This is a genomic window from Bradyrhizobium oropedii, from assembly GCF_020889685.1.
GTDB classification, from domain to species: Bacteria; Pseudomonadota; Alphaproteobacteria; order Rhizobiales; family Xanthobacteraceae; genus Bradyrhizobium; species Bradyrhizobium oropedii.
The window spans coordinates 1-52,695 of the sequence record NZ_JACMYO010000042.1 but is presented as its reverse complement, the minus strand read 5'-3'; the positions used below and the strand labels follow the sequence as shown (position 1 = coordinate 52,695).

General features: G+C 65.0%; 56 protein-coding genes and 2 pseudogenes. 21 read left to right on the top strand and 37 right to left on the bottom strand.

Annotated features, from left to right (window positions below):
• Positions 1-218: 218 nt before the first annotated feature.
• Together H8A95_RS14465 and H8A95_RS14460 are read left to right on the top strand one after the other, a co-directional pair.
• Complete coding sequence (locus H8A95_RS14465) at positions 219-1,829, top strand: MDR family MFS transporter (protein ID WP_229183739.1); 1,611 nt, start codon at positions 219-221, stop codon at positions 1,827-1,829.
• Between the two features lie 25 nt (positions 1,830-1,854).
• On the top strand, positions 1,855-2,313 hold the full coding sequence (locus tag H8A95_RS14460; RefSeq protein ID WP_092123976.1) for a carboxymuconolactone decarboxylase family protein: 459 nt from the start codon (positions 1,855-1,857) through the stop codon (positions 2,311-2,313).
• 154 nt (positions 2,314-2,467) lie between these two features.
• Here the strand turns inward: H8A95_RS14460 and H8A95_RS14455 are convergent, their stop codons facing one another.
• From H8A95_RS14455 to H8A95_RS14410, 10 genes and pseudogenes are all read right to left on the bottom strand, one after another.
• Complete coding sequence (locus tag H8A95_RS14455) at positions 2,468-3,328, bottom strand: D-amino-acid transaminase (RefSeq protein ID WP_163160099.1); 861 nt, start codon at positions 3,326-3,328, stop codon at positions 2,468-2,470.
• Positions 3,329-3,536: 208 nt separating this feature from the next.
• Positions 3,537-4,268: an amino acid ABC transporter ATP-binding protein gene (locus H8A95_RS14450; protein WP_229183738.1), complete on the bottom strand. Its 732-nt coding sequence runs from the start codon at positions 4,266-4,268 to the stop codon at positions 3,537-3,539.
• A gap of 19 nt (positions 4,269-4,287) precedes the next feature.
• A complete protein-coding gene (locus H8A95_RS14445; RefSeq protein ID WP_229183737.1) occupies positions 4,288-4,980 on the bottom strand; it encodes an amino acid ABC transporter permease in 693 nt (230 codons plus the stop codon).
• A 2-nt stretch (positions 4,981-4,982) separates the two neighbouring features.
• Positions 4,983-5,714, bottom strand: coding sequence for an amino acid ABC transporter permease (locus tag H8A95_RS14440; RefSeq protein ID WP_229183736.1), 732 nt, complete (start codon positions 5,712-5,714; stop codon positions 4,983-4,985).
• A gap of 151 nt (positions 5,715-5,865) precedes the next feature.
• The gene (locus H8A95_RS14435) at positions 5,866-6,783 is read right to left on the bottom strand and encodes an amino acid ABC transporter substrate-binding protein (RefSeq protein ID WP_229183735.1); all 918 of its coding nucleotides are present in this window, start codon (positions 6,781-6,783) and stop codon (positions 5,866-5,868) included.
• A gap of 30 nt (positions 6,784-6,813) precedes the next feature.
• Positions 6,814-7,677 carry an alpha/beta fold hydrolase gene (locus tag H8A95_RS14430; RefSeq protein WP_229183734.1) on the bottom strand — a complete coding sequence of 288 codons (864 nt, stop codon included), beginning with the start codon at positions 7,675-7,677 and terminating at the stop codon, positions 6,814-6,816.
• Entirely contained in the window at positions 7,674-8,090 is a 417-nt protein-coding gene (locus H8A95_RS14425; protein WP_229183733.1) for a hypothetical protein, read from the bottom strand. The genes H8A95_RS14430 and H8A95_RS14425 overlap by 4 nt, the downstream gene beginning before the upstream one ends.
• Positions 8,091-8,234: 144 nt before the next feature.
• A complete protein-coding gene (locus H8A95_RS14420; RefSeq protein ID WP_229183732.1) occupies positions 8,235-9,080 on the bottom strand; it encodes an IclR family transcriptional regulator in 846 nt (281 codons plus the stop codon).
• Between the two features lie 201 nt (positions 9,081-9,281).
• Positions 9,282-10,568, bottom strand: coding sequence for an MFS transporter (locus H8A95_RS14415; protein ID WP_229183731.1), 1,287 nt, complete (start codon positions 10,566-10,568; stop codon positions 9,282-9,284).
• A gap of 202 nt (positions 10,569-10,770) precedes the next feature.
• A pseudogene (locus H8A95_RS14410) lies at positions 10,771-12,155 on the bottom strand (M20 family metallopeptidase).
• A gap of 229 nt (positions 12,156-12,384) precedes the next feature.
• Between H8A95_RS14410 and H8A95_RS14405 the strand changes: the two are divergent.
• Entirely contained in the window at positions 12,385-13,770 is a 1,386-nt protein-coding gene (locus H8A95_RS14405; RefSeq protein WP_229183730.1) for an LLM class flavin-dependent oxidoreductase, read from the top strand.
• Positions 13,771-13,909: 139 nt separating this feature from the next.
• Here the strand turns inward: H8A95_RS14405 and H8A95_RS14400 are convergent, their stop codons facing one another.
• From H8A95_RS14400 to H8A95_RS14390, 3 genes are all read right to left on the bottom strand, one after another.
• A complete protein-coding gene (locus H8A95_RS14400) occupies positions 13,910-15,571 on the bottom strand; it encodes a thiamine pyrophosphate-binding protein (protein ID WP_229183729.1) in 1,662 nt (553 codons plus the stop codon).
• Positions 15,572-15,699: 128 nt separating this feature from the next.
• On the bottom strand, positions 15,700-16,218 hold the full coding sequence (locus tag H8A95_RS14395; RefSeq protein WP_229183728.1) for a GFA family protein: 519 nt from the start codon (positions 16,216-16,218) through the stop codon (positions 15,700-15,702).
• Between the two features lie 115 nt (positions 16,219-16,333).
• A complete protein-coding gene (locus tag H8A95_RS14390; RefSeq protein WP_229183727.1) occupies positions 16,334-17,461 on the bottom strand; it encodes an alkene reductase in 1,128 nt (375 codons plus the stop codon).
• A 102-nt stretch (positions 17,462-17,563) separates the two neighbouring features.
• On the opposite strand from H8A95_RS14390, the gene H8A95_RS14385 reads away from it, so the two are divergent.
• Positions 17,564-17,947 carry a winged helix-turn-helix domain-containing protein gene (locus H8A95_RS14385; protein WP_229183726.1) on the top strand — a complete coding sequence of 128 codons (384 nt, stop codon included), beginning with the start codon at positions 17,564-17,566 and terminating at the stop codon, positions 17,945-17,947.
• Positions 17,948-18,218: 271 nt separating this feature from the next.
• Here the strand turns inward: H8A95_RS14385 and H8A95_RS14380 are convergent, their stop codons facing one another.
• Positions 18,219-19,715, bottom strand: coding sequence for an aldehyde dehydrogenase family protein (locus H8A95_RS14380; RefSeq protein WP_229183725.1), 1,497 nt, complete (start codon positions 19,713-19,715; stop codon positions 18,219-18,221).
• A gap of 262 nt (positions 19,716-19,977) precedes the next feature.
• On the opposite strand from H8A95_RS14380, the gene H8A95_RS14375 reads away from it, so the two are divergent.
• From H8A95_RS14375 to H8A95_RS14365, 3 genes are all read left to right on the top strand, one after another.
• Complete coding sequence (locus H8A95_RS14375) at positions 19,978-20,829, top strand: SDR family NAD(P)-dependent oxidoreductase (RefSeq protein WP_229183724.1); 852 nt, start codon at positions 19,978-19,980, stop codon at positions 20,827-20,829.
• Positions 20,830-20,929: 100 nt separating this feature from the next.
• Positions 20,930-21,154 (top strand): hypothetical protein, encoded by a 225-nt coding sequence (locus tag H8A95_RS44145; protein ID WP_338027848.1) that lies wholly within the window; start codon positions 20,930-20,932, stop codon positions 21,152-21,154.
• Between the two features lie 42 nt (positions 21,155-21,196).
• Complete coding sequence (locus H8A95_RS14365) at positions 21,197-21,574, top strand: DUF2478 domain-containing protein (protein WP_229183723.1); 378 nt, start codon at positions 21,197-21,199, stop codon at positions 21,572-21,574.
• Positions 21,575-21,683: 109 nt separating this feature from the next.
• On the opposite strand, the gene H8A95_RS14360 is transcribed toward H8A95_RS14365, so the two are convergent.
• The 8 genes from H8A95_RS14360 to H8A95_RS14325 form a co-directional block, all read right to left on the bottom strand.
• Complete coding sequence (locus H8A95_RS14360) at positions 21,684-21,890, bottom strand: hypothetical protein (protein ID WP_024581255.1); 207 nt, start codon at positions 21,888-21,890, stop codon at positions 21,684-21,686.
• 155 nt (positions 21,891-22,045) lie between these two features.
• Positions 22,046-23,041, bottom strand: a complete 996-nt coding sequence (locus tag H8A95_RS14355) for a nitroreductase family protein (RefSeq protein ID WP_229183722.1) — start codon at positions 23,039-23,041, stop codon at positions 22,046-22,048.
• Positions 23,038-24,159 carry a GNAT family N-acetyltransferase gene (locus H8A95_RS14350; RefSeq protein WP_229183721.1) on the bottom strand — a complete coding sequence of 374 codons (1,122 nt, stop codon included), beginning with the start codon at positions 24,157-24,159 and terminating at the stop codon, positions 23,038-23,040. The genes H8A95_RS14355 and H8A95_RS14350 overlap by 4 nt, the downstream gene beginning before the upstream one ends.
• Positions 24,156-25,355 (bottom strand): hypothetical protein, encoded by a 1,200-nt coding sequence (locus H8A95_RS14345; protein ID WP_229167222.1) that lies wholly within the window; start codon positions 25,353-25,355, stop codon positions 24,156-24,158. Before H8A95_RS14345 ends, H8A95_RS14350 begins: the two co-directional genes overlap by 4 nt.
• A complete protein-coding gene (locus H8A95_RS14340; protein WP_229183720.1) occupies positions 25,352-26,227 on the bottom strand; it encodes a HesA/MoeB/ThiF family protein in 876 nt (291 codons plus the stop codon). The genes H8A95_RS14345 and H8A95_RS14340 overlap by 4 nt, the downstream gene beginning before the upstream one ends.
• On the bottom strand, positions 26,224-27,279 hold the full coding sequence (locus H8A95_RS14335) for a hypothetical protein (protein WP_229183719.1): 1,056 nt from the start codon (positions 27,277-27,279) through the stop codon (positions 26,224-26,226). Before H8A95_RS14335 ends, H8A95_RS14340 begins: the two co-directional genes overlap by 4 nt.
• Before the next feature lie 246 nt (positions 27,280-27,525).
• The gene (locus H8A95_RS14330) at positions 27,526-27,801 is read right to left on the bottom strand and encodes a YiaA/YiaB family inner membrane protein (protein WP_229183718.1); all 276 of its coding nucleotides are present in this window, start codon (positions 27,799-27,801) and stop codon (positions 27,526-27,528) included.
• 55 nt (positions 27,802-27,856) lie between these two features.
• Positions 27,857-28,552, bottom strand: a complete 696-nt coding sequence (locus H8A95_RS14325) for a PspA/IM30 family protein (RefSeq protein WP_163157747.1) — start codon at positions 28,550-28,552, stop codon at positions 27,857-27,859.
• A 112-nt stretch (positions 28,553-28,664) separates the two neighbouring features.
• Here H8A95_RS14325 and H8A95_RS14320 point away from each other — a divergent pair, with 112 nt between their 5' ends.
• From H8A95_RS14320 to H8A95_RS14310, 3 genes are all read left to right on the top strand, one after another.
• Positions 28,665-29,273, top strand: coding sequence for a TetR/AcrR family transcriptional regulator (locus H8A95_RS14320; RefSeq protein ID WP_229183717.1), 609 nt, complete (start codon positions 28,665-28,667; stop codon positions 29,271-29,273).
• 251 nt (positions 29,274-29,524) lie between these two features.
• Positions 29,525-29,734, top strand: coding sequence for a cold-shock protein (locus tag H8A95_RS14315; protein ID WP_229167217.1), 210 nt, complete (start codon positions 29,525-29,527; stop codon positions 29,732-29,734).
• A 232-nt stretch (positions 29,735-29,966) separates the two neighbouring features.
• Positions 29,967-31,100, top strand: coding sequence for an acyl-CoA desaturase (locus H8A95_RS14310; protein WP_229183741.1), 1,134 nt, complete (start codon positions 29,967-29,969; stop codon positions 31,098-31,100).
• A gap of 26 nt (positions 31,101-31,126) precedes the next feature.
• On the opposite strand, the gene H8A95_RS14305 is transcribed toward H8A95_RS14310, so the two are convergent.
• Positions 31,127-31,495 carry a cupin domain-containing protein gene (locus H8A95_RS14305; protein WP_229183716.1) on the bottom strand — a complete coding sequence of 123 codons (369 nt, stop codon included), beginning with the start codon at positions 31,493-31,495 and terminating at the stop codon, positions 31,127-31,129.
• 196 nt (positions 31,496-31,691) lie between these two features.
• Here H8A95_RS14305 and H8A95_RS14300 point away from each other — a divergent pair, with 196 nt between their 5' ends.
• Complete coding sequence (locus H8A95_RS14300; protein WP_229183715.1) at positions 31,692-32,090, top strand: hypothetical protein; 399 nt, start codon at positions 31,692-31,694, stop codon at positions 32,088-32,090.
• A 44-nt stretch (positions 32,091-32,134) separates the two neighbouring features.
• On the opposite strand, the pseudogene H8A95_RS14295 reads toward H8A95_RS14300, so the two are convergent.
• The 4 genes and pseudogenes from H8A95_RS14295 to H8A95_RS14280 all read right to left on the bottom strand — a co-directional run bounded on the left by H8A95_RS14295 (position 32,135) and on the right by H8A95_RS14280 (position 35,880).
• Positions 32,135-32,958, bottom strand: a pseudogene (locus H8A95_RS14295) (amino acid kinase family protein).
• 14 nt (positions 32,959-32,972) lie between these two features.
• Positions 32,973-33,785, bottom strand: a complete 813-nt coding sequence (locus H8A95_RS14290) for an amino acid kinase family protein (protein WP_229183714.1) — start codon at positions 33,783-33,785, stop codon at positions 32,973-32,975.
• 131 nt (positions 33,786-33,916) lie between these two features.
• On the bottom strand, positions 33,917-35,221 hold the full coding sequence (locus H8A95_RS14285; protein ID WP_229183713.1) for a sensor histidine kinase: 1,305 nt from the start codon (positions 35,219-35,221) through the stop codon (positions 33,917-33,919).
• Positions 35,218-35,880 carry a response regulator transcription factor gene (locus H8A95_RS14280; protein WP_229183712.1) on the bottom strand — a complete coding sequence of 221 codons (663 nt, stop codon included), beginning with the start codon at positions 35,878-35,880 and terminating at the stop codon, positions 35,218-35,220. The genes H8A95_RS14285 and H8A95_RS14280 overlap by 4 nt, the downstream gene beginning before the upstream one ends.
• 266 nt (positions 35,881-36,146) lie before the next feature.
• Here H8A95_RS14280 and H8A95_RS14275 point away from each other — a divergent pair, with 266 nt between their 5' ends.
• The 3 genes from H8A95_RS14275 (at position 36,147) to H8A95_RS14265 (ending at position 38,200) form a co-directional block, all read left to right on the top strand.
• Positions 36,147-36,902: a COG4705 family protein gene (locus tag H8A95_RS14275; protein WP_229183740.1), complete on the top strand. Its 756-nt coding sequence runs from the start codon at positions 36,147-36,149 to the stop codon at positions 36,900-36,902.
• A gap of 58 nt (positions 36,903-36,960) precedes the next feature.
• Complete coding sequence (locus H8A95_RS14270; RefSeq protein ID WP_229183711.1) at positions 36,961-37,359, top strand: hypothetical protein; 399 nt, start codon at positions 36,961-36,963, stop codon at positions 37,357-37,359.
• 73 nt (positions 37,360-37,432) lie between these two features.
• The gene (locus H8A95_RS14265) at positions 37,433-38,200 is read left to right on the top strand and encodes a COG4705 family protein (protein WP_229183710.1); all 768 of its coding nucleotides are present in this window, start codon (positions 37,433-37,435) and stop codon (positions 38,198-38,200) included.
• Positions 38,201-38,267: 67 nt separating this feature from the next.
• Here H8A95_RS14265 and H8A95_RS14260 read toward each other — a convergent pair whose 3' ends face one another.
• Entirely contained in the window at positions 38,268-39,245 is a 978-nt protein-coding gene (locus H8A95_RS14260) for a zinc-dependent alcohol dehydrogenase family protein (protein ID WP_229183709.1), read from the bottom strand.
• 125 nt (positions 39,246-39,370) lie between these two features.
• On the opposite strand from H8A95_RS14260, the gene H8A95_RS14255 reads away from it, so the two are divergent.
• Together H8A95_RS14255 and H8A95_RS14250 are read left to right on the top strand one after the other, a co-directional pair.
• Entirely contained in the window at positions 39,371-39,946 is a 576-nt protein-coding gene (locus H8A95_RS14255; RefSeq protein ID WP_229183708.1) for a TetR/AcrR family transcriptional regulator, read from the top strand.
• Positions 39,947-40,077: 131 nt separating this feature from the next.
• Positions 40,078-40,434 carry a hypothetical protein gene (locus tag H8A95_RS14250; RefSeq protein WP_229183707.1) on the top strand — a complete coding sequence of 119 codons (357 nt, stop codon included), beginning with the start codon at positions 40,078-40,080 and terminating at the stop codon, positions 40,432-40,434.
• A gap of 37 nt (positions 40,435-40,471) precedes the next feature.
• Here the strand turns inward: H8A95_RS14250 and H8A95_RS14245 are convergent, their stop codons facing one another.
• The 5 genes from H8A95_RS14245 to H8A95_RS14225 all read right to left on the bottom strand — a co-directional run bounded on the left by H8A95_RS14245 (position 40,472) and on the right by H8A95_RS14225 (position 46,207).
• Positions 40,472-42,547, bottom strand: coding sequence for an FAD-binding oxidoreductase (locus H8A95_RS14245; RefSeq protein WP_229183706.1), 2,076 nt, complete (start codon positions 42,545-42,547; stop codon positions 40,472-40,474).
• 61 nt (positions 42,548-42,608) lie between these two features.
• Entirely contained in the window at positions 42,609-43,226 is a 618-nt protein-coding gene (locus H8A95_RS14240; RefSeq protein WP_229183705.1) for a glutathione S-transferase family protein, read from the bottom strand.
• 130 nt (positions 43,227-43,356) lie between these two features.
• Positions 43,357-43,770, bottom strand: a complete 414-nt coding sequence (locus tag H8A95_RS14235) for a Rieske (2Fe-2S) protein (protein WP_229183704.1) — start codon at positions 43,768-43,770, stop codon at positions 43,357-43,359.
• Positions 43,771-44,013: 243 nt separating this feature from the next.
• Positions 44,014-45,126, bottom strand: coding sequence for an amidohydrolase family protein (locus H8A95_RS14230; RefSeq protein WP_229183703.1), 1,113 nt, complete (start codon positions 45,124-45,126; stop codon positions 44,014-44,016).
• Positions 45,127-45,142: 16 nt separating this feature from the next.
• On the bottom strand, positions 45,143-46,207 hold the full coding sequence (locus H8A95_RS14225) for an amidohydrolase family protein (protein WP_229183702.1): 1,065 nt from the start codon (positions 46,205-46,207) through the stop codon (positions 45,143-45,145).
• Between the two features lie 246 nt (positions 46,208-46,453).
• Between H8A95_RS14225 and H8A95_RS14220 the strand changes: the two genes are divergently transcribed.
• Positions 46,454-46,933, top strand: a complete 480-nt coding sequence (locus H8A95_RS14220; protein ID WP_229183701.1) for a hypothetical protein — start codon at positions 46,454-46,456, stop codon at positions 46,931-46,933.
• A 7-nt stretch (positions 46,934-46,940) separates the two neighbouring features.
• On the opposite strand, the gene H8A95_RS14215 is transcribed toward H8A95_RS14220, so the two are convergent.
• Positions 46,941-47,654 carry a DJ-1/PfpI family protein gene (locus tag H8A95_RS14215; protein WP_229183700.1) on the bottom strand — a complete coding sequence of 238 codons (714 nt, stop codon included), beginning with the start codon at positions 47,652-47,654 and terminating at the stop codon, positions 46,941-46,943.
• 109 nt (positions 47,655-47,763) lie between these two features.
• Between H8A95_RS14215 and H8A95_RS14210 the strand changes: the two genes are divergently transcribed.
• The gene (locus tag H8A95_RS14210; protein WP_420831362.1) at positions 47,764-48,714 is read left to right on the top strand and encodes a GlxA family transcriptional regulator; all 951 of its coding nucleotides are present in this window, start codon (positions 47,764-47,766) and stop codon (positions 48,712-48,714) included.
• A gap of 182 nt (positions 48,715-48,896) precedes the next feature.
• Here the strand turns inward: H8A95_RS14210 and H8A95_RS14205 are convergent, their stop codons facing one another.
• The 3 genes from H8A95_RS14205 to H8A95_RS14195 all read right to left on the bottom strand — a co-directional run bounded on the left by H8A95_RS14205 (position 48,897) and on the right by H8A95_RS14195 (position 50,702).
• Complete coding sequence (locus H8A95_RS14205; protein WP_229183698.1) at positions 48,897-49,094, bottom strand: carboxymuconolactone decarboxylase family protein; 198 nt, start codon at positions 49,092-49,094, stop codon at positions 48,897-48,899.
• The gene (locus tag H8A95_RS14200) at positions 49,079-49,444 is read right to left on the bottom strand and encodes a hypothetical protein (protein ID WP_229183697.1); all 366 of its coding nucleotides are present in this window, start codon (positions 49,442-49,444) and stop codon (positions 49,079-49,081) included. The genes H8A95_RS14205 and H8A95_RS14200 overlap by 16 nt, the downstream gene beginning before the upstream one ends.
• A 343-nt stretch (positions 49,445-49,787) precedes the next feature.
• A complete protein-coding gene (locus H8A95_RS14195) occupies positions 49,788-50,702 on the bottom strand; it encodes a LysR family transcriptional regulator (protein WP_420839387.1) in 915 nt (304 codons plus the stop codon).
• A gap of 117 nt (positions 50,703-50,819) precedes the next feature.
• On the opposite strand from H8A95_RS14195, the gene H8A95_RS14190 reads away from it, so the two are divergent.
• The 3 genes from H8A95_RS14190 (at position 50,820) to rnk (ending at position 52,643) form a co-directional block, all read left to right on the top strand.
• Positions 50,820-51,386: a chromate transporter gene (locus H8A95_RS14190; protein ID WP_229183695.1), complete on the top strand. Its 567-nt coding sequence runs from the start codon at positions 50,820-50,822 to the stop codon at positions 51,384-51,386.
• Positions 51,383-51,913 (top strand): chromate transporter, encoded by a 531-nt coding sequence (locus H8A95_RS14185; protein WP_163163199.1) that lies wholly within the window; start codon positions 51,383-51,385, stop codon positions 51,911-51,913. The genes H8A95_RS14190 and H8A95_RS14185 overlap by 4 nt, the downstream gene beginning before the upstream one ends.
• 310 nt (positions 51,914-52,223) lie before the next feature.
• Entirely contained in the window at positions 52,224-52,643 is a 420-nt protein-coding gene (gene rnk / locus H8A95_RS14180; protein ID WP_163163197.1) for a nucleoside diphosphate kinase regulator, read from the top strand.
• The last annotated feature ends 52 nt before the right edge of the window (positions 52,644-52,695 follow it).

Sequence of the window (52,695 nt, the reverse complement as noted above, 5' to 3'; positions counted from 1 at the left end):
GGCCCGCAAGGGGGGAGGAAGCCGACGAGGCGTGCTCACCTCACCCATCAACAGGGCGCGGACCTGGCGCAACACCAAGCTGCTAGCCGCCGCTACAAGGCGCCGGAGCGGCTAGGCATTCCGATTATCAACGTCGGCCGGACAATCCTTCCAGTCTTTCCCGGATTATCGAAACGGGCCGCCTAATACATCTTGGGTGGACAGCAAGGACGCCCCCGATGACCGCACTCCAGCCCACAGCCAACGCCGCCGCCCTCCCGTCGCCCGCAGCACCCGCCGCGCCCGCGATCCCGACCAAGACCTGGATCGCGGTGATCGGTGCCACGCTCGGGGCGTTCATGGCGGTGCTCAACATCCAGATCGTCAACGCCTCGCTTGCCGACATTCAGGGCGGCATCGGCGCGGGCATCGATGACGGCGGCTGGATTTCGACCTCGTATCTGATCGCCGAGATCGTGGTGATCCCGCTCTCCGGCTGGCTCGCGCGGGTGTTCTCGGTGCGCCTCTATCTGCTCACCAACGCGTTCCTGTTCCTGGTGTTCTCGGCGGCATGCGCGCTGGCACAGGACCTGCCGCAGATGATTGTGCTGCGCGCCATCCAGGGCTTCACCGGCGGCGTACTGATCCCGATGGCGTTCACGCTGATCATCACGCTGTTGCCGAAGGCCAAGCAGCCGATCGGGCTCGCGCTGTTCGCGCTGTCGGCGACGTTCGCACCGGCGATCGGTCCGACCATCGGCGGATACCTGACCGAGAACTGGGGCTGGCAGTACATCTTCTATGTCAACCTGGTGCCTGGCGCCGTGATGATCGCGATGCTGTACGCCTCGCTCGATCCGAGCCCGATGAAGCTGTCGCTGATCGGCCAGGGCGACTGGCTCGGCATCATCACGATGACGATCGGCCTCGCCGCGCTGCAGACCGTACTGGAGGAAGGCAACAAGGACGACTGGTTCGGCTCACCCTTCATCGTCCGCCTGTCTGTCATCGCAGCGGTCTCGCTGGTCGCGTTCCTGATCGTCGAATTCACCGTGGAGAAGCCGCTGCTCAATCTGCGCCTGCTCGCCCGCCGCAATTTCGGCTTCGGCATGTTGGCCAATTTCCTGCTCGGCATCGCGCTGTACGGCTCGGTGTTCATCCTGCCGCAGTATCTGGCGCGCATCCAGGGCTACAACGCCGAGCAGATCGGCATGGTGCTGGCGTGGACCGGCCTGCCACAGCTCGTGCTGATCCCGCTGGTGCCGCGGCTGATGCAGCGCTTCGACGCCCGCATTGTCATCGGTGTCGGATTTGCGCTGTTCGCCGCCTCCAACTTCATGAACATCTACATGACCAACGACTATGCGGCCGATCAGCTGCTCTGGCCCAACGTCGTCCGTGCCGTCGGTCAGGCCCTCGCATTCGCTCCGCTGTCGGCGGTCGCGACGGCTGGAATTGAGGCGGAGAATGCCGGATCGGCGTCGGCCCTGTTCAACATGATGCGCAACCTCGGCGGTGCAATCGGTATTGCCGCGCTGCAGACACTGCTGACCAAGCGCGAGCAGTATCACTCCAACGTGCTGATGCAGTCGGTCTCCATGCTGGAACAGGCAACCCGGACGCGGATTGAAGGACTGACCCAGTATTTCCTGAACCACGGCGTTGCCGACCAGGCAGCGGCCGCCCACCGTGCGATCGCGGCGGTCGGCAATGTCGTGCAGAAGCAGGCCTACATCCTCGCCTTCAGCGACACCTTCTACCTGCTCGGCGTAGCACTGATTGTCGCACTGGTGGCGACAATGTTGCTGAAGAAGCCGGGCCAGCTCGCTGGCGGCGGCGGTGCGCACTAGAAACCCTCAACCAAGGAGAACGACCATGAAACCCCGGATGAACTTCTACCAGGCCGCACCCGAGACGATCAAAGCGCTGGTCGCGGTCGAAAGCCAGATCACCGCGAGCGGCCTCGAGCAATCGCTGATCGAACTGGTCAAGACCCGCGCCTCGCAGATCAACGGCTGCGCCTACTGCATCAACATGCACACCGAGGACGCCCGCAAGCATGGCGAGACCGAGCAGCGGCTCTATCTGCTCAACGCCTGGCGCGAGTCGCCGCTCTACTCCGAGCGCGAGCGCGCGGCGCTGGCCTGGACCGAAGCGTTGACGCTGGTTTCAGAGACGCATGCGCCCGACGCCGACTATGAGGCGGTGCGTGCGCAATTCACCGACAGCGAGCTGGTCAACCTAACCACGCTGATCGGCGCCATCAACGCCTGGAACCGGATCGCGATCGGCTTCCGCGCGGTGCACCCGGTGAAGGTGAAGGTGGCCGCGTGAGGAAAGACCGCAACCGTTCTCCGTCATCCTGAGGTGCGAGCCTCTTCGGCGAGCCTCGAAGGATGCACGGCCACAGTCGGGCCGTCGCCCTTCGAGGGCCGCTGAAGAAGCGGCCACCTCAGGGTGGCGGTGAAGGGGCGGCGTTCCGGCCGAATTAAACCGCCGTCGCCCTCGCGAACTCGACATAGATCTCGCGCAGGCGATCGGTCATCGGACCGACCTTGCCGTTGCCGACCTTCTTGCCGTCGATCGCGACCACGCCCTGCACGAACACCGAGGCGCTGGTGATGAAGGCTTCCTTGGCGGCGAGCGCTTCCTCGACCGTGAAGGAACGCTCCTCGATGCGAAGCTGGCGCTCCTCGGCAAGCTTGACCACCGCCTTGCGGGTACAGCCGGGCAGGATCTCGTTGCCGTTCTGCCGGGTCACGATGACATCGTCCTGGGTGACGATGAAAGACGAGGACGAGCCACCCTCGGTGACCTTGCCGTCCTCGATCATCCAGGCTTCGCCGGCGCCGGCCGCGGCGGCTGCCTGCTTGGCCAGCACTTGCGCCAGCAGCGCCACGCTCTTGATGTCGCGCCGCTCCCAGCGGATGTCGGGCACCGTGATGACGTTGATTCCGGTCTTGGCCGACGGCGCGTTGATGATGTCCTTTTCCGAGGTGAACATCACCAGCGTCGGCTTGACGTCGGCCTTCGGGAAGGCGAAGTCGCGCCCCTTGTCGGCGCCGCGGGTGACCTCGAGATAGACCATGCCGTTGACGAGGTCATTGCGCTTGACCAGTTCCTTCTGGATCTCCTCGATCCGCTCGAGCGTCTCCGGCAGCGCCAGCTCGATCTCGCCGACCGAACGCTTCAGCCGGGCCAGGTGCGAGGCGTTGTCGATCAGCTTGCCCTCGAGCACCGCCGCCACCTCGTAGATGCCGTCGGCGAACAGGAAACCGCGGTCGAACACCGAGACCTTGGCCTCGGAATGCGGCACGAACGAGCCGTTGACGTAAGCGATCTTTTCCACGCGAGTTCTCCTGCGGCCGAAGGGGGAGTTCTGGGCTTTCGTATACGCAAATTGTTAACGGGGGAAAACCCTATAGGGCGTCATTCCGGGGCACGCCGGAGGCGTGAGCCCGGAATCCATTCCACCATGGGTGATGCGGCCCGATGGATTCCGGGCTCGCGCTGCGCGCGCCCCGGAATGACGAGGCGGAAAGACCGCCTCCGCCGCCTCAGTGCTGCAGGATCTTCGACAGGAATTTCTGCGCGCGGTCGCTGCGGGGCGTGCCGAAGAAGTCGGCCTTCTTGGCGTCCTCGACGATCTCGCCGCGGTCCATGAAGATCACGCGGTCGGCGACCTTGTTGGCAAAGCCCATCTCGTGGGTCACCACCATCATGGTCATGCCCTCGCGGGCGAGGTCGACCATAACGTCGAGCACCTCGCTGATCATTTCCGGGTCGAGCGCCGAGGTCGGCTCGTCGAACAGCATCGCGATCGGGTTCATCGCGAGCGCGCGGGCGATCGCGACGCGCTGCTGCTGGCCGCCCGACAATTCGGCCGGGAATTTCTTGGCGTGATCCTTCAGCCCGACGCGATCGAGCAGCTTCATGGCCGTGACCACGGCATCGTCATGCTTGCGGCCCAGAACCTTCTCCTGCGCGAGGCAGAGATTGTCGATGATCCGCAGATGCGGAAACAATTCGAAGTGCTGGAACACCATGCCGACGCGAGAGCGGAGCTTCGGCAGATCGGTCTTGGGATCGTTGACCTTGATGCCGTCGAGGACGATGTCGCCGCCCTGGATCGGCTCCAGCGCGTTGACGCATTTGATCAGGGTCGACTTGCCCGAACCGGACGGGCCGCAGACCACCACCACTTCGCCCTTGGCGACGCTGGTGGTGCAGTCCTTCAGCGCCTGAAAGCTCGGCCCGTACCATTTATTGACGTGATTGATCTCGATCATGATGGCTCGACTTGTTTGTTCAGCGAACAATGGCAATGCGCGACTGCAGGCGGCGGACGCCAAAGGAAGCGACACAGGAAATGACGAAGTAGACCAGCGCGGCGAACAGGTACATTTCGACCAGGCGGCCGTCGCGCTGCGCGACCTTGCTGGCCGCGCCGAGGAAATCCGGGATCGACAGCACGTAGACCAGCGAGGTGTCCTGGAACAGCACGATGGTCTGCGTCAGCAGCACCGGCAGCATGTTACGGAACGCCTGCGGCAGCACGACGTAGCGCATCGACTGCGCGTAGGTCAGGCCGAGCGCGCTGGCCGCGGCCGGTTGGCCCTTCGAGATCGACTGGATGCCGGCGCGCATGATCTCGGAGAAGTACGCCGCCTCGAATGCGATAAAGGTGATCAGCGAGGAGGCGAAGGCGCCGACCGTGATCGGTCGCGACGCGCCGGTCAGCCACTGCCCGATATACGGCACCAGGAAGTAGAACCAGAAGATCACCAGCACCAGCGGCAGCGAGCGGATGAAGTCGACATAGAAGCCCGCGATGCGCCCGAGCCATTTGTAGCTCGACAAACGCATCAAGGCGATCATGGTGCCGAACACGAGGCCGCCGAACGCTGCAAGCGCCGTCAGGGTCAGCGTGAAGCGCATGCCCTCGAAGAACAGATAGGGCAGCGCGCGGCGGATGACATCGAAATCGAAATTGCCGAGCATGGTCATTTGCCCGTGATGTAGCCGGGGATCGCGACATAGCGCTCGAGGAAGCGCATCGCGGTCACCACGACGAAATTGAGGAGAAGATAGAGCACGGTTGCCGCGGTGAACGCCTCGAACACCTGGAACGAGAACTCCTGCATCGAGCGGGCCTGGCCGGTCAATTCGATCAGGCCGATGGTGATGGCGACGGCGCTGTTCTTGATGGTGTTGAGGAATTCGGAGGTCAGCGGCGGCAGGATGATGCGGAACGCCATCGGCAGCAGCACGTAGCGATAGGTCTGCACCGTGGTGAGGCCGAGCGCGGTCGAAGCCTGCTTCTGGCCACGCGGCAGCGAGCCGATGCCGGCCTGCAATTGCACGGCGACGCGCGCCGACATGAAGAGGCCGACGCCGACCGCGGCGGTCCAGAACGGCGCGTTCGGCAACTGCTTCATCCACAGCCCGGCGGATTTCGGCAGCAGCTCGGGCAGCACGAAGAACCACAGGAAGAGCTGCACCAGGAGCGGCATGTTGCGGAAGAACTCGACCCAGCAGAAGCCGATCCACGACGCCGTCCGCGACGGCAGCGTGCGCAGCACGCCGATCACCGTGCCGGAGACCAGCGCGATGATCCAGGCGAGCACCGACACCTTGACGGTGACCACCAGTCCCGCCAGCAACATGTCGAGATAGGTGCCGGTCCCCATCGGGTTCGGCTCAAGAAAGATGTGCCAGTTCCAATTATAGTTCACGGGTCCCCCACGCGATCGCGCCGGTCACGCATTACGCCGACTTGGCGCGCGGCGTCTATGCAAATGTCCGGCCATTTTCCTCCAAAATGGCCGGACACGTTTATTTTCGGGACCCGCCGCCGACGGCGACGGGTCATGCGCAACACTGCAATCAGTTCACGAGATAGGCATCCGGATCAGGCGAATCCGACGGCTTCGCAAACTGCTTCTTCATCTCCGGTCCAGCCGGCGAGTTGAGATTGAGGCCCTTCGGCGGGATCTTCTGGGTGAACCACTTGTCATAGATCTTCTGGCCCTCGCCGCTGGTGTAGAGCGCGGCGGTGGCAGCGTCGACGACCTTCTTGAACGGCGCGTCGTCCTTGCGCAGCATGATGCCGTAGGGCTCGGGCTTGGAGAACGCATCCTTGGAGATGACGTAGTCATCCGGCGACTTCGAGCCGGCGACGAGGCTCGCGAGTAGGATGTCGTCCATCACGAAGGCGACGGCGCGGTCGGTCTCGACCATCAGGAAGGCTTCGGCATGATCCTTGGCCGGGATGATGTTGACGCTCAGCCCCCGCGCGAGGTTGGCCTCGGTGAGCTGCTTGATGTTGGTGGTGCCGGCGGTCGAAACCACCGTCTTGCCCTTCAGATCGTCGATCGAATTGATCTTGTTCGCCTTCTTCGTGACGTAGCGGCTCGCGGTGAGGAAGTGCGAGTTGGTGAAGGAGACCTGCTTCTGGCGCTCGGCATTGTTGGTGGTCGAACCGCATTCGAGGTCGACGGTGCCGTTGGCCATCAGCGGAATGCGCGTCGCCGAGGTCACCGGGTTGAGCTTGACCTCGAGCTTGTCGAGCTTCAGCTCCTTCTTCACGGCGTCGACGATCTTGTAGCAAATGTCCATCGCGTAGCCGACGGGCTTCTGGTTGTCGTCGAGATAGGAGAACGGGATTGAGGAGTCACGGTAGCCCAGCGTGATCGCACCGGTGTCCTTGATGTTCTTCAGCGTGCCGGTCAGCTCCTGGGCCTGCGCCTGGCTCGCGCCGAGCGCGGCGGCGAGCGCGAAGCCGATGAGATATTTGGATGTCATACGTCTACTCCTTCGTGGAAAACGGTCGATCTAGTGCATGAGAATGTCGGCGAGGACAGGTGCGATGTAGCGGCGAAACTGTTCGGGATTCTCGCTCATCGGAAAATGACCGAGCTTCTCCATGATGGTGACGCTGGCGCCCCCTATTGCCGCTGCGGTCCGCCTCGTGTCCTCGGGCGTGCAGGAGAAATCATACTCGCCCGTGAGGAGATAGAGGTTGCATACTTTAGTCTCGATTGACGCGACCCGGCCGCGCAGGTCGCCGTCGACACGGTAGAAATAGAGGTCGCCCTTGAACACGCCGGGGCCGCCCTGCTTGTAGGCCCACAGCGTTTCCGTCCGCGCAGCTTCGGGGCTCTGCGGCGCGATCAGCCCCGACACCAGCGCAGCGCAGACGTCGCCGCCGTGAACGTCCGGCCGGTTCAGCCAGTCGGTGTCGTACCACGGCGCCTGGAAATCTGCGGCCTCGAGCCCGATCAGCGCGCGGAACTCGGCAGCATGTTCGATCGCAAGGTTGAGCACGATGCGGCCGCCGATCGAGCAGCCCATCACGACAGGCTTCTCCAGGGCGAGCGCACGGCAGAAGGCACGGATGGTCTCGGTGTAGCGTGCAGTGGTGAGTTGGTATTCATCGCCGGTCCAGCTCATCGGCGGATTCGACTTGCCATGCCAGGGCATATCGAAGGCAATGATGCGGAAATTTTCGGCAAATTGCACATCAGCGAGCAGATGCCGCCACTGCCGCGCGTCTGATCCCGCGGTGTGCAGGCAGACCAGCGGAATGCCCTTGCCGTTCTCCTCGAAATAGATCCGGTGCAACTCGCCGCCGATCTCGACGTGAACGTAGCGACCGACCATCGGCTCGATATGACCGTTCATGACACCGCCGCTCATGATACGGCCGCCGCGAAATGCTGCCGCGGCAGCGCCAGCAGGTCCTTGAAGTATTGCAGATGCGTCATGAAGGGATAGAGATCGCCCTCCAGCACCGCCTCGCCGCGCTTGGTCAGTGCCAGCAGATCGTGCCAGCCGGGCTTTGGTTCGGCCTGCCAATAGGCGGCCCAAGCCTGCGGCGTCGCGCGATAGGCAAAGCGCCACGAGCGCATCAGGATCGGCGAAGGGACAAGCTCGACGATGCGCCCATTGCGGATCGCGGCATGAAACGGCCGCGCCATCGCACCGATCAGGCAGTCGCAATCGAGCAGCCGCCCGCGCGAGACCAGCGAGGGCGCGCGGTCGAGCAATGCGGGAAGGCCGGCAAACGCCGTCGTCACAGCGTCGTCGGTGGCGTCGGGCGATCGCGTCATCTGTCGGGGAAGTTTCCTGCGGCGGACGACCCATGATGACCGGAAGGCCGCGATCCCGCAAGGCGCCGATGCCCTTGGGTTCCCTGGATTATTCGCTTGACCAAACGCGGCGTGCCGGTTCAGCGCGCGGGCCGCGGCGGCATCTCAACTCGCCTTGACGGCACGTCCATTCTTCGGCGCCTGCGCCATCGCGCGCGCGAGCACCTGGGCTTCCTTCTTCAGCATATCGGCGAGCTCGCTTTCGCGGCGGCGGATGCGGTCACTTGCCGCACCGATCGACAACGCGGCGACCACCTCGCCGGCATCGTCACGGACGGGGACGCCGACGCCACCCATGCCGGGGAATGCGGCGTCGAGCAGCACGGTGTGGCCGGCCTTGCGCGCCACGGCGATCCGCTCGCGCAGGAACTTTGGCGTGATGCGCGGCGATTTCGCCAGCCGCGGCACGATCACCTCGATCACGGCCTCGATCTCGGCATCCGGCAGCCAGACCAGAAGCGCCAGCGCACCGGCACCGACACCGAGCGGACGGCGGCTGCCGATCTGCAGATAGTTCGGCTGCAGCGGATGATTGCCGACCGAACGCGCCAGATACAGCGCCTCGACGCCGGAGCGCACCGACAACAGCGCGGTATCGGCCGAGCGCTCCGACAGCCGCAGCAGGCTCGGCTGCGCCAACTCGGCGATGTCGACCGAGCGGCGCGCGCCGACCGCCATCACCCGCGCCTCCTGGCCGAGCTCATAGGTCTTGGCGCCGGCGACCCTGGAGACGAAGCCTTCCTCGATCAACGAATTGAGGATGCGCAGCGCGGTCGCCTTGTTCAGCGAGGTGGTGTCGGCGATGTCGGTCAGCCGCAGCGGCGAGCGCTGCGCCAGCACGCGCAGGATCGCGCAGACCTTCTGGATCGCGTTGAACTTGTCGGGTTGGCCCGGCTCCGGCGGTGGCCTCTTGCGGCTGGTCCGCGCGGTCGCAGTCGTGGAGGCGTTCATGCCTTGGCCTTCCTTGCCTCAATTCCAAATCCTGAACCGGGCACGACCAGTGGACGCGCCCGGCGGACATCATCCTAAGACGGATGACGCGCGCCGGACACCGTATACTTTCGTCAGATGAAACTTTGATCTCGACTATTTACGCTGCTTTGCAGCAACGAAGATATTTGAATTTCGCTTCACGAAATCACCAGAATGCAGCTACGCCAGCCGCATCCTTCGGATCGTGAAGAGCGCGCCGAGGCTGAGGATGCAGACCGCCGTGAGATAATAGCCCGGCGCGAGTTCGCCGATCGGCGCAAAGCCGCCCATCCAGGTCATGATCGCCGGCCCCATGCCGCCGAACAATGTGACGCCGATATTGTAGCTGAGGCCGAGCCCGGTGGCACGTGTCGCCGCTGGAAACAGCTCCGACATCAGCGCGGCCAGCGGCCCGTAATACAGCGACTTGAGCACGCCGAGCCAGAGCACGCCGAGCAGGATGATCATCGGCGTCGGCTTGCCGGTGAGCAGCAGGAACGCCGGGAAGATCGACACCAGCAGCAGCAACGCAAACAGGATCATGTGCGTGGTGCGCCCGATCTTGTCGGAGACAAGGCCTGCGATCGGCGCGAGCAACGCAACCGCCGTCTGCGCGGCGAATGCGGCGATGAACCCGACCGACGGCGCGAGGTTGAGCGTCTTCACCACATAGGTCGGCATGTAGACGATCAGATAGTTGACCGCGGTCGACACCGCGAGCGCACCGATCGCAAGCAGCGTGGCGAGCTTTTGCCGCGCGAGCACCTCCCTGACCGGCGAGCCTTGCTTTCCGGCCGCGGGCGGCGGCGTGGCATCCTCGACATGGTTGCGGATGTAGATGCCGACCGGACCGATCAGCACGCCGAACAGGAACGGCAGCCGCCAGCCCCAGGCTTGCAGATCCTCCGGGCTCATCAGCGAGGTCAAGAGCGCACCGAAGCCCGCGCCGAGCAGGCCGCTGACGCCCTGGCTTGCGAACTGCCAGCTCGCGACAAAGCCGCGGCGCTCCGGCATGTGCTCGACCAGGAACGCGGTCGAGGAGCCGAACTCGCCGCCGGCGGAGAAGCCCTGCACCAGCCGCGCCAGCATCACCGCGATCGGCGCCAGGATGCCGATGGTCTGATAGGTCGGCATCAGCGCCAGCACCAGCGTGCCTGCTGTCATCAACACGATCGACAGCATCAGCGAGGCCTTGCGACCGTGCCGGTCGGCATAGGCGCCGAGCACGATGCCGCCGATCGGGCGGATCAGGAACGACAGCCCGAAGCTGCCGAAGGTCAGCAGCAACGAGGTGGTCGGATCGCTGGCCGGAAAGAACGCCTTGGAGAGATAGACCGCGAAATAGGCGTAGACCGAGATGTCGTACCATTCGAGCGCATTGCCGATGGAGGTCGCGACGATCAGGCGGGTGATGTTTTTCTTCGTGATGGCGTCGGCTTCGGAAGTGAGCGGCGTCGATAGGGTCATTTAGATTCCTTGGCCGTGTCAGGCACTATTCTCTCAACGCGTCATGGCCGAGCTCGGCCCGGCCATCCACGTCCTCCCCGTCACCCTGAGGAGCCGCGTAGCGGCGTCTCGAAGGGTCGACGGCCCGGCTGGTGGCCGATTCATCCTTCGAGGCTCGCAAGAGCTCGCACCTCAGGATGACGGGGAAAATGCGCGCAGGCCTTCACCCCTTGTGCGCTGCCTCACCGAGATCCCAGAACAGGCCGGCATGATGGTCAGCGCCTCCTCGGTCACCGGCAGCAGGATGTGCTCGTCGGGGGCGTGCTGCGAGCAGCCCGGATAGGAATGCGGCACCCAGATCGTCGGCAGGCCGAGGCCTTCGGAGAACACGTCGTTCGGCAGCGAGCCGCCGAAGTTCGGCAGCACCGCCGGCGCCTTGCCGGTGGTGGTGCGGATCGAGTTCGCCGCCCAGTCGATCCACGGGCTGTCCATGTCGGTGCGCGAGGCGGCAAAGCGCTGCGTACCGGATACTTCGACCATCGGAAATCCGTTCTTGTGCAGATAGTCGCGCACCGCGTCGATCACCTCGAGATGCCTGGTGCCGACCACGAAGCGAAGCTGCAGCACCGCGTTCGCCTTGCCGGGAATCGCGTTGGCGGGCTTGTCGATATTGCCCGACGACATCGCCAGCACTTCGAGCGCGTTCCAGGCATAGAGCCGCTCGGCCGCCGTGAGCCCCTCCTCGCCCCAATCTTCCGCCAACTGGGGCTCGTCCGCCGTCGGCTTGATTTCGACGTCAGCCAGCGCGGCGCGGACGCGATTGGAGATCGGCGGCGGTTTCAGGATATCGAGCTTCATGCGGCCTTTGCCGTCGACCAGGCTCGCGATCGCGCTCGCCAGGATCGTCGCGGGATTGGCGAGCACGCCACCCCAATTGCCGGAATGGTTGCCGCCCTCGCGCAGATTGACGTCGAGATGGATGCGGTTGCCGCCGCGGCAGCCGAGGAAGATGGTCGGCCGCTCCGCCGACAGCCGCGGCCCGTCGGAGGCAATGAACAGATCGGCTTTCAGCTCCTCGCGATGCGCCTCGCAGACCTCGCGCAGATCGGGCGATCCGATCTCCTCGCCGGTTTCGATGATGAATTTGGCGTTGAAGCCGAGCTTGCCGCCGCGCGCCTGCTTCACCGCCCGCAGCGCGGCCATGTTGATCGAATGCTGGCCCTTGTTGTCGGCGGTGCCGCGGCCGTAGACGCGGTCGCCTTTGACCGTGGTCTGCCAGGGATTGAGCCCGTCGCGCCATTCGCCGACCATGCCGTCGACGACGTCGCCGTGGCCATAGGTCAGCACGGTCGGGCGCGCGGCATCCTCCTGGTAGTCGGCGATCAGATACGGGCCACGGCCGGTCGGCGACTCTATCAGGCGGGTCTTGAAATCGAGCTCGGCAAAGGCCGGCTGCAGATTCTCGACCAGATAGGCGCGCAGCGCATCAGCCTTGTCGGCATTCAGGCTCTCGGTCTGGTAGCCGACCCTGCGGTCCAGCTCCTTCAAGAACTGCCCCGATTGAAAATGCTCTCGCGCGTTTGCGATTGCGTCGGCCCGTGTCGCCATGATTGTTCCTTCGTCCGGTCACGTCTTGGCATGAACCTGCCGGAACGCCGCGTCGCGTATCCGGATCATGCTTCTGGAGAGGCGCAACCTATCGGGATCGGCGCGCCACCGGAAGGGCATCAAATGCGAATGGGCCTTGCCAAAACGTGGGAAGTCGCAACAAGTTGATGCAGGGACGCCCGGCATCGACCGGGCAGCACGGCGCAAGGTTTCGACCAAGGTTACGGCAATGACAAAACAAATCCGGCTCAACGCCTTTGCCATGAACTGCGTGGCGCATCAGTCGCCGGGGCTATGGACCCATCCGCGCGACCGCACCAAGGACTACAACAAATTGTCCTACTGGACCGATCTGGCGAAAACGCTGGAGCGCGGCCGGTTCGACGGGTTGTTCCTCGCCGACGTGCTCGGCGTCTACGACGTCTATGCCGGCAATCCGGATGCGGCGCTGCGCAACGCAGCGCAGACCCCGGCCAACGAGCCGCTGATGCTGATCCCGGCAATGGCCGCGGTAACCGAAAATCTCGGCTTCGGCGTCACCAGCAATCTCTCGTTCGAGCCGCCCTACCCGTTCGCGCGGCGGATGTCGACGCTCGACCATCTGACCGGCGGCCGGGTCGGCTGGAACGTGGTGACCGGCTATCTCGACAGCGCAGCGCGCGGCGCCGGCAAGGACAAGCAGACCGCGCACGACGACCGCTACGAGCTCGCCGACGAATATATGGAGCTGGTCTACAAGCTGTGGGAAGGCAGCTGGGAGGACGACGCCGCGATCCGCGACGTCGCGCGCGGCATCTTCACCGACCCTGCGAAGGTGCATCGCGTGCAGCACGAGGGCAACAACTACCGGCTCAACGCCATCCATCTCTCGGAGCCGTCGCCGCAGCGCACGCCGGTGCTCTACCAGGCCGGCACCTCGCCGCGCGGCCGGCAGTTCGCCGCGGAGCACGCCGAATGCGTGTTCATGTCGGGCCCGTCAGCGAAGGTGATCGGCCCGCGGGTGTCGGCGATCCGCGAGCTCGCCGCCGAGAAGGGCCGCAACGCCGCCGAGATCCTGATGTTCTCGATGATGTGCATCGTGGTGGCGCCGACCGAGGCCGAAGCCAAGGCGAAATACGCCGAGTATCGCAGCCACATCAGCCATGAGGGCGCGCTGGCGCTGATGTCGGGCTGGACTGGCGTCGACTTCTCGACCTATTCGCTCGACCAGGAGGTGCGGCACGTGCAGAACGACGCCGGCCGTTCCGCGATGGACAACGTCACCCGCGCCGACCCCGACCGGGTCTGGACCGTGCGCGAGGTCGCCGAGCATGTCGGCATCGGCGGCGCCGGCCCGGTGGTGGTCGGCTCCCCCGAGCAGGTCGCCGACAAGATCGAGCAATGGTTCGAAGACACCGGCGTCGACGGACTCAACGTCGCCTTTGCGATCTCGCCCGGCGATTTCGAGGATATCGCCGACATGCTGGTGCCGGAGCTCGTCAAGCGCGACCGCTACAAGAAAGAGTATGCGAAAGGCACGCTGCGGGAGAAGCTGTTCGGCGAGGGGCGCAGAAAGCTCAACGACACACACCCGGCGAGCCGCTATCGGGTGAAACGAAGCGCAGCGGCGGAGTAGAGGACGCTCTTCGTCCCGTCATCCTGAGGTGCGAGCGGAGCGAGCCTCGAAGGATCGACGGCCACCAGCCGGGCCGTCGACCCTTCGAGACGCGCTTCGCGCTCCTCAGGGTGACGGTGTGAGAACAAGCGTGCGCCGTTCAATTCACCGAATTGTTCACCATCACCTCGATCAGCTTCGCGCCCGGGCGGCTGAACGCCGACTTCATTGCGCCCTTCAGCTCCTGCGGATCAGTGATCTTGATCGCCTCCAGCCCGAGCGAGCGCGCGATGCCGGTGAAATCGACCGGCGGATCGATAAAATCCATGCCGACATAGTGATCGTCGCCATGGAAGGCGAGCAGGCGCTGCTTGATGATGCGGTAGCCGCCATTGTTGACGATGACGAAGGTCAGCGGCAGCTTGTGGTTGGCTGCGGTCCAGAGCGACTGGATCGAATACATCGACGAGCCGTCGCCGGAATAGCACACCACCGGCCGCTGCGGATTGGCGAGGCTGACGCCGACCGCGGCCGGCAAGCCCCAGCCGATGCCGCCTGAGGCGAGCGCGTGATAGCCGTAGCGATCGCGATGCGCGCGCAATGCGAGGATCTGCCGCGACGAGGTCAGGCCCTCGTCGACCAGGATCGCGTCGTCAGGCATCGCTTCGACGACCTGCAGTGCAAGCCAATCGGGATCGATCGGCGAGGCGTGACTGGCCTTCGAGATCTGCTCGACCAACGCCTTGCGCTTCGCCGTCCAGTTTTTTGTCGACAGCGCCGCGAGGCCCTGTTTGGCACGCGTCTCTAGCGCACCGCCGCCGAGCTCCTTCAATGCCGGGACCAGCGCGCGCAGCGTCTCCTTGACGTCGGCCTTGACCGCGATCTCCGCGCCGTAGTTCTTGGCGAGATCGCCGTCGACCAGGCCGACCTGCACGATCGAGAGCCCGTCCGGCAGCGGATCGACCTCGCTGTAGACGGACATCCGCAGCGGATCGCCGCCGAGCGCGATCAGCAGATCATGCGGCGCCAGCACATCGCGGGCGACCTTCTGCAGCCGCGCGATCGCGCCCATGAAGCTCGGGCTTTCGGAAAGGAAGTGCGAGCCGTAGGGCGTCGGCGATTGCCAGGCCGGGCAGCCCAGCGTCTCGGCAAGATCGGCTGCCTCGCGCAGCGCATCGCTTTTCACGATCTCGTCGCCGACGACGATCACCGGACGCTCGGCCTTGAGGATCCGCACAGCGAGCGCCTTCAGCGACTCCTCCGACGGCCGGACGCTGGTGTCGACCCTGGTGGAGCGGCCGAGCTCGACGCCGGCCTCCGAATTGAGGATGTCGCCCGGCAGCGAGATGAACACCGGCCCGGTCGGCGGCGTGGTGGCGATCTTGGCGGCGCGACGCACGATGCGCGGCAGGTCTTCGAGCCGCGTCACCTCGACCGCCCATTTCACCAAGGGAGTGGCCATCTGCACCAGCGGGCCGTAGAGCACCGGCTCGGTCAGGCCGTGGCCCTGCTCCTGCTGCCCGGCGGTCAGGATCAGCGGCGTGCCGGTGAAGCTGGCGTTGTAGAGCGACCCCATCGCATTGCCGAGACCGGGCGCGACATGGACGTTGCAGGCGACGAGCTTGCCCGAGGCGCGGCTGAAGCCATCGGCCATCGCGACCACCAGGCTCTCCTGCATCGCCATCACATAGGTGAGATCGGGATGGTCCTTCAGCGCATGCATGATCGGCAGTTCGGTGGTGCCGGGATTGCCGAACAGATGGGTGACGCCCTCATCCTTCAGCAGCGCCAGAAATGCCGAGCGGCCGGTAATGCGATTCATGTTCCCTCCAGGCTGTCAGCGCGTTGGCCGACGGGATCAAGGGAGATGACCAAACTTGCGCTCCGGGAGCAATCGAGCGGCCGGTCATGGCCGCATTCCGCAGGCGCGCGCCTGATGTCAGACGCGCGCTAGAACATCCCCTCGCGCTCGCTGCGCTTCTTCTTTTTCGAGCGCTGCCAGACCACGCCGGGATAGCCCTTCAGCGGCACCAGCGGCTCGCCGGTGTAGGCCCATTCCTGCAGTTCCTCGATCGCGATGTGATAGAGCGGCTGCCGGCCGGTGCGCCCCGAAAACAGCGCGCGCGGGATGTTGACCATGTGCGGCGACCGCGCACGTTCGTAGCAAATCGGCGTGCCGCAATTGGCGCAGAAGCTGCGCGCGGTCTTGGTGGCGGCATCCTCGTAGCGCGACAGCTCGCTCTCGCCTTGCGTGATGCGGAAGCGCTTGCGCCAGCTGCCGACATAAGTCGCATAGACAGCACCATGCGCGCGGCGGCTGGCGGCGGTGTGATCGTGCCAGGCCCAGCGCGCCGGCACATCGATCTCGAACCGCACCTTGCCGCACAGGCATTGGCCGGAAGCGGGCTTCGCCAGCGCCACGGGTTTGGGCTTCTTGGTCGGCGAGAGTTCGTCGTCATCCGGGAACATGTAACCACCGTCATTGCGAGCGAAGCGAAGCAATCCATCGAGCCGCGCCTGCGGAGCGATGGATTGCTTCGTCGCTTCGCTCCTCGCAATGACGCGGGTCGCGCCGGCGTCGCGTCTACGCCTGCGCCAGCTCGTCGTGCACGGGATAATCCGTGTAGCCCTTCTCCTCACCGGCATAGAAGGTGGCGCGGTTGTACTTGGTCAGGGGGTGGCCGCGCTGTAGGCGGTGCGGCAGGTCCGGGTTGGAGATGAAGTAGCGGCCGAACGCGATCGCATCGGCATGGCCTTCGGCAAGTGCGCGCTCTGCGCTGTCGCCGACGAAATTGCCGGCGGTGATCAGCACGCCGTTCCACATCGGGCGGTACAGCACCATCGCGGACGGCACGTTCTGCCAGTCGACCTCGGCTCGGCCCGTGCCCGAGGCACGCGGCTCGATGAAATGCAGATAGGCGAGCCCGAATTTGTCCAACGCCTTGATGGCGTGGCTGTAGAGCGGCATCGGATCGGCTTCGCCGCTGCCATTGGCGATGCCGTAGGGCGAGAGCCGCACGCCGACGCGATCGGCGCCCCACACCTCGGTTACCGCCTGCGTCACCTCCAGCAGGAAGCGGACGCGGTTCTCGATCGACCCGCCATACTGGTCGGTGCGCTGATTGCTGCGCGATTGCAGGAACTGCTCGATCAGATAGCCGTTGGCGCCGTGAATCTCGACGCCGTCGAAACCGGCGGCGAGCGCGTTCTTCGCGCCCTCACGATAGGCCTCGACCATCAGCGCGACCTCGTTGGTCTCGAGCGCGCGCGGTGTCTCATAGTAGACCACCTTGCCGTCCGCGGTCATGCACTTGAACTCGGAGGGGATCGCGACTGCCGACGGCGCCACCGGCAGCGCGCCATCCGGCTGGAACGAGGAATGCGAGACGCGGCCGACGTGCCAGAGCTGCAGGAAGATCAAGCCGCCCTTGGCGTGCACGGCATCCACCACCTCGCGCCAGCCCGCGATCTGGGCCTCACTGTAGATGCCGGGGACGCCGGGGTTGCCGAAGCCGGTCGCGACCACCGGCGAGGCTTCCGCAATCAGCAGGCCGCCTTGTGTGGCGCGCTGCGCATAATATTCCGCGTTCATCGGCCGCGGCACGAGGCTCGGCCGCGCCGCCCGCATCCGCGTCAGCGGCGCCATTACGACGCGATGCTTGAGCTGGTACGGACCGACCTTGAGCGGAGAGAACAGCGACGGAGGATTCATGCCTACCCCAATTAATCTTATGTGATTTCCCGTTATCTAACGGGTTCATCTTGTTCATAAAAGCGGGTAGTGGCAATCTGTTGCCACGAGAACAGGTCTCCCATGTCGAAATCGAGCGCCTCATCGCTCCCCTCCCTGAGCGTCCGCATCGACCTCGATGCCGAGGACCGGATCGGGCCGGGCAAGATCCTGCTGCTCGAGCAGATCAAGGAATGCGGCTCAATCTCGGCCGCCGGCCGCGCCATGGACATGAGCTACAAGCGCGCCTGGGACCTGGTCGACGAGATCAACCGCATTTGCCGCCAGGCGGCGGTGGAACGGCAGACCGGCGGCAAGAACGGCGGCGGCGCGGTGCTGACCCCGTTCGGCCTGTCTTTGGTGGCACGCTACCGCAAGATCGAGCGCGATGCGGCGAGCGCCGTGCGCAAGGACCTCGAGGCGCTGCGCAGCGACATCGGCAAGCCGAAGAAGGCCGCCGGGCGGTAAACGCAAGGGACCTACGGCCGTCGCAGGGACGCCTTGCGAAAATATCGAAAACAACCCCATGCAAAGTAGCCGGCTGCGGCCGGCGCTCGACAAGGCAGCTTGACGCGTCGGGCAAATCAGGGGTATATTTCTAATATTCCGAAATATTGCGGGGTGGGGTAACGAGCTTCTCTCAGCGAGCAAGCCGATCGTTGAGACCTGTACCCCCTCACCCGCCGCGCAAGAGCGCGGCGACCTCTCCCCGCAAGCGGGGAGAGGTGAGAAGCAGGCGCTAGCCCGTTTTGATCCACACTGCCTTGACGTTGAGATACTCCTCGACGTGCTGCTTGCCGGACTCGCGGCCGTAGCCGCTCATCTTGTAGCCGCCGAACGGCACCGCCGGATCCATCGCCTGATAGCAATTGACCCAGACCGAGCCGGCGCGCAGCGCCTTCGCGACCTGGTGCGCCTTGCTGACATTGGTGGTCCAGACGCCGGAGCCGAGGCCGAAGGTGGTGGCGTTGGCGCGCTTGATCAGCTCGTCCGGATCCTTGAACGAGATCGCCGAGATCACCGGGCCGAAGATCTCCTCCTGTGCGATGCGCATGTTGTCCTGCACATTGGCAAACACGGTCGGCTGCACGAAGTAACCCTTCGATAGCGCGCCCTCGGTGAGACGGCCGCCACCGGCAAGTGCCTTGGCGCCCTCCTTTTGCCCGAGGTCGAGGTAGCCCGAGACGCGGTCGAGCTGATCCTTCGACACCAGTGGGCCGATCTGGGTGTTGGGGTCGAGGCCGTTGCCGACCTGCAGCTTCTTGCCGAACTCGGCGACGCGGCCCACGAACTCGTCATAGACCTTCTGCTCGACAAACAGCCGGGTGCCGGCGCTGCAGATCTGGCCGGAATTGGCGAACACCGCCATCGCAGCCCCCGGCACCGCCGCATCGAGATCGGCGTCGGCGAACACGATGTCCGGCGACTTGCCGCCGAGCTCGAGCGACACGCGCTTGAGGTTGCCGGCCGACGCACGGATGATCGACTGGCCCGTAACGTGCGAGCCGGTGAAGGCGACTTTGTCGACATCGGGATGATTGGCGAGCGCAGCACCCGCGGTCTCACCATAGCCCGGCACGACGTTGACGACGCCGGGCGGAATGCCGGCCTCCATGCAGAGCTCACCGATGCGCAGCGAAGTCAGCGGCGATTCCTCGGCCGGCTTCAGCACCACGGTGCAGCCGGTCGCGATCGCCGGGCCGATCTTCCAGATCGAGGCGGTCAGCGGCCCGTTCCACGGGATGATGGCGCCGACCACACCGATCGGCTCCTTCAGCGTGTACGAGAAGATCTCGCCGGGCAGCGAGTTCTCGATGGTCTCACCGTGGATCGCGGTGGCTTGTCCCGCATAGTAGCGCAGCATGCCGAGCGCGCGCAGTTTGTTGCCGCGCGTGCGGCTGATCGGCGCGCCCATGTCGAGCGTGTCGAGCTGGGACAATTCCTCGAAATTGGCTTCGACCAGCTCGGCGAGCTTGAGCAGCATGTTCTGCCGCTCGAACGGCTTCACCTTGCTCCAGGGCCCTTCGAACGCACGGCGCGCCGCCGCAACCGCGCGGTTGATATCCTCGGCATCGCCTTCGGCGACCGTCGCGAGCAATTCACCGGTGGCGGGGTTATGGGTTTCGAACTTTTTGCCGGATGCGGCGTCGAGCCATTTGCCGTCGATCAGCATCTTCTTGTAGGAGCCGTCGGCATAAGGATGGCGCGTGATCGGAATAGCCTGCGAAACAGCCATGTTTGCACTCCCTGTCAAATTGTCGGCTGAGGTCTTCTGGAAGCGTTATATCGGCGATTCTACAGCGCAGACGCGCAACCGTAAAGCGGCGCCGACGTTGAAGAGGGTGGCGCGCATGAAAACCTCCCATGCGCCTGCGTGCATGGTACGCGCATTATGCTAAGGGTTTCTTGTTTGACGCATTTTCTTCACGCGAACCGGGAACCACTTCGCTTGAAAACGCTATGATAACCTCAGCCACATATGTGTCCGGAGACAACAGATGCCCCACCCCGTGATATCAGCCAATCATGTTGCCGTGATCACCGGAGGCGCATCCGGCATCGGGCTTGCTGCCGCGACGCGGTTTGCCGAAGCCGGCATGAAGGTCTGCATCGCCGATCTCGGCGATGACAGGCTGAAGGCGGCGGCGGCAAAACTGTCATCTGCGGCGCCCGGCGGCGCGGATGACATCATGACGGCTGCGGTCGACGTCAGTCGGGCCGACGAGGTCGCAAATCTCGAAGCCGCCGTCGCAAAAAGATTCGGCGGCACCGATATCCTGATGAACAATGCCGGCATCCAGCCCGGCAGCGCGATGTCCGGCCCCGCGGACAATTGGCAGCGCATCCTTGGCGTCAATCTGTGGGGCGTCATCAACGGCACGCAGGCCTTTGCCCCCAACATGATCAAGCGCGGCCGTCCGGGACTGATCATCAACACCGGCTCCAAGCAGGGCATCACCACGCCGCCGGGCGATCCCGCCTACAACGTCTCCAAGGCCGGCGTGAAGGCGTTCACCGAGGCGCTGCAACACGAGCTGCGCAACACCGACGGCTGCAAGCTTACGGCACATTTGCTGATCCCGGGCTTTGTCTTCACCGGGCTCACCGCGCGCGGCCGCACCGAAAAGCCGGCCGGCGCCTGGACATCCGAGCAGACCGTCGACTTCATGATCGAGCGCCTCGCGGCCGGCGATTTCTATATCCTTTGCCCCGACAATGACGTGCCGCGCGCGCTCGACGAACGCCGCATCCTGTGGGCCGCCGGCGACATCGTCGAGAACCGCCCGCCGCTGTCACGCTGGCACAAGGATTACGGCGATGCGTTCGCGGCGTTCGTGAAGGGGAAGTGAACGCCGCCCGTCATTGCGAGGAGCTCGCGACAAAATTGCAGAGCAATTTTGCGCTGAAGCGACGAAGCAATCCATGCATCCGTGCATGCGGAGAGATGGATTGCTTCGCTTCGCTCGCAATGACGGGAAGGCGTCGTCGGGCGCGGCCGAATTCGCGCGCACGCGCACCGGCGTCGCGGGCTGCGCCACCAGCGCTTCGCCGAGCTCGCTCTGCTGGGCGCGCGGGATCGAGAAGCAGACACTGAAGCCGTCGGATGTCGTGAGCGTCACCATGCCCTGGGCCGGATCGGTCGACTGCTCGATCACCCATGAATCCAGCGGATAGGCGTAGCGCAACGACTGGTCGCCGAAGCGGGTCTGCAACGCCTTGCTGATCAGGCCGGGCAACGTCATCACCAGCGCACCGACCTGGTTGATCGACAGGCGGATGGTTGCAGGCTCGCCCTTGCCGTCCGACGCGCTGTCGGCCGGCGCCGATCTCGTCATCATCAACCGCTTCGGCAAGCGGGAACGCGACGGCAAGGGTCTTGGCTTTGTGATCGAACGCGCGCTCGATGCCGACATTCCGGTTGTGATCGCGGTGTCACGGCAAAGCTTTGCGGACTGGATCGAGTTCGCCGGCGGCATGAGCGTGAAGCTCGCCTGCGACCGCCACGCGCTGGACGCCTGGTGGCGCAACGTCTCGCTCCGGACCGCGGCCCGGGTCGCGCCGGATCACATCACGGTCTGCGAGGCGTTCAAGTAGAGCGTCCGTCCTCGTCATTGCGAGCGAAGCGAAGCAATCCATGCCTCGGCGTGCGCGGAACGATGGATTGCTTCGTCGCTCCGCTCCTCGCAATGACGACGGAAACGTCTTACAGCGTTTCCTGCTTGTGGTCGCAGTTCTTGCAGGTGAACTTGACGCGGGACTGGCCCTTTTCCGCCTGCACCCGGTTCGGCGCACCGCACTTGCCGCAGACGGCCTCGATCCGGGTCGTGCCCTGCTTGATGACCAGGTTCCGCTTTTCCATGGTCTCGCGGATCAGGCGCTCGGCCTCCTCGCGCAACGATTGCTTCGACATCATCCCCACCGGTCATTGGTTAGCGGGCGGCGTCATAGCACGACCCCGTGAAGCTTTGACAGCGGGTATCGCGCTCTTCTTGTGAGCGCATCCTAAAGCGTTTTCGAGCGAAGTGGATACCGGTTCGCGTAAAGAAAACGCGTCAAGACAGAAATCTAGATGATGAGCTGATCGACCGACAGCCGGAAATGGCGAGGTTTCGACGGTTTTGATGGCCGGCCGACACGGAACACGTTGACCAGGCGCAGATCGGCGTCGACCTTGCCGAGCTTTCGCAGCCGATCGTTGAAGTCAGGATGGTCTGCCAGCGCCGAGATCGGACAGGCTGCGAAACCGGCGCGATCGATCTCCAGCCAGCTGCGGTAGAAGTGCCGTCCGGTCGTGAGTGGATCCTCACCGACCGGGCGGCAAAACAGGACGATCGCCGATGCCGAGGCGGTCTTGGCGCTGTCGGCAAGCAGCAATGCCGCGAGGCCGAGGCGATCCAGCGGCTTGAACAGGCCGCCGAGCACGTAACCGGCGGCGGTGGCCTCGATTGCATTCATGGCCAGTGCATCGCGGTTGAGACCGTCAAGCAGATAGTGCGGATGACCGGGCGACAGCCGCATCCATGCAAGCAGCTCGGCCCGGTAGTCGTCGTCGCGGACAAAGGAGAACTCGGCCTGGTCGGCCCACCCGGCGATATCGGCAATCGTCCGGCGATAACAGATGCAGATCAAATCGTCACGCGCCACGGCAAGCTGCACCAGTGACGCGCCGTCATCCGGCGACGCCACAAACTTGCTGCGCCATGACATGCGGCTCGCCACGTGGTCAGTCAACGGGTCGGGCGCGACACCTTGCCTGATCGCAAAGCTGCAGAGCGCGGCAAACTGCGCCGACAGTTGCTGCTCGATCGTGGTCATGGCCGTGATTGCGAAGCCGCGGCGGTTGAGCGCGAGGCTCATGCCTTCCAGCGCCGCGCCGTGCGACACCAGCACATCGTGCCCTGCGGGGTCGGCGACCGACGCGCGCACGCTGACGTCGTCGACCAGCGCCAGCCGCCCATCGCCGAGCAGTCGCCAGCGCGTCGGCTGGATGTTGTGGACGCTCGGCGCCAGCCGCGCCTCCGCGACCAGCTCGCGCAGCAGATCCGGCGTCAGCGCGCTCATGCCGCGGCCAGCCGCTTGGTGAACAGATGCAGCCGGTGCAGCGGCGTCGCGCCGGCCTTCTCGACCTGGCGCAGCGACGGGCCGTTGATGTCTGCGATCCAGGTGCCGCCGAGCGTGCGGTAGCCGGCCTCCTGCAATGCCAGCGCGGTGCGGTAGAGCATCGCGCCGTTGAGGCCGCGATTGTGCAGGTCGCGACAGACCGACTGATAGATCAGCACGGCGCGCGTGTTCAGCATGCGGTGCTGCACGAACTTGAACGGCGCCGTCGGCCCGACCCGGCCGCCGATCGCCTTGATCAGCGGATTGAGGTCGGGGATCGCGATGATCGCGCCGGCGGGGCGGCCGCGGTGGTAGACCACCGTAGAAATCCGCTTGTCGATGATCCACATCATGTCGCCGGCCTGGAACAGATATTCCGCTGCGGTCGGCGGCACGAACATCGGGTTGTCGGCGAAGCCGTCATTGAGGATCAGCCGCGCATCCTCCAACCGCACCTTGAAGGCGGAGCGCTTGATCGGCTGCCAGACGAAATCCTTGTCGGCCAGCACCGCGCGTTGCTTGTCGCTGAGCAGTTGCTCCGGCTTGCCGCCGTCGAGCGCGATCTCGAACGTCGTCATCGGGAAGGTCGCGGCATAACCGGCGCGTTCGAGATGCTGCGCGATGTGCGGCGGCGACCACATCATGTCGGTGAACGGCGCATGGTCGAAGCCGTCGGTCATGACGCCGATCTGCTGCATCGCCGTCAGATTGAAATTGCCGGCGACCCGGCTCATGCCGCGCGCCGACAGCCATTGCTCGGCGGCCCACAGCAGCGCATCGGCGACCTCGACGTCGTCGATACAGTCGAAGAAGCCGAACGCACCGTGACGCGTGCCGTGCTTGCGGTTGGAGGCATCGTGGATCGAGGCAGCGATACGGCCGACCGGTTTTCCGTCGCGATGCGCGGAAAACAGCGCATAGCGGCCATGGCCTTCGGTGACGAACGGGTTCTTTGCCGGATCGAACATCCGGTCGAAGTCGCTCCACAGCGGCGGCACGTAGAGGCTGTCGGGGCCATAGGCATTGAGGGCGGCGTCGAATGCCGATTTGCGGTCGCCCTCCCGGATCTCGAGATTCATTTGGCCTCCGGGGTCAACGCCAACAGCCGCCGCACCAGCGCCAGCGCGGTTTCGGTGGCGGGATCGGCCGCGGTCACGGGTACGGCGAGCACAATGAGGTCGAGTGGATCATGCGCGAGCACGATGACATGGGAGGCGTTGTTGGCAGTCATCAACGAGACCATGCGCTCGGCGGCCGGATCGGTCAGCGGCAACCCCCACGGCGCATCGGACCGGCGCAGCACCCGGCGCGTCGACAGGAAGTCGCGCAGCAGCGGTGGATCGTAGAGCGCAAGCTCGCTTTCGCGAAAACGCCGCGCGCTTTCAAAGATCGGATGCCGCGCAAGCTCGGCGATCAACTGCTCGCGGGTCTGCGCCGGCGAGGCCGCTACCGAATTGAGCACGCCCGGCTCCTGCGATTCGAACAGCGCCCGCAATGCGTCGGTCATCAGGCCGATGGTCAGCACGCCGGCGATCGCGACCGCGACGAACCGCACCATCTGCGCGGCATCGACGTCAGGCGCCATGAAGGCGGCCGCGAGCCCCAGAAGGCCCGAAGAGATCAGCCGCAGCGCCATCATCGCAAGCCCATGCCGGCGGGTCTCGGCGCCGCCGCCGGCGATCAGCATCACGGTCACCGTCAGCAGCGCGCCCAGCGCGCCGAGCCGGACCGGAATGTCCGGGAATAGCGTGCGGAAGTCGGTGAGGATGAACGGGATCACCACCAGCGCGCCGACCGCCATGCGGCCGATGCTGCGGTTTTCCGAAGCCATCAGCGCGGCGCGGTCGCGCGTCGCCAGCAGCAGCGCGCAGGTGGCGAAGGCCAGCAGCTGGAACAGCGCCAGCGTGATCGCATAGGGCATCACGAAACGTTGCAGCCCGAACGTGCCGCCGAGCCCGAGCAGGATGCCGCCGCCGAGCGCCGCAATCTTGACCACGCGCGGCGCATGCCGCCGCAGGATGCCTTCGGTGACGATCAGCGCGCCGAGCGGGATCAGCGCGGCCGGGATCACCGAGAGGCGGTCGAGCACAAAGCTTCCGCTCCACCACGCTAAGCCACGATCGAGGAACAGGGTCGCGATCACGCCGAGCGCGAGCAGCAGGCGGCGAGTCAGCGGGCTCTTGGGATCGCGCCGATAGAACGTCATCATCGCCACCGCGACGCCGATGGCGCCGCAGAGATTGACGATGGAATCGGCAATCACCCCTGAGGTCATTTGCCGCCCGTCAATTCGTCGATGGCGCGCCGCACCAGCGGACGCATCAGGGCGGCGACCAGCGCATTGCGCGGCTTCTCGATCGCCGGCCGATGCGGGTTGAGGAACCAGCCACGGCAATCGGTGCCGGAGGTACGGCCGAGGATCAACGCGACCACCTCATAGGCCATCAGCATGCCGGTCGAGATCACCATCGGTGCGAACGACATCCGGCTGCGGCGGCCGGCCGCGACTTCGCCGGCGATCGCGAGGTCGACATAGTTGCGCGAGGAAGAATGCAGCATCACGTGCTCGATCTCGGCGCGCATCGCCGCGCGGCGGTCGTCGTCGGTGATATCAGTCCAGTCCTTAGCCAGCGTGGGAAAACCGAGGCGCTGCTCGGGCCTGGGATCGTGCGGGCGCACCACGATCACCGACGGCAGCGGCGACATATAGGCGTCGATCACGGTTGAATCCGCGCGCTTGGCGGTCCGGTACAGGTGCACGCCGGCGGCGATATCGTCCATGCCGTTGACGATGACCGGGCAGCGCGCGGCAATTCCGGCGAGCTCGCTGGTCCAGTTCTCGCCGAGCACCTCGATCTCGATGGTCGGATTGATGCGTTTGGCGGCTTCGGCGGCGACCGCCGCCTTCTCGCGTCCGACCTCGTCGGCGAAGGCGAACACCTGGCGGTTGAGGTTGGAGACCTCGAAGCGGTCGATATCCGCGATCACGAATTTGCCGACACCGGCGCGCGCCAGCGCCATGAACGCCGCGCCGCCCATGCCGCCGACGCCGCAGACGAATACCCGCGCCTGGCGCAGCAGCTGCTGCTCGTGTTCGTCGATGAAACCGATGTTGCGGCCGGTGAAGGAGTAATAGTCGAAGTTCATCGCGCGACCCCGCTCTCCTGCCGTCGCGGCCGCAGCGTGCCGAAGGCGCGGCTGTCGTCCAGCCAGTAGACCACCGGCAGCACCAGCCGTTGCAGCGCCAGCATCGCGGATGCCGCGAGCAATGCCGGCAGCGAGCCCGAGGGCACCTCGCTCATGAGATAGCGGCGCGCCCCGGCCAGATCGACGCGGCCGAGCTGCAGCACATCGTCGCCGCGGCCGTAATCCAGCTCGCGCTCGCAGAATTCGTTGTAGACCGCGTTGCGGTGCTTCGGCGCGATCTCGAAGGTCTTCTTCAATGCGTCCGAGCCGCCGGTATAGGCGTTGGTGATGACCGAGTGCGCCTCGTCGAAGCCGGCTTCCTCGCCGACGCCGAACACCGCGCGGTGCCGTGCCATGATGCCGCGCGCGAGCTGCAGATGCGCAAAACTCTGCCGCGCGCCCGGCAATGGCGACGGGAACACGTCCGAGAAGGTGTCGCTGACCATGCCGACCACCGCCGGCACCTGGGTGACGTTGGAAATCCATTTCGGCCGCAGCCCGTCGCGCGCGAACAGCACCAGCGCGGTCAGGCCATAGAGCACCCAGGACAGCCCCTGCCCGCGCACATCGGGATCGACCATGACGAGGCCGAGATGGGTCACTTCAGCCGGCTCGCCGTCGAGCGGCACGTCCATCACCGACAGGGCGTTGAAGGCGATCGGTCGGCCGGTGTCTTCCTCCGAGATCAGCGTGATGACGGCGCGCGACAGCCGCTCGGGCTCGCCGGAGAAGATGCCGTAGGTCAGGCTCTCCTCGGGCAGCGTCTTCGCCGCGACGATGCGCAGCTGCGCGACCAGCGCGTCGAGTTCGTCCTTCGGCAGCGACAGTCCGGGCGATTCGACGATCCGGGTGCGCTGGCCGGCCTGGGTCCGCAGTGTGAGATCGATGGTCGGCTGCGACAGCGCCTTCAGCCAGAAGCCGCCATGGCTGCGCAGCCCGTCAAAGGCCGCGCGCGCCTTCGCTAGGCCCGAGCTGCCGCGCGAAGCGGGCGTGGGATTGTCGGTGGACGCCATTTCTCTGTCCCTCGGGCGCGATCTCTGCACTCCGGCCTGTTAAGGAGCCATGAGCGCAACCTGACGCTGTTCGCCGCAGGGTAAACAAGGCCTTCCGGAAACGGAACAAAGTTGGTCGTAAGGCGGAGCCTATCCGCCGTCATTGCGAGCGGAGCGAAGCAATCCATCCTTCCGCAGATGCGGGCCGATGGATTGCTTCGTCGCTAAGTGCTCCTCGCAATGACGCGGAGGGAATTGGGCTCCGGCTCAACCCGCCTTGGAGACTTCCATCAGCAGTCGCTCGGCCTTGGCATCCTCGATGCGGTTGACGAACTTGCCGCTCTCGTAATTGTCGCGCACCGTCTTGGTCAGCGTGACGCAGGTCTGCACCAGCATCACGATGCCCATCGTCAGATAGCCCTTCATCCAGAGGTCGATCGGCAGGAAGAACACGCCGACACCGACGAGGAAAGCGGAAGCTGCAAACGACGCGTAAGTGAAGGTCACCCAGCTGCTGCTGTGGGGTTGGATGGTCTGGTTCATGGTCGTCTCCTTGATGATGTGTGTTTGAAGTCGGCTTGGTTTCAGGCTCGAGGTGTCAGGCTGCGTTCGGGCGCTTGGCTTTCAGCCGCGCCAGCACGTCGTCGGCGGTCGATTTCATGCGCGGACCAAAACCCTGTTCCGCAAGTTTCTCGGCGGTGGCGAGCGGGCCCGAGGCGGTGTCGATCTCGAACAGCGCGTCATCCGCCGCCTGGATCTCCATCTGCCGCTCGCGCAGCCGCTTCAGCGTCGCTTCCGCTTCCGGCAGCGTCGATTCGTAGGGGCGCGCCGCCTCGATGCCGCTCCGGCGCAGCGAACGCACCGCTTCCGAGGCACGGGCGAGGCGGCGGCCGCGATCGAGCTCGGCAATGCGCGCCTCGGCATTGGCGACGTGGCGCTTCAGCCGGGTGATCTCGGTGGCGAACAGCGTGCGCGCGGTCATCGCGGCGTCGCGTTCGGCCTCGAGATTGGCGATCGCCTGCGCGGCTTCGCGGGCGAGGTCTTCGCGGCCGCCCTCGAGCGCCGCGGACGCACGCACCTCGAGATCGGCGATCCGGGCGTTGGTGGCCTCGAGCCGCCGGCCCTCTTGTGCGTCGCCGGCGATGGCGAGCGCGAGGGTCCGCTTCGAGCGGTCGACGGCGGCGGCCGCATCGCGCATCTGCTGGTCGAGGACGACCAGCGCCGTCCGGTCTTGCAGTTCTTCCTCCGCTGCCGCAACGCTGCCGCGGAAAATCGTCAAAACAGTTTTGAACATTTGATCGCTCCCTGCTATGAGCATCGCTCATGACTCTCTTGTACCACATAATGAGCATTGCTCAAGTATTATTTGAGCGACGCTCAAGAATGCCGTTAATGACCGGTGAAACATGTCCAAAGCATTGGAACGACGTGCAAAACTGCGCGAAGCGCTGATCGAGGCGGCGGAACGGGCGATTGCGGCAAAGGGTCTCGGCGGCCTGAAAACCCGCGAACTGGCCCAGGAAATCGGTGTCGCCAATGGCGGCGTCTACAATCTGGTCGAGGATGTCGATGAGCTGATCCTGCGGGTCGGCTCGCGCACGCTGGCCCGGCTGGATGCCTCGCTGTCGCTGGCCGAGATCGGCGCCGCGGCGGCGCCGCGCGAGATGCTGGTGCGGATCGCGGTCGCCTATTGCGACTTCGCCGCCGACAATCTCGAACTGTGGCGCGCGCTGTTCGAGCATCGCATGCAGCCCGGCAAGCCGGTGCCGGAATGGGCCATCACCGAGCAGATGGAATTGTTCCGCCACATCTACAAACCGCTCGCCGCGTTGTTTCAGCAGCGTTCACCGGCGCAGCTCGGCGTCACCGCGCGCAGCCTGTTCTCCGCCGTGCACGGCATGGTGGCGCTCGGGCTGGAGCACAAGCTGATCGCGGTGCCGATCGGCGCGCTGCGCAGCGAGATCTCGACCTTGACGCGCGCGATGGTCGACGGCCTGACGGCGAAGAAGGAATAGGGCGCCTGGCCCCAAACCGGCGATGCCGTTGGCTCAGGGGACGTCGCGGTCGAGGTCAGAAAGGGGGAAAAGCCACTTGCGGAATGGCCGAACCGTAGCTATTTACCTCGGATCGAGTTTCGGCCGAACGACTTGGCCTCGCCGCTGATAGCGTGCCTGACTGACGACCCTCACCCCCTGAACTTCGAATTAGCCTGCTGCGCCCTCGGGTGCGGCTCCAAACACGCATCTATACTAAAGGACGATGTTCCATGAGCTTGGGAACTGTGAAGTGGTTTAACGGCCAGAAGGGTTTCGGCTTCATTCAGCCGGACGACGGCGGCCAAGACGTTTTCGTTCATATCAGCGCCGTCGAACGCGCCGGCATGAGCACCCTCAACGAGGGTCAGAAGGTGTCTTTTGAAATCGTTGCAGACCGCCGGACCGGCAAATCTGCTGCGGACAATCTGCGCGCGGTGTAAGCTGCGACAATCGGCCATGCTGCTTTGACCACGGATGAACTGGCAAAGCCTCTGGTTACGCGACCCCGCGACTGGTCACCCGGCCGCGGGGTTCTCTTTATCAACACCGCGCGTGATGCCCGCCAGGACCAGGACTTGAACCGTCTGCCGGCGAAGCGGCCTGCGCATCGAAGCAGCTGAGGTCGCGAGAGTGTCCACCAATATCGATCCAGCTCCGCAGCACGACGACATCATGTACCCGCAGGTCCTCCCGTTCGTGCTGGTCCATTTGGCGTGTCTGGCGGCGATCTGGTCGGGCGTCTCATGGCCGGCGATTGCAATTTGCGTCGCGCTGTACTGGCTGCGCATGTTTGCGGTCACGGCCGGCTATCATCGGTACTTCTCGCATCGGGCTTATTCAACAAGCCGGACGTTTCAATTCATCCTTGCATTCCTTGCCCAAAGCAGCGCCCAGAAAAGCATCCTTTGGTGGGCCGCGAAACATCGGCACCACCATCTTCATTCGGATACCAAGCACGATGTGCATTCGCCGGGTCATAAGGGCTTCGTGTACAGTCATCTCGGCTGGATCTTTTATCGACAGCACGATGCAACGGATCTGACGAAGGTTTCGGACTTTGCCGCGTATCCGGAGTTGATGTGGCTCCATAAATTCGAGGTTTTGCCGGCGGTCGTGGTCGCAGCTCTGTGCTTCCTCGTTGCCGGATGGCCTGGGCTGGTGGTCGGTTTCTTCTGGAGCACCGTGCTGCTGTATCATGCAACGTTTTGCATCAACTCCCTCGCGCATGTTCACGGACGCAAGCGCTACGTTACGGGCGATGACTCCCGCAACAATTGGCTGCTGGCTCTGTTTACGATGGGTGAGGGTTGGCACAACAATCATCACGCCTATCAGAGCAGCGCGCGGCAAGGCTTCCGCTGGTGGGAGATCGATGCGACCTATTATGTTCTGTTGGCCTTGTCCTGGTTCGGTATCGTCTGGGATCTGAAGGCGCCGCCCGCGCAGGTTCTCCGCAATGAGCAGCGCTTGGGATCGCGTGTGATCAAGCGAACGGCTGAGCAGCTCGCCGGCCGTTTCAACCCCGAACACATTGCGCAGGCGATCAAATCGTCGGTGCACGAGACCGGGTTGTCGGTGCGGGAAGCGCTTGCTCTGTTGCAGCATCGTGCCGATCTGCATCTGCCCAGCATCCCGACGCGTGAGCGGTTGCTGGCGGAAGCCCAGGCCATGTTCGCGAAGACGAGTTCGTTGGACGACATCGTCGACCGTGCACATGAACTCCTGGTGGAATCGGTTTGCATGCTCCTGGCCGTTCCGCCTGCACTGGCCGGCGCAAACGCAAAACCTCAAGTGAATAAAAGGTAGTATTTTACTTCCGATCTTCCCGAGCCTTACGGCTCCATCGTGTAGGCGCGCCCGGGTTCGAGCGCGTAGATGGTCAGGAAGCGCAGCGGCCGGTCCGGGTCGCAGTTGCGAAACAGCGTATGCGGAACGTCAGGGCGATCCTGCAAGGTCTCGCCTGCCCGGTATTGTCGCGGAGCCTCGTCGCCGTAAGCAGACTCGGCAACACCTTCAACAATGAAGATCACACCGCCGACCGGATGCCGATGCAGCGGTGCGACGCCGCCGGGCGGATAAGTCACCTCGGCAACGACGAGCTCGCGATGATCGCCGGGCAGCGCGAGACGCTCGAGGGTCTTGCGCGAGACGCCGGCAAAGCCCGCTTGCGGCGCGTTTCGACCGTCGTTGCTTTCAGCCATTGGAACCCCCTCTTGTCACGCGAACGATTTGTGTCCCGATCAGATCGCGGTGCGGTGATGATGGTGACGCTTCAACCGCGCAACAAGACGCTGAGGTTATTTCAACACGCGTCACACAGGTGAGGCGAAGCCCTTGCCACCCCTGCTCCCACGTTGCAGGATTCCTGCGCCGAAAACCCTCAGCAGTGGGCCTTGCATGAAAACGAGTATCGTCACGACGCGGTTGTCGAGCGTCGCCGCCCTGGCGCTCATCCTTGCAGTATCAGGTGTCACGCCGGCGTTGTCGGCGCAGGCCGTGCCGGAGTGCTCGATGTCGGTGACATTGGCGGATTGGGGCGAGAATTCGACCGGCGATATCGACGTCGCCTCAGGCGAGAGCTGCCAGATCCCGGTCGGGATCCGCGGCACGGTGACGGACTCGTCGATCTCGCAGAAGCCGTCCTACGGCAAGCTGAAGAAGATCAACGCGACGACCTTCGAATACAGGGCGAAGGCCAAGTACAAGGGCAGCGATACGTTTGCCATCAAGGCGACAGGTAAGGGGCCGAAGGCGTCCGGCACCTCGGTCATCACGGTGCACGCGACGATCAAGTAAACGTCGCGCGCCGAACGAACGCGGCGCGCGACGATTGAATCGAGCTAGGCCGGCCGTGCGCCGGTGCGGATGATCGACCCGACATGCCGGCCGCGTAGCGCCGCGGTGAGCCGGCCGGGAACGAGGCCGTTCACGACCTGCACACGCTCGATATGCCGCGCATTGGCCATCACCTCGAGCAGAGCGGGATCGAACGGCAGCGTGCCCTTCAGCTTGGCGAGGTCGGCGAAGCTCGTCTCGCGCAGCAGCTGCGCCTTCTTTCCGTCGGGACCATTGGGATCGTCGGTGTAGACGCCGTCGACATCTTCCACGATGGTGAGGCCGGCCGCGCCGAGTGCATCGGCAATCAGGAACGCGCCGGTGTCGGCCCGATGCATCGGGATGCGCGAGTTCGGAAACTCGTGATGGTGATAGGGCGGAAACGCGCTGCCGACCACCGCGCGAGATGCGGAGAGATGGATCGCGAGCTGGCTGGCGATGGTCGGATGCTCGATATAGGACACGCCCTCCGGCGCGAGCAGACAGCCGAGAATATGACCGTTCTGCCCGGCCTCGCTGGCCGCGAGCGGCTGGAGCGAACCGACCGGCAGTCCGAGATCGAGGCCGACGCTGTAGAGATGGCGGGCGCGGATGCCGGCGCCGGTCAGGATCAGCATGCGGTGCTCGGGCAGCAGCGAACGCAGCTCAGCGACGATCGGCAGGATCGCCGCATGGCCGCGATCCATGATGGAGCGGCCGCCGATCTTGATCACCTGCACCCAGGGCAGCAGGGCAATCGGACGTCGCCGGCGACGGGACGGGTGAGATCGCTGTCGAGCAGGGTCTGGCGCGCGAGCGGCGAAGCGACGTGCTTGATGGTGTCATCCATGGTCGTGTCTCTGCTCAGTTCGCGGTGATGATGGTGCCGACATGCTCGCCCGCGAGCGCGCGGGTGAGATTGCCGGGGACGAGGCCATTGATGACCTGCACCTGGCGGACATGCCGCGCGCTGGCGAGCAGATCCAGCACCGGGAATTCCAGGATCGAATCCTGCAATCCCTTTGCCTTCATCTCGGCGACCGAGATCTTGGGAATGAAGGTCGCGCCCTTCGAGGTCTTCGGGTTCGCGGTGTAGAGGCCGTTCTCGTCCTTCACATAGATCATCGCCTTGCAGCCGAACTGCTCGGCGACCAGGAAGCATCCGGCGTCGGTGCGATAAGGCGGGATCATCCCCTCGGGCGCGGGCCGCATCCACAGACCGTATGGCGGCATGCCGCTGAAGATCACGGCGTTGACCTCGGCGAGATAAAGCGGCACGGCCGACAGTCCGGCGCCGCTGACCGCGGAGATGCCATGCTTGGCGAGCAGCTGGCCCAGCATCACGGCATTCTGATCGGCGACCGAGGCGCCGAGCTGCGAGAGCACGCCGGCCGGCAGCCGAAGCCCGGCCGCGATCGAATAGAGATGCCGGGCGCGGGTGCCCGCGCCGGTCCCGATCAGCAGCTTGTGCGCCTTGCGGGCCGCGACGATCTCGTCGACCAGCGGATAGACCGCGGCGCGGCCACGATCGATCACGCTCTGCCCGCCGATCTTGATCACCGTGGCATCCGGCAGGATGCGGAAGTCCGATGCCGCCTCCGCCGTCGCCAGAAGCTGCGGATCGGTCAGCGACCGCTGCATCAGGAGCGCTTCAAGCTCCGCCGTCGTGTTTGCCATGAGAAATGTTCCTTATCCGATGCGCCTGGCATCGCTTCCGGACTGCACTGGTAGCGGCAAGCCGGGCGGGTCTCAAGATGCAATGGCAATGATGCCGCGCGCCTGCCGCGGATTTTGCCCGCTGCCCGACCTCATCGATCGGCCGCCGGCAGCCTGACGGTCACGCGCAAGCCCGAGCGTCCGGCGCCGGCCACATTTTCGAACAGGATCGAACCTGCGGCATGATCGACGATTCGCTTCACGATCGAGAGCCCGAGCCCGGCCCCCTCTCCGCTCCGCTCACCGCCGCGAAAGAACGGCTCAGATACCCGTGCCAAATCCTGCGGCGGAATCCCCGGTCCGGTGTCCTCGATCTGGATGACGCTCATTCCATCCTCGCGATAGATGCCGAGATCGACCGCCCCTCCGTTCGGCGTGAACTTGATTGCGTTCTCGACCAGGTTCCGGATCGCCGACATCAGGGACAGCGGATCACCGTTCACCGCGACCGCTTCGACCACGGCAAAACCGAGATCGATGTTGCGCGCTGAGGCCTCCGGTAACAAATCTGCGACAACGCCCTTTGCGATCTTGTCCAGCTCCACGCGTGCGCTCGCGGTGGACGGCGCGGCGTCCTGACGCGCGAGCGCAAGAAGTTGCTCGAGCAGATGCTTCGTCCTCCGCATGCCGCTCTTCAGCGCATCCAGCCGGTCACGCGTCTCCGCCGGCATGTCGAGGGACGCGAGATTTTCCGCTTGCAGGCTGAGCGCGGTGACCGGCGTTCGAAGTTCGTGGGCAGCGTCGGCGATGAAACGCCGTTGCTGGTCCATCATGACGCGCATCCGTCCCAGCAGCCCGTTGATCGAGTCAAGAAACGGCTGAAGCTCGCTTGGCGCGCCCGTCACCGGCAATTCGCCGATGTCGTCCACCCTGCTGGCGTCGAGATCGCCGGCGAGGTGCAACATCGGCCGGAACGATCGCGCGATCACGAATGCAGTCATCAACAGCAGGCACGGCACCAGCGCTGCGATCGGCAGCAGCGTGCGCACCGCCATGTCGCCTGCAATTTCCGTACGGATCTCGGTGCGCTGCGTCACCGCAAAGCGGCTGGCGTCCGGCCGGGTGCGAAGCAGCACGCGTACCGGCTGCCCGTGATAGACATCATTGTGCAGCCCATCCTTCAGTCCCCAGAGCCGGCGATCGTCGGCGGAGCCGCGTGGCGCCTCGCCCAGCTCGACAACGGCAACCTCGGCTTCCGCGTCGACGCCGGTGACAGGCCGGCTTTGTCTGATCGAGGCGCTCATCGCGAAGCTGCCGATCTGGATCAGGACAGAGTCCTGCGTCTCGATCGCTTCGCTGTAGGCCCATCTGTACGCCAGCATTCCGCCGACGGCGCCGGTCAACAGGATGATCGCGGTCAATCCGACGAACAGGCGTCCACGCAACGATCTCATCATCGCGAACGATCCACCATCCACCCGACGCCCCGCACGTTCCTGATCGCCGTGGCGCCGAGTTTTCTGCGCACTGCGTGGATCAGGAACTCGACCGCGTTGCTCTCGACCTCTTCGCGCCAGCCGTAGATCTGGCGTTCGAGCTCGGCACGGGACAGGATCGTCCCCGGCCGGTTCAGCAGCGCCTGAAGCAGGGCGAACTCGCGTGCGCTGAGGAGCGCTTTTTCCTTGCAGAAAGTGGCTTCCCGCGTCGCCGGGTCGAGTTGCAGCTCGCCGTTGGTCAGGACCGGCGGCGCTCCACTGCCCTCGCGTCGCAGCACCGCGCGCATACGCGCCAGCAACTCCGCGATCTCGAACGGCTTGACCAGGTAGTCGTCGGCGCCGAGATCGAGTCCCCGGATGCGATCGTTCAGCGCATCGCGCGCGGTGAGAATGATCACGGGAAGGCGCGAGGAGCCCTCCCGGATCGCCTTGAGGACGTCGAGACCGTCCGTCAACGGCAGTCCGAGATCGAGCAGCGCGATGTCGTAGGTCTCGCTGCGGCTGGCTTCGATGGCGAGGTCGCCGTCGCGCACCCAGTCGACCGCATAGGCGGCATCCCTCAGCGCCTCGACGACGGCGGCACCGATCATCCTGTCGTCCTCAACCAAGAGCACCCGCATCGCCCGGCAATCCATCCCGATCCGCGCCAGAGGTATGCCCGGCGAAAACTGCGTCGCAGCGATAAACCCCGCGACGCCAGCGCGATCATATCAGCTTCGACTTAGCCGCGGCTTAGGGCTTTCTGCGTCCAAATCGCGGCCGGTCCGGCCGCCTAAGGCGGGGCTAAGTCACGCAGTGCACGCTCGCTTTCGAACCCGGCGAAACCGCCGACCACATCAAAGCGGAGCTTCACACCGTGCAGGATATCAGACGCATCGGCCACTGCATGCTGAACAAGGTCCCCGAAGTCACCCTCGTCTTCTGGCTGATCAAGATCATGTCGACCACGGTCGGCGAGACCGGCGCCGATTATCTTGCCGTTCATGTCGGCCTCGGAACAAGCGTAACCGGGCTGCTGATGGCCGCTCTGCTGGCGGCGGTGCTCGTCATCCAGCTGCGGATGGACCGGTACGTGCCGTGGATCTACTGGCTGACGGTCGTGCTCGTCAGCATCGTCGGGACGCAGATTACCGATGCGCTGACCGACAAGCTTGAAATCAGCCTCTACGTCAGCACGGCCGCCTTCGCGATCGCCCTGGCGGCAACCTTCGCGATCTGGTTCGCGGTCGAACGGACGCTGTCGATCCACAGCATCGTGACCACCCGGCGCGAATTGTTCTACTGGGCGGCGATCCTCTTCACATTCGCGCTCGGCACGGCGGCGGGCGACCTTGCGACCGAAGCACTGGGCCTCGGCTTCAACGTCGGAGTGGTCGCCTTCGCGGCACTGATCGCGGCGATCGCGGCAGCCTACGCGCTCGGCGCCAATGCGGTGTTGACGTTCTGGCTCGCCTACATCCTGACACGCCCGCTCGGCGCGTCGCTCGGCGACCTGCTGTCCCAGTCCCGCGAATATGGCGGCGTCGGCCTCGGCACGATCTACACCAGCCTCGCCTTCCTGACGGTGATCGTCGCACTGGTCGCCTGGCTGTCGTTCGAGGGCGACACGGACAGAACGCGCAAGGCATCGCCCGGCGCATGAATTCGACGTGCGTCCGGACGGGCGACGATCGGACCACCCCCACAAGAGGAGAACCACGATGAACAAGACGACACTCGGACTTGCGACAGCGCTTCTTGCGTTCGCTGTTGTCCAACCGCTCCCCGATGCCAGCGGACGCCTGCTGCTACTGCCGCGCGCGCACGCAGCCGCCTCCAGGCTCGGCGACCTGACGCCATTTCGCAGCATCGCCGCCGACGTCGCTGAAATGGTCGACAAGGGTGACCTCGCCGGCGCCAAGACGCGGATCAAGGATCTCGAGACCAGATGGGACGAAGCGGAAGCCGGCTTGAAGCCGCGCGCCGCTGCGGACTGGCACACGGTCGACAAGGCAATCGATCGTGCGCTCGAGGCCGTGCGTGAGACCAATCCGGATGCCGCCAAATGCAAGAAGGCACTCACCGAGTTGTTGTCGATCATGGACCAGATGAAGGCCTGATCTCCCCGTCCATCGTCCGACCACCCGCCGGCGGCATCGTCCGCCGGCGACGCCTCCTGGAGTGACGAACCTCATGCAAATGCTGCACGTCGATGCCACCGATGACCGCGCGGGCAAGGTTCCCGCCGTTACGCTCGGCTTCTGGGTCATCAAGATCCTGGCCACGACGCTGGGCGAGACCGGCGGCGACGCCGTCACGATGTCGATGAATCTCGGCTATCTCGTCGGCACCGCGATCTTCGCCGTCATCTTCGCAATTGCCGTTGCGGCACAGATGGCGGCGAGGCGCTTTCATCCGCTGCTCTACTGGACTGTGATCATCGCGACCACGACCGTCGGCACGACCTTTGCCGATTTCGTCGACCGCTCGCTCGGAATCGGATATCTCGGCGGCTCATCGCTGCTCGCCGGACTGCTGGTTGCGTCGCTCGCCGCATGGCATCGCACCATGGGAACGGTCTCGATCGCATCGATCGACAACAAGGCGGCGGAGACCTTCTACTGGGTCACGATCCTGTTCTCGCAGACGCTTGGCACCGCGCTCGGCGACTGGATGGCCGACTCCACCGGCCTCGGCTATGGCGGCGGCGCCATCGTGTTCGCCGCCGGCATCGCCATCGTTGCTGCCGCCTATCTCTGGACCCGGGTGTCGCACACGGTGCTGTTCTGGATTGCCTTCGTCCTGACCAGGCCGCTCGGCGCCACCGTCGGCGATTTCCTCGACAAGCCGCTCGATCACGGCGGCCTTGCTCTCAGCCGCTACACGGCATCGGTCGCGCTTGCCGTTGCGATCGCCGCCCTGGTCTTCATCCTGCCGCAGCGGGCCGGGGAGCACGCTTGAGCAACACGCCCCTCCGGCTCGGGACACAGAACCGGCGCGCGCCTCGGCAAGGCGCGCGAATTCCCGATCAGGCCTGGTTCGGCGTGAAGATGACCTTGCCCTTGAACGCCGACGCCTGCGCGATCGCCTGCGAAAAATCTTCCAGGCGGTAGGTCCCGACGACCGGCGCGCTGATTGCGCCGGAGGCAACCATCGGCACGAGATGGTCGTACATTGTCGCCAACGTTTCACCGGTCGCGGTCTTGCCCCAATGGCCGAGCCAGAAGCCGCGCACCGACACCTCGTTGAAGATCACACTCAAGGCCGAGCCGGAGAACGGCTGGCCGCTCATCGCACTGTAGATGACGAGCACGGCTTTGGCCGCCAGGCAGTTCATCAAGTTCAGCGTCGAGGCGCCGCCGACAACGTCCAGCGCCAACAGGATCGGCGATCCGCCGGTCTCCTTGGCGACGCGTTTGGCGAGATCGGGCCCATCCACCAAAACGATATCGCCGCCGGCCGACTTGACCTCGTCAACGACATCCTCGCGCCGGACCACGTTGACCGTCTTCAACCCCAGCGACTTCGCAACGGCGATCACCGCCCGCGCGGTCGCGGAATTGGCGCCGTTCTGGATCACCCAGCCGCCGCGCGGCACCTTCACGAAATCGGTCAGCAACAGATAGGCCGTGGCCGGGTTGACCCCGATCATGGACAACTGCTTGATATCGGCAACTTCGGGCAGCGGCCGCTGCCATGATGCCGTGAACCTGACGCGTTCGGTCCAGGTCGGGACCGTGAACGGAATCAAGGTGCGGTCACCCACCTTCAGATTCGTCACCTGCGATCCCGCGGCGATCACCCGTCCGACGCCCTCGATTCCGAGCGTCGCCGGCGGCGTTGGCAGATAGCCGTAGCGTCCGGCCATGATCATGAAGTCCGAGTTGTTGATCGGTGCGGCCTCGACCGCGACCACCACCTCGTTAGGCCCGGGGCTGCCCGTGTCGGGCACCTCGTTCAGCTTCACCGCCGGACGTCCGAATGCGACAACCTGAACCGCCTTCATGGCATCATCTCCCGATTTCATTATGTACTTGTAAGTACAGAATACAGCTTGCGTCAATGGTCCGGAACGACTTCACAGCAAGGTGAAGGCTTCACATCCGACGCAGGAGTACATAAAACACCAGCATGGCAAGACCGCGCAGCTTCGATCCGGACGACGTTCTGGAGATCGCCCGTCAGGTGTTCTGGCGGAAGGGTTTTCAGGCGACTTCGCTCGACGAGATCACGGCGGCGAGCGGTATCGCGAAGCCCAGCCTGTACGCGGCTTTCGGCGACAAGAACGCGCTGTTCCTGAAAGTGCTGGACCGCTATCACGATGGCATTCTGGGCTGGGCCGAGCGGACCCTGGCGCAGCCGGGGCCGGCCCGCGAGACGATCAGGCAGTGGCTCACCGGTTTCATCCCGTATTGCTCGGGCGAGAAGGGACAGCACGGCTGCCTGTCGATCAATTCCGCGACCGACGGCTCGCTCGACCAGGCCGAGGTCCGCAGGAGCATCGAGCGCTATAACCGGCGCCTCGAAGAGCTGCTGCGCGCGCGCCTGCGAGCCGATCGTGCCGAGTTCAGGAAGGGATTTGACCCGGACATCACCGCACACACGATCATGGTGGTGCATGCGGGGCTGCTCGCGCTTGCGCACCAAAGGCCGGATTCGAAGCAGGTGAAGGCCGTGATCGACCAGGTCATGGGCCTGCTTGCCTGAGCTTGGCCTTCCGACCGGGCTCCGCGTCCTCTCATGAATGTGATTATATGATAATAATCATCTTATTGATGAACTGAAGTCAATGACCACTTCCGGATTGGCTGACATGGGCTTCCGGGATTGGAAACCAGATGAACAAATCGTTTCGGCATGCGACGTTCTTTGCTCTCGCCGCCCTGCTGTCGATTCCGGCGATCGGCCCGGCCCGGGCCCATGATCACGACCAACCCGAGTTGAACGGCTGGTATGAGAGCCTGCACAGCGGAAAAGGGCCCTGCTGCGACGGCAGCGACGCGACACGCGTCGACGACGCAGATTGGGACACCAAGGACGGCCACTACCGTGTGCGCCTCGAAGGTGAGTGGATCGACGTTCCCGATGAGGCCGTCGTCACCGGACCTAATCGTGCCGGCCACACCATGGTCTGGCCGTATTACCTGAACGGTCACCCAAAGCCGCGCTGCTTCATGCCGGGCAGCATGGGCTGACCAGCCGCGTAACGCTGCGCAAGCTGAATACGGCTGATCAAAGATCGAGCTGGACCCGATTCTCGCCATCGCCTTCCGGCTTCGCCGGCACGGCGCAGCAGATCAGCACCTCATCATCGGCCACCTCGGCGGTCGGCTCCTTCAGATAGGTCACCGCGCCGGCCTGCAATCTGGTTCGGCAGCTTCCGCAATTGCCTTCCCGGCAACTGAAGGCGGGGCTGAGGCCGCGTGCTTCCGCGAGCTCCAGCAGCGTCCCGGATTCCGGCGTCCAGCGCGCTTCCTTCATTGATGCGGTGAAGGCGACGGGGACCGGCGTGGTCGCGGGCGGCCGGTGTGGCGGCGCCGCTTTGACGACGTCAAGCTTCCTCACCAGCGACGAAGGGCCGAAAGCTTCGGCGTGAATCCTGCCGTCGGCGATGTTGTAGCTACGCAGCGCGTCATAGAGCGATTGGGTGAATTGCGGCGGCCCGCACAGATAGAAGTCGTAATCGTTGAACGGCAGGACGCGCGACAGCAGCGCCATATCGATCCGCCCTGCGGCGTCGTAGTCGGTGCCCTGCTCGGCGCCGTCAACGTCGCTGAGCACGCGGGTGATCCGCACCGCGCCACCGGCGGCGTCGGCGAGTTGCTGCAACTCGTCGCCGAAGGCGCGATCCTGCTTGGCATGCCCGGCCTGGAACAGGAATGTCGGCCGGATGCCGCGGGTGCGCAGCCCTTCATAAACCACGTGACGCAGCATCGCGAGCATCGGCGTGATGCCGACGCCGCCGGCGAGCAGCACGGCGGGCCGCTTCTCGCGGGCATCGATCGTGAAGCCGCCGCCCGGCGCGCGCGCCTCGATGATGTCGCCGACACGGATATTGTCATGCAGATGCTGCGACACCACGCCGTCGCGCTTGACGCTGATGCGGTACATGCCGTCCGACGGCGCGACCGACAGCGTATAGGTGCGGATGACAGGCTTGTCCGCGCCCGGGATCGACAAGCGGATCGGCAGATGCTGTCCCGCCCGGTGCGGAAGCCGTCCGGCCCCGTCGTCCGGCTGTAGATGAAACGAACGGATCGACCGGCTCTCGTCGACGATTTCTGTAACCTTGAACGGACGCCACTGCCTCGCAAGTTCGGCCGCGCGAATCCGATCGGCGGCCTGCATCCAGTCGCCGGTCATCAGTGCATTGGGCGAGCAGCCCTCGGCTCGGAGCGCCCAGCGCAGCGGCAGCGCGCCGCGCCGGCGCACCATGCGACGGGCACGAAAACTCCAGAGCCGTTCGGCGCCCTGGAACGCGGCGATCTCCGGCGAGTCCAGGATCACCTCGGCATCACCAGTCAGCTGCAGCATGTCGCCGCTCTCGAAATCGACGAACACGAGCCCGGCCTTGCCGTTGACCAGGATGTTGCCGAGCGTGTTGAAGAACAGATTGCCGGCGAAATCCGGGATCGTCAGCGTGCCGTCGGCGGCGACGCGCACAAATCCCGCTCTGCCGCCGCGATGCGAGACGTCGACCTGGCGGCGGTCCTCGCGCTCGGCATAGGACGCCACGAAGAACGTATCCGCCGCCGCGATCGTGTCGCGCGCGGCCTGATCGAGCGTCGCGTTCTCCTCGATCGCTCCCGTGAACGGCTCGCCCGGCTCGCGCACGAAGGCGAAATCGCGCAGCTGGATGTATTGCGGACAGTTGCCAAAGCTCTGATCGAGCTCGAAGCTGAGCGCCTTGCCCAACGATGCACGCAGCAGCCCGTTGGCACGGTTGCGGCGCCTTGTGTGTAGTTCGATTCCCAACAGTGCGATCGCGTCGGCTTCGCGCATACCTTCACTAACGGGATCGGTGGGGTCAGGCCGCGCATCGATCGCGAGGCTGCGCGGTGTCGGCGATGAGATGAAGCCGGGCCGGCCGGCCAGCAGCGAGGCCCATGCGTCGCCGCGTCGGTCCACGCTGCCGACCACGATAAAGGGAATCTGCGCGAAGAAATCGCGATGCTGGTCGGGCATGAAATCCCGCACCGTGCGCTGGCCGACGGCCTCCATCTTCTCGGCAACGCCGACCCTCTGCTGGATCGCCTTTTCGCCGGCATGCCAGGCCGCGAGCTTGTTCTTGGTTCGCCTGTCGCTCATCGCATCGCCCTCCCTTGCGGGGGTTGGACGGGCGTGCCCGCGGGCACGCCCGATCGGCACATCACGCAGCAGTCGCCAGACCGACTGATGTCTTGGCGAAGGGCACGAAACCCGGCAATGCCTCGATCCGGCGCAGGAACGCGTTGACGCTGACATAGCCGGAGAGATCGACGTTGCCTTCAGGCGCGCTCGAGAGATAGCTGTAGAGCGCGACATCGGCGATCGTCGGCTGCGTGCCGACCAGCCAGTCGCGATCGGCAAGATGGGCTTCGAGCCGCTTCAGCAACACATGCGCGCGGGCGATCACGTCGTCCGGATTGAACTTCGCGCCAAACACGGTGATGAGCCGCGCGGCGGCGGGACCGAACGCGAGATCACCGGCGGCAACCGACAACCAGCGCTGCACGGCCGCAGCCCCCTTTGCATCCTGCGGCAACCAGTCGGTGCGGCCGAGCTTGGTCGCGAGATAGACCAGGATCGCGTTGGAATCGGCAATGATGATGCCGTCATCGTCGAGCACCGGCACCTGGCCGAACGGGTTGAGTGCGAGGAATTCCGGCGTCTTCTGCGCGGCGGACCTGAGGTCGACATCGACCAGCTCGTGCGGGATTCCCAGTAGCGATATGAACAGGCGTGCGCGATGCGCGTGGCCGGACAGGGCAAAGTGATAGAGCTTCATGGTGCCGTTCCTGATCTCGTGGACGGGGTTATCCCGACCGCGAACTCAAGATGGCGCATTGCATCTATTATTATAATCGCCGTTATTGTAACTTCATTATTGCATATGTTGCAACAACAGCGATTGCCCCTCAGACCTCGACGATCACGTAATTGTCCTCGATGTGCACCGGAAAGGTCTCGGCGACATACGGCCCCTTCTGCAATTCCGCACCACTTTCGACCGCGACCGGATAGGAGCGGATCCTGAACCGCGTCGGATCGAACCAGGACTGGCCGTTGCGGATGTCGAATTCCCAGCCGTGCCACGGACAGCGCAGCATCTCGCCGACGCGGTCGCGCTGATAAATACCGGGCTCTGGCGAGGTCAGGCGCGCGACGCAGGCCGCCTTCTCCAGCGGCGCGCCCTCATGCGGGCAGCGATTGAGCAGCGCGAAGAACTCGCCATTGACGTGGAACACGACGATGTCGCGGCCCTCGAGGCCGAACACCTTGTTGCCGCCGGCGGGAATCTCGCTGGTGCGCGCGACGATGTGACGAGTCATCTGAGTCCTAGACCAGGGTGAGAAGCGCGAATCGCGACAGCGACGGCGGTGCGCTCCCTCGCCCCGTTCTTGCGGGGAGAGGGTTGGGGTGAGGGGCTCTCTCCGCATGAACGGAGATAGCGGCGCTCGCGGAGACTCCCCCTCACCCGGAATGCATCTGACGATGCATTCCGACCTCTCCCCGCAGGCGGGGCGAGGTGAAGCGGAGCCTGCGGCTCGATTCGAAATTGAACCATCTCAATCCTAGAACTTGTAAACCGCGCGGGCGTTGCTGTTGAAGATCTTGCGCCGCTCGGCCTCCGTCAGCGGCGTCTTGAAGGCGTAGCGCGCGTCGTCATAGTCCCAGTGCGGATAGTCCGACGAGAACAGCAGCCGGTCGATGCCGACCCACTCGATCAGCTGACGCAGATGCTTGGCTTCATCGGGCTCGTCGATCGGCTGGGTCGTGAACCAGAAATGCGATTTCACATATTCGCTCGGCTTGCGCTTGAGATGCGGCACCTCGCTGCGGAAGCGCTCGAAATGCTGATCCATCCGCCACATCGTCGCGGGGATCCAGCCGAAGCCGCCCTCGATGAACACGATCTTCAGTTTCGGGAAACGCTCGGGAACACCTTCCAGCACCAGGCTCGTGAGGTTCGAGGCCACCGTGTGCGCGTTCGACTGATGCTCCTCGCAATAATAGGATGGCCAGCCGCCGCCGGTCGGCGCGTGCCCGCCATAGCCGCCGACATGGATGCCGAGCGGCAGGTCGAGCTCCTGCGCGCGCTCATAGATCGGCCAGTAGCGGCGGCGGCCGAGCGGCTCGTTGGCGCGCGGCGAGACGTTGATCTGGATGTATTCGCCCGTCTTGGCGCAGCGCTCGATCTCGGCGAGGCCGAGGTCAGAGCCGTCCTGCCCGACCAGGATCGAGGCCTTCAGCCTGGGATCGCGATGCGCCCAGAACGCAAGCTGCCAGTCATTGATGGCGCGCTGGATCGCGGCGCCGAATTCCAGATTCTGCTGCGAGAAGATGAAAAGGTCGAGCACCTGCAGGATGCCGAACTCGACGTCGAACGGATCGAGATGCTGCTTGCGCATGAAATCAAGATCGGAGCCCGGCACGCCGCCGGTCGGCGGCCATGCGTCGCGGCGCGCGATCAGCGGCGAGGAGCGCGGATACGGCGTGGTGCCGATATAGGGCGTGCGCAGGTGGCTGCCATATTCCTTCAGATGCTGCTGCCAGCGCTTCGGCAGGAACTCGTTGAGATCGCTGTGCGCATGGATGCTCGGATGGATGTCGCAATCGATGATCTTCAGCCGCGTCGCCGCGGTTTTCTCCTCATCAAGCATCGGGCGGTCGATGACGTCACTCATGCGAGCCTCCTCCAAGTCAGGCGTCGAGCTTCAGACGCGGGAACGTTTCGAGCGGGTTGTCCTCACACATCCGCCTGACGAGACTGTCAGGCAGATGCGGTGGGACCGGATCGTCGCCGTCGAACTGCCAGTGCGGATAGTCGGACGCGAACAGGAACATCTTGTCGGAGCCGATCTGGTCGATAATATCGGCTACGCTTGTTGCATCCATCGGCGCGTCGAACGGCTGCATGGTGACGCGGAAATGGTCGCGGATGATCGCGGCCGGTTCGCGTTCCACCCACGGCACCTCGACCCGCACACCGCGCCAGGTCTTGTTGGCGCGCCACATGAAGGCGGGCAGCCAGCTGACGCCCGATTCCATCAGCACGACCGTCAATCCCGGATACTTCCCGAACACGCCCTCATAGATCAGGCTCAGCGTCTGCGCCTGGAACGCCTGCGCTTCGGCGAGATAATATTCGTAGCGATAGGACGGCCAGCCGATCGAGCTCGGCGCGCCGCGATAGGCGCTGCCGGCGTGGATCGCGATCGGCAGTCTGTATTTTTCGGCGGCCTGATAGATCGGCCAATAGTGCCGCCGCCCGAGCAGCGTCTCGTTTTGCGACGGCACCAGCACGGAGACGAAACGGTTGTCGCCGGCGCGGCGCTCGATCTCCTCGACTGCGAGATCTGGCGCCTGGATCGGCACCACGATCGAGGCGCGCAGCCGCGTGTCCCTGGCGAGCCACTCGGCCGCGATCCAGTCGTTGATCGCCTTGCAGAAGTCCGCCGCCATGTAGGGATCGAACACCGCCTGCGCGCCGTAGACGACATTGCAGATGGCGTGGCTGGCGCCAAGCTGGTCGAAAGCGCCGCGCTGCACCATAGCGAGATCGCTGCCCGGCTTGCGGCCGTCGGCCGGCCGCCAGTCGGCACGGCCGGACAGCGGCATCGACGGCGGATATGAGTTGAGGTCGAGCCCGTCGATGGCGCGGCTGACGACCTGCTCCTTCCAGTGATCGCTGAGATAAGGCAGCAGCGTGGTGCGCGTTCCCCCCACCGCGGGATGGATGTCGCAGTCGATGCGCGTGGCCGCCATGGCGTTCCTCGAATCGATGTTCTTATCGTCATTGTTGGCGGCATCGCTGCCGCAGATCGAACTGTGCCGCCGATGGCGCGATCGCGCAAGCGGATCCACGCGGGGCCGCCCTGCCCTATGCGCGCATCCGGCCTCACGCGAAGTTGCAGGACGGCATGTGAAGGGCGTCACCCATTGAGGCCACCAGACGTGCTAGCGATTCCGCGTCGCGAAAAGAGCGTTTCAGAAGATGGGCAGGAGATGGGAATGAGACTGGGCCGACTGACGATCCTCGCATGTTCATTGTCGCTGGCCTCGTCAGCCGCATGGGCCGCGCCCGCAACCACCTCCGGCTCGGTTGCGCTGGCGCTCGCCGGCGTCGTGGCGCCCCACTCGGCGCTGCCGGCCAAGGAGAAGAAGGCGGTCGCCGCGTTCTTCGCTGGCGACAGCAACGTCCCCCATGCCAACAAGATCACCATCACCGCCGACAAGGTGGTCTGCCGCGCCAGCAATGTCGCCATCACCTCGCGCTCCTGCGAGCTGAGCTTCGGCGGCAAGACCGGCACCGTGAAGGGCAGCGAGGCCAACGCGATCTTCGCCACCGTGGCGCTAGCCGGCGTGCCGCCCGACGGCGCCGCCGGCACGATCTACGAGTCGCTGTCGAAACTGTCCTGCACGCTCGATCCGGCAGCGATCAAGGACAAGGCCGGCGGCGGCGCCGATTGCAGCTTCGAGCCGGGGAATTAGTCCCCGCTCAGCCCGCCTGCACGACGACGCCCAGCCTGGCAGCGATGCGGCGCGCGGTCTCTTCCCGCTGCGCCGTGATCGCGCGCACGGCCTGGCGCGACTGCTGCAGGATCTCGGGTGGCGCGGTCTCCGGCGTCCCGCTGTCGAACGGCGGCTCCGGCGCATACACCATATAGAGCTGGATCGCGCGCGCGGCATCGTCGCCGCGCAATTCAGCCGCGAGCCGCAATGCGCCATCGATGCCTGCCGTGACTCCGGCGGCAAAGACAAAGCTTCCGTCCACCACCACGCGTTCGTTCACGGGGATCGCGCCGAAGAACGGCAGCAGATGAATCGACGCCCAATGCGTCGTCGCCCTGCGCCCCTTCAGAAGGCCTGCCGCTCCGCAGATCAGCGCACCCGTGCAAACCGAAAAGATGCGGGATGCCCCCGCCGCCTGCCGGCTGATCCAGCCGAGCACTTCCGTGTCCTCCATCAGGGCCTGCTGACCGAAGCCACCGGGTACGTGCAGCACATCGAGCGGCGGCGCTTCGGCCAGCGTGGCGTCCGGCGTCAGCCGCAATCCCTTGATATCGCGCACCGGCTCCATCGTCTTGCCGTAGATGCGGTAGGTCGAATTCGGAATCCGCGACAGCACCTCGAACGGCCCGGTCAAGTCGATTTGATCGACGCCTTCGAACAGCAGTGATCCGATCCGCAAGTGTACATCATGAGTGATCATCGAACTTCCCTCAAACTTCCGTTGCGCTATGGACAAAGCGAATCTAGCGCGGCACGTTTCGGCGATGGCGCCAAAGCCCCCACATTCTCCGCCAAAAGACCGCCGCGTGATCGAAGTGCTGGCTTACCCGGCAGTGCAGTTGCTCGACGTCACCGGGCCGTTGCAGGTGTTCGCGTCCGCCAACGCGCTGTCGGCCAAGGCAGGCAACGCGGAGCCATATGACGTCCGCGTCGTCGCGAAGGATGGCCCTACGGTCCAGGCATCAGCGGGAATCGGGCTCGCGGTGCATCCATTGCCAACCATCGGCAGCGCGGTCGACACGCTGGTGATTCCGGGCGGCGATGGCGTCAACGCCGCGACGGCGGATGCTGTGCTGGTCGACTGGGTGCGCAAACGCGCCGGAGACGCACGCCGCACCGCCTCGGTCTGCACCGGCGCGTTCCTGCTCGCCGCATCAGGTGCTCTCGACGGCCGGCGCGCCGTGACCCATTGGGGATTCTGGCAAGAGCTCGCCGAGCGCTTTCCCGACGTCCGCGTCGAGTCCGATCCGATCTTCGTGCGCGACGGATCGTTCTGGACCTCGGCCGGCGTCACCTCCGGAATCGATCTGGCGTTGGCGCTGGTGGAGGAAGATCTCGGCCGCGCAACGGCGCTGGCCGTCGCCCGCTATCTCGTGGTGTTTCTCAAACGGCCCGGCGGACAGGCGCAGTTCAGCGAAGTCTTGTCGCTGCAAACAACCGACGACAGGTTCGGCGCGCTGCATGACTGGATCAGCGGCCATCTCGCCGACGACCTCTCGCTTTCGACGCTGGCGAAGCAGGCCGGCATGAGCGAGCGCAGCTTCAGCCGGCACTATGCCGATGCAACCGGGCTGACGCCGGCACGCGCCATCGAGCGGCTGAGGGTCGAGGGCGCGCGGCATCTGCTCTCGGAGACACGCCTGCCGATCAAGCGCATCGCCCAACGCTGCGGCTTCGGCTCCGAGGAGACGATGCGCCGCAGCTTCCTGCGGCTGCTGTCGACCTCGCCGCAAGACTACCGCGCCAGATTTGCGGGCTAGGACGGACCGAGCACGGACGCGGTTCACCTCGCCCCGCGTGCGGGGAGAGGTCGGAACGCATCGTCAGATGCGTTCCGGGTGAGAGGGAGTCTCCGCAAACGCGGCTATCCCTCATGCACGGAGAAAGCCCCTCACCCCAACCCTCTCCCCGCAAGAACGGGGAGAGGGAGCACAGCGCCGCCTCAGCCATTCCAGGCATGCGCCTGCAATCCCGCCTCCAGCGGGGGATTGGTGACGCTGCCGGTGTAGTTGGTGATGGTCGATGCCGCCACGATGGTGATCACTTCAAGCAGCAGTTCCTTGCTGAACCCCTCCGCCAGAAAGCGCTCGATCTCCTGATCGGCGAGCCGGCCGCGCTTCTCGATCAGCGTCCGCGCCAATGTCGAGAGCGCGCCGAGCTGCTTGTTGGCAGGCGAGCGACCGGCGCGCATCGCGTCGACATCAACCGGATCGAGGCCGGCCTGCAAGCCGAGCGCGGAATGAAGCGCAACCGCCCAGGCGCAGCATTGGTCACGGCGTCGGTGAGCAGCACGGTCTGAATCTGCGGCTCGGAGAAGCTGCCACCGTGCACCTTGTCGAAGATGCCGAGGAAGCTCTGGACGAGCACGGGCGACGTCGCCATCGCGGCCGCAAGATTGGGGATCATGCCGAACCGCGCCTCCACCTCGCGCAGGGTGGACTTCGAAGCTTCGGGGGCGGAGTCGAGCGTGTGGACAGGAAAACGTGCCATTGGAACTGCCTTTCGCTGTGGTGATTGAACCCGACGCCGCCGGATGCAACGGAGCTGTCGCAATCGACGCGCGGCAGCCGGGTTCGATGCAGGCAACCTAGCCGCGCCAAGATGCGCACGTTCGCCAAACTCCCCACATTCCGCGCCATCCGCACGGATGCGCTGGGCCTGCGCTAACGGTGGGCACATCGCGGGCGCCACAGGCGCAATCGTGACTGAGACGAACGTTCGGCTCTACCGCGGTCATTGCGAGCGAAGCGAAGCAATCCATGCTTCCGCCCATACCGATAGATGGATTGCTTCGTCGCTATCGCTCCTCGCAATGACGGACTGCAAGCTCCGCTCAAGCCACAGCACGGTCCTTCACCCGCCGTGTCACAATGGCGAGCAGGCGGCCGAGCGTGCCGCCGGCGGGGCCCTTCTTGCGGGCCAGCGCGAGCGGTGCGACGAGACCTGTGGCGCGGTCGAGGCGGAGATAGGAGACGCCGGCGGTCTCCAGCCGCGCCATCGATTCCGGCACGATCGAAATGCCGAGGCCTGCGGCGACGAGGCTCAGCGTCGACACCATCCGCGTCGCCTCCTGCGCCACTTTCGGGCTGAAGCCTGCGGCGCGACAGGCGGCGATGATGCTGTCGTAGAGGCCCGGCCCGGTCGGGCGGCGGTAGAGGATCAGCGGCTCGTCGGCAAGCGAGGCCAATGAGATGCGCCGGCGCGTGTCCTTGCGGGCGCGCGGATGATGGTCGGGCAATGCCACCAGCATCTCCTCGTCAAGCAAATGCGTGATCGTGAGGTTGTCCAGCCGCTCGCTCGGCGAACGCACGAAGGCGGCATCGAGCCGATCGGCCTCGACGGCCTCGATCAGCTCGCCGGTCGAGGCCTCCTCGAGCGAGAGCGTGATCGCAGGCGCCCGCTCGCGCATCTCGCGCATCACGCCTGTCACGAAGGGATGGAAGGCGGCCGAAGAGGTGAAGCCGATGGCGAGCTGGCCCTCCTGGCCGCGGCTGGCGCGTCGCGCGGCTTCCACCGCGAGGTCGGTGTCGCGCAGGATCGCGCGCGCCCTGTCGACGAAGGCGCGGCCGGCGGCGGTGAGCTCGACCCCGCGCGGCTGCCGGCGGAACAGCGGCGCGCCGATTGCACCTTCCAGCGCGCGGATCTGCTGGCTCAGCGGCGGCTGCTGGATGCCGAGCCGCGCAGCGGCGCGGGTGATATGGCCTTCCTCGGCGACCGCAACGGCATAGCGGAGATGACGCAGCTCGATCATCGGAGCGATCCATATGCAATAGATATGAAGATTACTCTATCCATATAGTGGATATTTGGCACGCGGCCAACTAGAGTCGGCCCAACAACAACGCGAACCGGAGCCGCCTCGCCGATGGACGCCATACCCGCCGCTCAAACCACCAAGCATGATGCACCTGATATCGGCGAGTTGTTCACGGGCTTCTTCATCCTCGGACTGACCGGCTTCGGCGGCGTGCTGCCGCTGGCGCGCCACATGATGGTGGAGAAGCGCGGCTGGCTCTCCAGTGCCGAGTTCACCGACCTGCTCGGGCTCTGCCAGTTCCTGCCCGGCGGTAACATCATCAACATGTCGGTGGCGGTCGGGCTGAAGTTTCGCGGCATTCCCGGCGCGTTCGCGGCGATCCTCGGCCTGATCGCGGTGCCGACCGCCGTCGTGATCGGCCTCGGCGTGATCTATGGCCGCTTCGCCGACGACCCGGTCGTGCGTCATCTGTTCGGCGGCCTCGCCGCGGCCGCAGCCGGACTGCTGATTTCCACCGCGATCAAGATCGCCTGGCCGTTGCGGCGGGATGTGCTCGGCCTGTTCATCGGCGCGCTCTGCGTGCTGGCGATCGCGGTGTTCCGGCTGCCGCTGCTGCCGACCCTGTTGACGCTGGCGCCGCTCAGCATTGTCCTCAGGTCGAGGCAGGCGTCATGAGCGGAACCCTGGTCACGCTCGCGCTGATCTTCAGCCAATTGTCGCTGCTCGCCTTCGGCGGCGGCAACACCATCCTGCCCGAGATGCAGCGCCAGGTGGTCGATATCCATCACTGGATGACGGCGCAGGAATTCGGCGCGCTGTTCGCGCTGGCGCAGGCCGCGCCGGGGCCGAACATGATGGTGGTTCCGCTGGTCGGCTGGCATGTCGCCGGCTTCTCGGGCGTGCTGGTGACCTCGCTCGCCAAGTTCGGGCCATCGTCGCTGGTCACCGGCTTCGCGCTTCGGCTCTGGGAACGCTTCAAGGACCGCCCTTGGCGGCGCACGGTGCAGGCCGGGCTGGTTCCGGTCACCGCCGGCCTCGTCACCGCCAGCGCCATCGTCATCACCCACGCATCGGTCTCGAGCTGGGGCACCGTCGTGATCGCCGCAGGCGTCGCGATCGCCACCACGACGACCCGCATCCATCCGCTGCTCGCGCTCGCCGCCGGCGCGGTGCTCGGCCTCACTGGCATCGGCCAGCCCTGACCGCGGCCAATGGCGGATCGGTCCACGACGCGCACGTGCGCGCTTTCGCCGCAATGGATGCGTCGTCACGAGCGGCTATGTTGATGATGCCATGATCGACATGTTGAGCATCGACACCCGTATTGCGCGCCTCGGATTGCGCGCCGGACGTCTGCACGCAGGCAATTAGCCGGCCGGCGATCGCGCGCCGTCCGGATTCTCGACGTCGTCAATTCATAACACCATCAAAATCATTCGGCCCGTCGCGTCGCACGAGATATTCGCGCGCCGGCGTCATCGCGCCTGCGATCAACCGCAAAGATCATCCGACATGACCCGAACCATTCAGAACGACTTTACCGCTCCCGCATTACCGCCGATCGTCATCACTGCGAGCGAAGCGCATCGCCTCAGCGCGCTGGCCGATTCCAGCATGGCGGTGTTTCCACGCGTGGCCCAGTTCCTCGCGCGCGAGACCGACCGTGCCCGGGTCGTCGCCGACGATTCCGAACTGCCTGACGTGGTCCGCATGGGCTCGCGCGTGCGCTACCGTGACGACGAAACCGGCGATGTCAGAGAGGTCGTGCTGGTGTATCCGCACGAAGCCGACATCGCGCTGCGACGCATCTCGGTGCTGACGCCGGTCGGCGCCGCGCTGATCGGATTGTCGGTCGGCCAGACCATCGATTTCCAGACGCCGAGCCACCAGACCCGTTCGGTGACGATTTTGGCCGTGAAACAGCAGAGCTAGCCGGCGCCTCGCGCTCGTTGACACGAGCAACGTGATGGAGCCACCGGCGAAT

Bases quoted from the DNA above. Each gene is read 5' to 3' on its own strand.
- H8A95_RS14450 (WP_229183738.1), bottom strand. From the start codon at position 4,268: ATGATCGAGATCAATCACGTCAATAAATGGTACGGGCCGAGCTTTCAG.
- H8A95_RS14320 (WP_229183717.1), top strand. From the start codon at position 28,665: ATGTCCAAAGCATTGGAACGACGTGCAAAACTGCGCGAAGCGCTGATC.
- H8A95_RS14220 (WP_229183701.1), top strand. From the start codon at position 46,454: ATGAGACTGGGCCGACTGACGATCCTCGCATGTTCATTGTCGCTGGCC.
- H8A95_RS14240 (WP_229183705.1), bottom strand. From the start codon at position 43,226: ATGAAGCTCTATCACTTTGCCCTGTCCGGCCACGCGCATCGCGCACGC.
- H8A95_RS14360 (WP_024581255.1), bottom strand. From the start codon at position 21,890: ATGTCGAAGCAATCGTTGCGCGAGGAGGCCGAGCGCCTGATCCGCGAG.
- H8A95_RS14185 (WP_163163199.1), top strand. From the start codon at position 51,383: ATGAGCGGAACCCTGGTCACGCTCGCGCTGATCTTCAGCCAATTGTCG.
- H8A95_RS14335 (WP_229183719.1), bottom strand. From the start codon at position 27,279: ATGGCGTCCACCGACAATCCCACGCCCGCTTCGCGCGGCAGCTCGGGC.
- H8A95_RS14215 (WP_229183700.1), bottom strand. From the start codon at position 47,654: ATGATCACTCATGATGTACACTTGCGGATCGGATCACTGCTGTTCGAA.
- H8A95_RS14380 (WP_229183725.1), bottom strand. From the start codon at position 19,715: ATGGCTGTTTCGCAGGCTATTCCGATCACGCGCCATCCTTATGCCGAC.
- H8A95_RS14310 (WP_229183741.1), top strand. From the start codon at position 29,967: ATGTACCCGCAGGTCCTCCCGTTCGTGCTGGTCCATTTGGCGTGTCTG.
- H8A95_RS14435 (WP_229183735.1), bottom strand. From the start codon at position 6,783: ATGACATCCAAATATCTCATCGGCTTCGCGCTCGCCGCCGCGCTCGGC.
- H8A95_RS14425 (WP_229183733.1), bottom strand. From the start codon at position 8,090: ATGACGCGATCGCCCGACGCCACCGACGACGCTGTGACGACGGCGTTT.
- H8A95_RS14225 (WP_229183702.1), bottom strand. From the start codon at position 46,207: ATGGCGGCCACGCGCATCGACTGCGACATCCATCCCGCGGTGGGGGGA.
- H8A95_RS14430 (WP_229183734.1), bottom strand. From the start codon at position 7,677: ATGAGCGGCGGTGTCATGAACGGTCATATCGAGCCGATGGTCGGTCGC.
- H8A95_RS14235 (WP_229183704.1), bottom strand. From the start codon at position 43,770: ATGACTCGTCACATCGTCGCGCGCACCAGCGAGATTCCCGCCGGCGGC.
- H8A95_RS14290 (WP_229183714.1), bottom strand. From the start codon at position 33,785: ATGGCAAACACGACGGCGGAGCTTGAAGCGCTCCTGATGCAGCGGTCG.
- H8A95_RS14390 (WP_229183727.1), bottom strand. From the start codon at position 17,461: ATGAATCCTCCGTCGCTGTTCTCTCCGCTCAAGGTCGGTCCGTACCAG.
- H8A95_RS14385 (WP_229183726.1), top strand. From the start codon at position 17,564: ATGTCGAAATCGAGCGCCTCATCGCTCCCCTCCCTGAGCGTCCGCATC.
- H8A95_RS14325 (WP_163157747.1), bottom strand. From the start codon at position 28,552: ATGTTCAAAACTGTTTTGACGATTTTCCGCGGCAGCGTTGCGGCAGCG.
- H8A95_RS14375 (WP_229183724.1), top strand. From the start codon at position 19,978: ATGCCCCACCCCGTGATATCAGCCAATCATGTTGCCGTGATCACCGGA.
- H8A95_RS14340 (WP_229183720.1), bottom strand. From the start codon at position 26,227: ATGAACTTCGACTATTACTCCTTCACCGGCCGCAACATCGGTTTCATC.
- H8A95_RS14190 (WP_229183695.1), top strand. From the start codon at position 50,820: ATGGACGCCATACCCGCCGCTCAAACCACCAAGCATGATGCACCTGAT.
- H8A95_RS14460 (WP_092123976.1), top strand. From the start codon at position 1,855: ATGAAACCCCGGATGAACTTCTACCAGGCCGCACCCGAGACGATCAAA.
- H8A95_RS14445 (WP_229183737.1), bottom strand. From the start codon at position 4,980: ATGCTCGGCAATTTCGATTTCGATGTCATCCGCCGCGCGCTGCCCTAT.
- H8A95_RS14255 (WP_229183708.1), top strand. From the start codon at position 39,371: ATGGCAAGACCGCGCAGCTTCGATCCGGACGACGTTCTGGAGATCGCC.
- H8A95_RS14245 (WP_229183706.1), bottom strand. From the start codon at position 42,547: ATGAGCGACAGGCGAACCAAGAACAAGCTCGCGGCCTGGCATGCCGGC.
- H8A95_RS14230 (WP_229183703.1), bottom strand. From the start codon at position 45,126: ATGAGTGACGTCATCGACCGCCCGATGCTTGATGAGGAGAAAACCGCG.
- H8A95_RS14420 (WP_229183732.1), bottom strand. From the start codon at position 9,080: ATGAACGCCTCCACGACTGCGACCGCGCGGACCAGCCGCAAGAGGCCA.
- H8A95_RS14275 (WP_229183740.1), top strand. From the start codon at position 36,147: ATGCTGAACAAGGTCCCCGAAGTCACCCTCGTCTTCTGGCTGATCAAG.
- H8A95_RS14280 (WP_229183712.1), bottom strand. From the start codon at position 35,880: ATGCGGGTGCTCTTGGTTGAGGACGACAGGATGATCGGTGCCGCCGTC.
- H8A95_RS14250 (WP_229183707.1), top strand. From the start codon at position 40,078: ATGAACAAATCGTTTCGGCATGCGACGTTCTTTGCTCTCGCCGCCCTG.
- H8A95_RS14350 (WP_229183721.1), bottom strand. From the start codon at position 24,159: ATGAATCTCGAGATCCGGGAGGGCGACCGCAAATCGGCATTCGACGCC.
- H8A95_RS14415 (WP_229183731.1), bottom strand. From the start codon at position 10,568: ATGACCCTATCGACGCCGCTCACTTCCGAAGCCGACGCCATCACGAAG.
- H8A95_RS14200 (WP_229183697.1), bottom strand. From the start codon at position 49,444: ATGGCACGTTTTCCTGTCCACACGCTCGACTCCGCCCCCGAAGCTTCG.
- H8A95_RS14395 (WP_229183728.1), bottom strand. From the start codon at position 16,218: ATGTTCCCGGATGACGACGAACTCTCGCCGACCAAGAAGCCCAAACCC.
- H8A95_RS14330 (WP_229183718.1), bottom strand. From the start codon at position 27,801: ATGAACCAGACCATCCAACCCCACAGCAGCAGCTGGGTGACCTTCACT.
- H8A95_RS14465 (WP_229183739.1), top strand. From the start codon at position 219: ATGACCGCACTCCAGCCCACAGCCAACGCCGCCGCCCTCCCGTCGCCC.
- H8A95_RS14260 (WP_229183709.1), bottom strand. From the start codon at position 39,245: ATGAAGGCGGTTCAGGTTGTCGCATTCGGACGTCCGGCGGTGAAGCTG.
- H8A95_RS14345 (WP_229167222.1), bottom strand. From the start codon at position 25,355: ATGACCTCAGGGGTGATTGCCGATTCCATCGTCAATCTCTGCGGCGCC.
- H8A95_RS14400 (WP_229183729.1), bottom strand. From the start codon at position 15,571: ATGAATCGCATTACCGGCCGCTCGGCATTTCTGGCGCTGCTGAAGGAT.
- H8A95_RS14285 (WP_229183713.1), bottom strand. From the start codon at position 35,221: ATGATGAGATCGTTGCGTGGACGCCTGTTCGTCGGATTGACCGCGATC.
- H8A95_RS14265 (WP_229183710.1), top strand. From the start codon at position 37,433: ATGCAAATGCTGCACGTCGATGCCACCGATGACCGCGCGGGCAAGGTT.
- H8A95_RS14270 (WP_229183711.1), top strand. From the start codon at position 36,961: ATGAACAAGACGACACTCGGACTTGCGACAGCGCTTCTTGCGTTCGCT.
- rnk (WP_163163197.1), top strand. From the start codon at position 52,224: ATGACCCGAACCATTCAGAACGACTTTACCGCTCCCGCATTACCGCCG.
- H8A95_RS14355 (WP_229183722.1), bottom strand. From the start codon at position 23,041: ATGAGCGCGCTGACGCCGGATCTGCTGCGCGAGCTGGTCGCGGAGGCG.
- H8A95_RS14315 (WP_229167217.1), top strand. From the start codon at position 29,525: ATGAGCTTGGGAACTGTGAAGTGGTTTAACGGCCAGAAGGGTTTCGGC.
- H8A95_RS14405 (WP_229183730.1), top strand. From the start codon at position 12,385: ATGACAAAACAAATCCGGCTCAACGCCTTTGCCATGAACTGCGTGGCG.
- H8A95_RS14300 (WP_229183715.1), top strand. From the start codon at position 31,692: ATGAAAACGAGTATCGTCACGACGCGGTTGTCGAGCGTCGCCGCCCTG.
- H8A95_RS14305 (WP_229183716.1), bottom strand. From the start codon at position 31,495: ATGGCTGAAAGCAACGACGGTCGAAACGCGCCGCAAGCGGGCTTTGCC.